The organism is Lentzea alba, assembly GCF_011067745.1.
GTDB classification, from domain to species: domain Bacteria; phylum Actinomycetota; class Actinomycetes; order Mycobacteriales; family Pseudonocardiaceae; genus Lentzea; species Lentzea alba.
The window spans coordinates 225,565-283,235 of record NZ_JAAMPJ010000003.1; the positions used below are offsets into that span (position 1 = coordinate 225,565).

A 57,671-nucleotide genomic window follows, 5' to 3' on the forward strand; every position below is an offset into this window, starting at 1 on the left:
CCGGTGCGACCGCCTTCAACTTGGTGAGGCCGTAGTCGAGTGCGCCGCGGAGCTTGGCGGGGGAGGCGGCAGCCTCTCCCGCGCCGAGCACGACACCGCCTCCGGTGAGCAGGGGAGTGGCCGCGGCAGACGCCAGAAGGGTGCGTCGAGACAGATTCACGAGACCGTCCAGTCCCTTTCATGTCCTTGCGCCCGGCGACACCCTGCCAGATCCGATCAAGCCGTGTAAAGAGAAGCAGAAATCGATTCTTCGCCTTGTGCCGGCGGAAAAACGAATTGTTCACAAGGGTGAACAATTCGATGCTCAGGCGCGAATCAGGACGGCGTCGAGATGGCGCGGGCTCAGGCCGTACCGCCGTTTGAAGTCGGCGTTTCCCCTGCCGCCTTCGAGCGTCGTCCTGCCCAGCCGGATCGCGAGCTTGACCGACTCGGCGAACAGCACGCCGTACGGGCTGTAGCGGCCGTCGACCGCGTAGTCGACGCCGCACGTCCAGGTGTGGAACCGGGTGGCGTCGGCGAGACAGACACCGGCGGCGACGAGCTTGCCGTGCTGGCGGACCTCGATCACGTGCGCGAGGTCGCCGAGCGCCGTGACGAACCTGGAGAAGGTGACGCCGGGGTAGAAGCCGGTGTTGTCGAAGCGGCTCGCCGTCTTGGTGCACAGCAGGGCGATCTCGTCGAGGGCAGCGTGCTCGACGGAGAGGATCTCGATCGCGACGCCCGCCTCCCGCGATCTTCGCTCGTTGCGCCGCAGGTTCGCTCTGGCGCGGATGCCGAGCCTGGCCAGGTAGTTCTCGTAGCTGCCCAGATCGGTGGTCCACCGGTCGGTCAGGTGGCGGGCGGGCAGACCGGCCGCCCTCAGATCGCGCGACAACGCGCCGCCGCGCTGGACGTTCACGAACCCGTACCAGCGCGCGTCCAGGATCGACGCCGCCTGGCTCATGGCGTCCAGCAGCACGGGCAGGACCTCGGCGGTGGCCGGCACGTGCGCGTCGTCGCAGTGCCAGGTGTGACTCAGCAGCACGGGCCCACCGCGTGCCTCCGGGTACGCCTCGTGCAGGCGGCGCAGCGGGTTCGCCGCCGACTGGAGGTAGACGGGCAGCACACCGACCAGCTTCTCGCCGTCGCGCACCAGGAAACACCCGGAGTAGTCCGCATTGGTCAGCGGCGCCAGTTCGTAGGCGCTGATGTACGCGTGCTCGTAGAACACCGGCGCTCCGCTCGCGTGGACCACCGAATCCCAATCGGCAGCATCGATTTCCCTTATGGAGCTCGAAAATTCCACGCGCACGCACTTACTGTACGGCCTGCCAGACCGCGTAGGGGACGTCGATCTCGTCGCGGCTCAGGCCGCCGTGCTCGAACTTCACGGACGGGTCTGGGATCGGGAACCCCGGCGACGCCGCGACCGCGACGACGGGACCGGCCTCCGGCTGCGGCAGACCGAGGTCGGTCGCGTGGTGCACGGTGGCCGTCGAGCCCAGAGTCGTTGCCACGCGGTCGAAAACGGCTTCCAGGCGGTCGGCTTTCGGGTAGAGCCAGCGGGTCCTGCCCGCGCCGCCCGACGGGATCACGCACTCCTCGCGGACGATCGCGTCCCACGCCTCGACGAGGTCCGGATCGGGATCGACGGCGACCTGGCCGTGGTCCGAATGCGCGACGACCGTCCAACCCTGTGCGGCCCAACGGGAAGCGTGCGCGTCGAGGCGCAGCATGGCCTCGTGCACCGACTCGTCGTACCCGTGGCGGTGCACGTGGTCGTCGATGTTGACGTACGTCCAGAGGAACCGGGCCTGGTCCACGGCCTTGTCGAGGTCGGCCACGACATTGGCGACGAGCAATGGCGGATCCTCCGCCTGAGCGGCGAGTTTGTGCCGCAACGGCGCGGGTATCCGGGTGCAACCTCGCAGCAGGGCGTGGGCCCACGTTCCCTCGAGGAGGTCGAGTTCTCGGGCCAGAACGGTGGCGCCGTGCCGTTCCAGGACGGTCGGCAGGTCCGGGATCGCGGGCGTGCCGTTGATCGCGTGCACGAGCCCGGATCCGTTGCGGTACACCGTTCCCGGCACGCGGTGGACGTCGGCCGGGACACCGGTCAGCGCGGTCAGCCAGGCCGTCGCGGACGTGGTCGGCACCGTGGAGGAAAGAGTGGAGATGGAGGCGGACAGCCACGACTGTTTGGCGACGTCCGAGGAGAGGCCGTCCACTGCCAGGACGATCACGCCGCGCTTCGCCGTGCCGAGGGCGTGTTCGAGCCGGGAAGGAATCTCCGCCAGTGACATCGGGCGACTGTAACGCATCTCATCCGGCCAAGATTGCCTGTTCGGGGGCTAAGTTCCGCAGAATGTGTGCCGATGGGGTAAAGAAGACTTGAGAGAAGGAAGGTGGCGGATGTCGGTCGGGGTTCTGGACGTCGGGTGCTTCAGCGCACACCTGGTGGTCGTGGAACGAGACCTGATGCGTCCGCTGGTGTCCCACAAGGTCCGGCTGCGGCTCGACCGGGAACTCGACTCCGACGGGGTCATGAGCCGTGACGGCATCGAGTCGGTGTGCGCCGCCGTGCTGGCCGCGCGCAAGAAGGCCGGCGACGTCCCCTTCCTGCCCTTCGCCACGTCCTCCGTCCGCGACTGCGCGAACGCCGACGAGGTCATGCGCAAGGTCGACAGACGCACCGGCGTCGAGCTGAAGGTGTTGTCGGGCAAGGAAGAAGCTCGTCTCTCGTACACCGCGGCACGGCACTGGTTCGGCTGGAGCGCCGGGCGGATGGTCGTGCTGGACGTCGGTGGTGGCACCGTGGAACTGGCGGCCGGATCCGGGGCCGAGCCGGAGCTCGCGGTGTCGTTGCCTTTGGGGGCAAGGACTCTGACCCGAGCCGGGCTGACCGTGCAGGACATGCGGTCCGAGGTCCAGGACCGGCTGGCCGAGGTCTTCCCGGCCGATGAGAGCGCTCGCGCCATCGGCTGTTCCAAGGTGTTCGAGCAGCTGGCCCGGCTCGCCGGAGCGCGCACCGGCCCGTACGCGACGCGGCAGTTGCGGCTCAAGGACCTGGAGAAGTGGATCCCGCGGCTGGCGAAGCTGTCGGTGCGCGAACGCGCTGCCCTGCCGGGGATCTCCCGCCACCGGGCCCAGCAGTCGCTGGCGGGCGCGGTGGTCGCGGAGGGGTTGATGAAGGTGGCGGGTCACGAGGTCGTGGACATCTCGCCCTGGTCCACCAAAGAAGGCCTGTTGCTGGATCTCGTGGAACGGTCGCGCGTCCGGCGTTCGGCGGCCCTGTCGGCCTAGCGCCGGCCTAGCAGCCGCTCAGCGCCGTCACCGCGTCGTCCACGTCGGTGAACAACAGCAGCAGCTGGTCGACGGCCGTCATCTCCAGGGGGCGCAACACGATTCTGCTGTCGCTGACGACGCCGAACTTGATGCCGAGCTCGTCGGCCTGGACCTGCGTCTCCACGAGCGCGCGGATTCCCTCCGACCCGAAGAAACGCACTTCCCGCAGGTCGACGACCAGGGCGGGCGGCTTGCGGTCCAGCAGCTCGGCGAGCCTGCTGGTGACCGGTGCGGAGGACATCATGTCGATCTCGCCGGTGAGAGCGACGATCGGGATGGACTGGACGTAGGTGGTCTTGTGTCGAAGTTGGTTCATTTGGACTCCCGTCCGCACCGACCGTACGCGCCCGCGGGTGACGACCACAAGCTGAGACGGTTTTCTCCAGGCCACGGCGGGTACACGCCGAGTGACCGCATATTCCCTGATAGACGAGGAGGAACCGTGTCGACCACGGAGACCGGTCACGTCACAGGAACGAGGGACAAGGACTACAACATCCTCTGGTTCACCGAGGCGTGCCTCGACAACGCGCTGCGCCTGGAGACCTACATCTCCGACGCCGAGCGCGACGGCGACCAGGAGCTGGCGGAGTTCTTCCGCAAGGCCCAGGGCGAGAGCCAGAAGGGTGCCGAGCAGGGCAAGCGCCTGCTCGCGTCGCGCCTCAGCAAGTCCTGATCGAGCCAAGTCCTGATCGAGCACCGAACGCGGGCGGGGTGTTCTTTCCCGTCGCACCCCGCCACCGGTGTTCTCAGGCCTCCAGCTCGGCCCACACGACCTTCCCGCGTGCGCCCGGTGTCGTCCCCCAGCGCGCGCTCAACGCCTGCACGAGCTGCATCCCGCGCCCCCGCGCGCTGTTGGGGTTCACCGGTCTGAGCTGGGGCTGCTTCGACGACTCGTCGTGCACCTCGACCAGCATGCCGGCGGGCTTTCTGCTCACGCTGAGTGTGATCGGTCCCTCACCGTGGTCGATCCCGTTCGACACGAGCTCGGTCACGACGAGCTGCGCGTCATCGGTCAGATCCTCCGACAGGCCCCACGAGGCAGCGGCCTCGCGCACCACCTGACGTGCACGAGCGCACGACCCGCCCTCGGCGGTCAGGGTCACCCGCACCTCAGCCAGTGGGTCGTTCAGCACAAGGCGCATCGTCGCACATCCGGTGGGTCATCCGGATCTTTCAGCCCCCCGGTGGTCGCATGGTCGGACGCCGTGCTGCACGATTTGGGTCGCACGAGTCGGGCGTGGCGGAAGGAACGGCGACGATGGAGCTCAACGTCGGCAGCGAGGTCCAGCGGGGATGGCGAGTGCTCGCCGTCGCCGGTGAACTGGACATCGACACCGTCCCCGTGCTGGCCGCACGGTTCGATGCGGACGTCACCGGGACGCACGCCGTCCTGGACCTGTCCGGGCTGCAGTTCATGGACTCGACCGGGCTGGCGCTGGTGCTGGAGTGGCACCGCCGGCTGGCCGACGCCGGGGGCCAGCTGCGGATCGCCTCGGTGCAGGGGCCGGTCCGCCGGCTGTTCGAGCTGGCGGACGTGGCCGAGGTGCTGAGCCTGCACGAGACGGTGGACCAGGCGGTTCAGGCCTCCGCGGACACGCCCAGGTAGTAGGCGATCAGCCGGATCAGGTGTTCGGTGTCCACCGGCTTGGTCACGTAGTCGGTCGCGCCGGACGCCAGTGACTTCTCGCGGTCGCCCTTCATCGCCTTGGCCGTCACGGCGATGACCGGCAGGTCCGCGTAGCGTTCCATGGCCCGGATGGCAGAAATCGTGGCGTTGCCGTCCAGCTCCGGCATCATGATGTCCATCAGCACGATCGCCACGTCGTCGTACTGTTCCAGCGCGCGCACGCCCGTGATGCCGTTGTCGGCGTAGATGGCTTCCAGGCCGACCAGTTCCAGCACGCTCGTCAGCGCGAAGACGTTGCGCAGGTCGTCGTCGACGACCAGGACCTTCTCGCCGTGGAAGCGGATCGAGCCGGACGCGGCCAGGACCGGGGCGGGCGTCACGATCGGCGTGGGTTCCGGCAGGACGACCGCGTCGGAGACCACCTTGCCCAGCGGCAGGCACAGCGTGAAGGTCGAGCCGATGCCCGGTTCGGACCTCACCCGCAGCGCGCCGTTGAGGAGCTGCGCCAGTTCCCGGCTGATGGACAGGCCGAGGCCCGTGCCGCCGTACTTGCGCGACGTGGTGCCGTCCGCCTGCTGGAACGCCTCGAAGATGACCGCGAGTTTCTCGGCGGGGATGCCGATGCCCGTGTCGTGCACGTCGAACGCCACTGTGGACGGATCGTCCATGCGCACGTGCAGGCGGATGCCGCCGTCGTGGGTGAACTTGACGGCGTTCGACAGCAGGTTGCGCAGGATCTGCTGCAGGCGGTGCTCGTCGGTGCGCAGGGTCTCCGGCACGTTCGGATCGACGCGGACCGAGAACTCGAGGTTCTTCTCGGCGGTCAGCGGCAGGCACAGCGTCTCGACGTAGCGGACCAGTTCGTCGAGGCGGACCGGGTCCTCGTGCAGCGTCATGTGGCCGGCCTCGACCTTGGTCAGGTCGAGGATGTCGTTGATGAGCTGCAGCAGGTCGGAGCCGGACGAGTGGATCGTGCGGGCGAACTCGACCTGCTTGGCGTTGAGGTTGCCGTCGAGGTTGTCCGCCAGCAGCTTCGCCAGGATGAGCAGCGAGTTCAGCGGCGTGCGGAGCTCGTGGGACATGTTCGCCATGAACTCGGACTTGTACTTCGACGCGGTCTGGAGCTGCCGGGCCCGGTCCTCCAGCTCCTCCGAACCGGCGCGGAGCTCGGTGGTCAGGCGCTGCGACTCGACCAGCAGGGCGTCGGTGCGGGAGTTGGCGAGCAGCGTGTTCACGTTGACGCCGATGGCCTCTTTCAGCTGGTCCAGCAGGTCCAGGTGGACGTCGGTGAACTCGTTGAGCGAGGCCAGCTCGATCACGCCCAGGGTCTCGCCCTGGAAGAGGATCGGCAGGATCACCAGGTTGACCGGCGTCGACTCGCCCAGAGCGGACGACACGGTCAGATAACCGCCGGGAACGCGGGTGACCAGGATGGTCTTCTTCTCCAGCGCGGCCTGGCCGACCAGCGACTCGCCGAGGGCGACCCGCGTGGTGCGGGCGGCGTCCAGGCGGAAGCCGTACGACGCGGTGAGCTCCAGCGTCTGCTTGGTGTCGTCCTCTTCCTGGATCTGGAAGAACGCGCCGTGGTGGGCGCTGACCAGCGGCGTCAGCTCGCTCATGATCAACGACGCCAGCGCGCGGAGATCGCGGTGGCCCTGCATCAAACCGGACAAACGCGCCAGGTTGGTCTTGAGCCAGTACTGCTCGCGGTTCGCGCGGGTCGTTTCCTTGAGGTTCGCGATCATCTGGTTGACGTTGTCCTTGAGCTCGGCGAGCTCGCCGGACGCGTCGACGGTGATCTGCCTGGTCAGGTCACCCGCGGTCACCGCGGTGGCGACGGCGGCGATCGCGCGGACCTGGGTGGTCAGGTTGGACGCCAGCTGGTTCACGTTGTCGGTCAGTTTCGACCACGTGCCGGCCACGCCGTCGACCTCGGCCTGGCCGCCGAGCTTGCCCTCGGTGCCGACCTCACGGGCGACCCGCGTGACCTCGTCGGCGAAGCTCGACAGCTGGTCGACCATCGTGTTGATGGTGGTCTTGAGCTCGAGGATCTCGCCGCGGGCCGAGACGTCGATCTTCTTCGTCAGGTCGCCCTGTGCCACCGCCGTCGTGACCTGGGCGATGTTGCGGACCTGGTTGGTCAGGTTGTCCGCCATGAAGTTCACCGAGTCGGTGAGGTCCTTCCACGTGCCCGCCACGCCGGACACGCGCGCCTGGCCGCCCAGGATGCCCTCGGTGCCGACCTCGCGGGCGACACGGGTGACCTCGTCACCGAACGCGCGCAGCGTGTCGACCATGCCGTTCAGCGTCTCGGCGAGGGCCGCGACCTCGCCCTTGGCCTCGACGGTGATCTTCTTCGAGAGGTCGCCGTTCGCGACGGCGGTGGCGACGGCGGCGATGTTGCGGACCTGGTTGGTGAGGTTGTCCGCCATCAGGTTGACGTTCTCGGTCAGGTCCTTCCACGTGCCGGCGACACCCTGCACGCGGGCCTGACCTCCCAGCCGGCCGTCCGTGCCGACCTCGCGGGCGACGCGGGTGACCTCCTCGGCGAACGACGACAGCTGGTCGACCATCGTGTTCAAAGTGGACTTCAGCTCGAGGATCTCGCCGCGCGCGTCGACGGTGATCTTCTGCGACAGGTCGCCGTTGGCCACCGCCGTCGCGACGTGCGCGATGTTGCGGACCTGGTTGGTCAGGTTGTTGGCCATGAAGTTGACGTTGTCGGTGAGGTCGCGCCAGGTGCCGGCGACGCCGGGGACCTGGGCCTGACCTCCCAGCCGGCCGTCGGTGCCGACCTCGCGGGCGACGCGGGTGACCTCCTCGGCGAACGACGACAGCTGGTCGACCATCGTGTTGATCGTGGTCTTGAGCTCGAGGATCTCGCCGCGGGCGTCGATCGTGATCTCCTGGGTCAGGTCGCCGCGCGCGATGGCGGTGGTGACCTGGGCGATGTTGCGGACCTGGGTCGTCAGGTTGTTGGCCATGACGTTCACCGAGTCCGTCAGGTCACGCCACGTGCCCGCGACGCCGGGCACCTGCGCCTGACCACCCAGCCGGCCGTCCGAGCCGACCTCGCGGGCGACGCGGGTGACCTCGGCGGCGAACGACGACAGCTGGTCGACCATCGTGTTGATCGTCGACTTCAGTTCGAGGATCTCGCCGCGCGCGTCGACGGTGATCTTCTGGGTCAGGTCGCCCTGGGCGACGGCGGTGGTGACCTGGGCGATGTTGCGGACCTGGGTGGTCAGGTTCTCCGCCATGAAGTTCACGTTGTCGGTCAGGTCGCGCCACGTGCCGCCGACGCCGGGCACCTTCGCCTGGCCGCCGAGCTTGCCGTCCGTGCCGACCTCGCGGGCGACCCGCGTGACCTCGTCCGCGAAGGACGACAGCTGGTCGACCATCGTGTTCAGCGTGTTCTTGAGCTCCAGCATCTCGCCGGAGACGTCGACCGTGATCTTCTGGGTCAGGTCGCCGTTCGCCACCGCGGTCGCGACCTGGGCGATGTTGCGGACCTGGTTGGTCAGGTTGTTCGCCATCGAGTTGACGTTGTCGGTCAGGTCGCGCCAGGTGCCGGCCACGCCGGGAACCTTCGCCTGACCGCCCAACCGGCCGTCCGTGCCCACCTCACGCGCGACCCGCGTCACTTCGTCCGCAAAGGACGACAGCTGGTCCACCAGGCCGTTCACCGTCGAACCGAGCGTGGCGAACTCACCGCGCAGCGTCTGGTCCGACATGCGCTTGGTCAGGTCGCCCTCGGCGACGGCGGCGAGCACCCGGCTCAGCTCGCTCGTCGGCCGCATCAGGTCCTCGACCAGGCCGTTCACCGAGTCCGCGATCAGCGACCAGCCCCCGGCGGTGCCCGCGGGCGCCACTCGTTCGGTGAGCCTGCCCTCCTGGCCGACCGCCTGCCGGACCCGGCCCAGCTCCCCGGCGAGCCACTGGTTGCGCTCCGCGATCTCGTTGAACACGTCCGCGAGCGCCGACACGGGCCCGTTCCCCGGCACCACCAGCCTGCGGCGGAAGTTGCCGTCACGCAGGTCTCTCATGGCGGAGAGAACCCGTTCGAGGGTCGCGTCCGTCTCTTCGTTGGCCGTGGTCACTCCAAGCCTCCGTGCCTCGGTGGTCGCAGCCAAGCCTGCCACGTTAGGTTGGGAGCGAGGTAACTTGATGCCCCGATGCACGCCAACTACCCGCGGGAGGCCGTGATGATCCGGCCACAGGACTCCGGCGGATGAGCAGCGCCGTGGGGATCGACCTGGACGGCTGGCAACGCCTGGTGGACGGGCTGCGCGAAGCCGTCCTCGTCGTCGACCCCGCCGGAGTGGTGCGCGTGCGCAACGCCGCGGCCGCCGACCGATTCCCCCGCCTGCGCCTCGGCGGGCACTTCGACGTGCACGTCGCGGGACGTCAGCACGACCTCGGCGAGGGCTGGAGTGCCTGGTACTTCACGGACTCCGCGCTCGACCACGCCCATCTGCGGCTCGCCGGCGGGACTTCGCGCGAGACGACGCTGAAGACGATCGTGCAGCTCGCGGCGGAGTTGCTGGGCGAGCACTGCGTCGCCGTGGTGCCCGCGACCCGCGATCGCCTGGAGTGGTGGCGTTGTGGCGGCGGCGAACCGACGGTGACGCGCTCACCACGCCGGGCGTCCACGCTGTCCGAAGTGCTGACCGGTACCTCCACGCTGACCAGGATCACCTCTTTGGGTGAAGGCAACTGGGGTGTGCCGGAGGACTTCGGTTGCGCGCTGGCCGTGCCGCTGGGCATCGGCGGCGCGCTGGTGGTGTTGCGCAAGGGCGACTTCGCGCCGAACGACGTCGAGCGCGTCCGGCTGTTCGGCAAGCACGCGGCGGTGGCGCTGGAGTCCGCGTCCCGGCTGACCGAGCAGCAGCGGACGATCGACGTGCTGCGCTCGGCGTTGCTGCCGTTGCCGTTGCCCGAGGTGCGTGGCGTGTCGATGGCGTCGGTGTTCATCCCGGCACACCAACGAGCGTTGGTCGGCGGCGACTTCTACGACGTGCACCCGCGCACGGACGGTTCGGCGACGTTCGCGCTGGGCGACGTCTGCGGCCACGGCCTGGAAGCCGCGGTCCACAGTGGACGTGTGCGGCAGTCGCTGCAGGCGCTGTCGCTGGTCGAGACGAACCCGGTGCGGCTGCTGCACCTGTTGAACACCTCGTTGCGCGCCACCGGTTCCAAGCTCTTCACCACGATCGTCGTCGGCGAGCTGGTGCCGCTCGCGGCCGGGGGAGCGCGGCTCTCGCTCGCGTCCGGCGGGCATCCCGCGCCGCTGATCCTGCGCGCCGACGGCACCGTCCAGGACGTGAGCGCGCCCGGTGCGATCGTCGGCATCCTGTCCGATGTCCGTTTCCACGGCGAGCAGGTGACGCTCGCGCCCGGCGACACGCTGGTGCTGTACTCCGACGGGTTCACCGAGGCCCGCGCGCACAACGACCGCACCGAACTGTTCGGCGAGCAGCGGCTGCGGGCCGTGCTGAAGGAGTGCAAGGGCCTGTCGGCGGAGGAGATCGCCCGGCGCTGCGAGGAAGCGGTGCTCAAGTGGCTCGATCGCGACGACCACGACGACCTCGCCCTGCTGGCGGTCCAGGCGGTGTGAGGCCGTGGTTCAGCGGACCCCGTGCGGCCGGAACTGGATGCTGATGCGCGGGCCCACGACCTTGGAGGTCTTGGGGATGGCGTGTTCCCAGGTGCGCTGGCAGGAGCCGCCCATCACCAGCAGGTCGCCGTGGCCCAGCGCGTACTTGTGGGTCTCGCCGCCGCCGCGCGGGCGCAACAGCAGAGCACGCGGCGTGCCGACGGACAGGATGGCGACCATCGTGTCCTCGGTCTGGCCGCGGCCGATGGTGTCGCCGTGCCACGCCACGCTGTCGCGGCCGTCGCGGTAGTAGCAGAGGCCGGCGGTGGTGAACGGTTCGCCGAGCTCCGGCAGGTAGTGCTCGGACAGGGCCGCGCGGGCGGTGGTCAGGACGTCGAACGGGAGTGCGCCGCCGTAGAAGCAGAGCAGGCGGGGGACGTCGACCACGGTGTCGTACATCTGGCGGCGTTCGGCTCGCCAGGGCACCTCGTCGACCAGCCGGTCGAACAACGCGTCGGCGCCCGAGAGCCAGCCCGGTTGCACGTCGATCCACGCGCAGTCGCTCAGCGGGGTGCGGCGCGGGGCGAGCGGGGCCAGGGCCGGCTCCGCCTCCAGGTCGAACAGCGATCCCTGGCGCATGGCCGCAGCATAATCGAACATGTGTTCTATGGCTAACGAACTGCGGGGTGCGCGGATGATCCCGGCATGACTGGGGACGAGGAAGAACTGCAGGAGATCGTGCAGGTGCACGGGGTCGTCATGCAGTTCGACCGCGTCGGACCCGGCGTCGTGACTGAAGGCATCGTGGTGATGCCCCGCGAGGCCGAGGAAGAGGCCTAAGGCTTCAGGACCGCCCAGACGGCGTCCGCGACGAGTTCGCGGGCCTGGGCCAGGTCGAAGACGCCCAGCAGGAACCGGCGCACCGACTCGTGTGCCGGGCCCATCGCCACGGGTTCGAGGGCCCAGGGCGGGATCGAGCGCAGTTCGCCCGCGGCCATGCGGGCGAGGAACCACGTCAGGACCGGGGTGAACTCCGCCTGCTTGGCCGCCGGGTCGGCGTGGTCCGGGGCGGCGTACAGGAAGCGGGCGCGGCTGGGGTTCGCCGCGACCCAGTCCAGGTAGTTCAGCGTCAAAGCCCTGACCGTGGCCTGAGTTGGTCCGGCGTCGAGCGCGGGCAGCATCGCGGCCACGCAGCGGGCGTAGCTGTCGGCGTAGAGCTGGGCGAACACGCCCGCGCGGCTGCCGAAGTGGTGGTAGATGCTGCCGTTCGACATGCCGGAACGCTCGGTCAGTGCTGCGATCGTCACGGCGTCCAGGCCGCCCTCTTCGACGAGCTTCAGGGCCGCGTCGAGGAGGGACTGTCTTCGGTCAGCCATGAGGGTTAGAGTACCGCTCTGGAGCGTCGCTCCAGAGAAGGGGAGTAGCAATGGCGCTGTCGATTCCCGACCTGCTGCGCGACCGGGTCGCCCGCACGCCCGACGCGGAGGCGATGCGGTACCGCGACCGGGGCGGCTGGGCCTCGCTCACCTGGGCCGAGCTGCAGGAACGCGTGGCGAAGGAAGCGTTCGGGCTGCGCGCTCAAGGCCTCGGCAAGGGTGACCGGGTCGCGCTGATGGGCGGCACCAGCATCGCGTGGATCATCACCGACCTCGCCGTGCTCGCGGCCGGTGGCGCCACCACGACGATCTACCCGAACAGCACCGAGGCCGAGGTCGCGCACATCCTCAGCGACTCCGGCAGCCGCATCGCGGTCGTGGAGACCGACGAACACGCGAGCCTCGTGCCGGACGGCGTCGAGGTGCTCCGGTTCGGCGCGATCCCCACCCAGGACGGCGACTACGACGCGTTGATCGGCGAACTGCGCGCCGACGATCTCGCGACGTTGATCTACACCTCGGGCACGACCGGCACGCCCAAGGGAGTCGAGCTCACCCACGACAACTGGCTGACGACCTCGGAAGCCGTTGCCTCCCTTGGCATTCTGCAGCCGAGCGACCTGCACTTCCTGTGGCTGCCGCTGTCGCACGCGTTCGGCAAGGTGCTGACGATGGCGATGATCGCCGCGGGCGTGCCGACCGCGGTGGACGGCAAGGTCGAGCGGATCGTCGACAACCTCGGCGAGCTCAGGCCGACGATCGTGGCCGCCGCGCCGCGCATCTTCGAGAAGATCCACGGCCGGATCGTCGCGGGTGCGCGGGAGAAGGGCGGGCTCACCGAGAAGATCTTCCGGTGGGCCGACCGCGAGCACGGCCCCGCGACGCGCTGGCTCGCGGATCGCTTGGTGTACCGCAAGCTCCGGGACCGCGTCGGCGGACGGATCCGGTACTTCGTGTCGGGGTCGGCGCCGCTCGCCCCCGAGATCGCGGAGTTCTTCGACCGGGCCGGCATCACGATCCTGGAGGGCTACGGGCTCACCGAGTCGTCCGCGGGAACGTTCCTGAACCGGCCGGGCATGGTCCGGATCGGCACGGTCGGGCCGCCGATCCCCGGCATGGAGGTCAAGATCGCGGAGGACGGCGAGGTCCTGCTGAGGGGCCCCGGTGTCATGCGCGGCTACCACAACCGGCCAGACGCCACGGCCGAGACGCTGGTCGACGGCTGGCTGCACACCGGCGACATCGGCGAGCTCGACGACGCGGGGCGGTTGAAGATCACCGACCGCAAGAAGGAGCTGATCAAGACCTCGGGCGGCAAGTACGTGGCGCCCACCCGGATCGAGAGCATGATCAACGCGGCGTCGCCGTACATCAGCAACGTGATCGTGCACGGCGACCGCCGCAAGTACTGCGTCGCGCTCGTGACGCTCGACCCGGACACCGCGTCTGGCCTCGCGAAAGCCGACGCGGAGGCCGAGGTCGAGAACGTGATCAAGACCGTCAACGCGCAGCTCGCGCGGCACGAGACGATCAAGCGCTTCGCCGTGCTGGAGCACGACTTCAGCGTCGAGGACGGGTTGCTGACCGCGTCGCTGAAACCACGCCGCCGCGAGATCGAGAAGCGCTACGCCGACGTTCTGGACAGCCTCTACTAGTCGCAGACCGCTCCGCTATCGCTGCCATGAACGGTGCTTTTGTGGACCCCAGGTCCACAAAAGCACCGTTCATGGCCAGTCAGTCGCAGACAGCGCCGCGCGAGGCCGAGCCGACGAGCTTGGCGTACTTGGCCAGCACGCCGCGTTCGTAGCGGGGAGGCAGTGGTGCCCAGCCCTCGCGGCGGCTGTCCAGGTCGGCGTCCACGTCGAGGGTGCCGGCGGCGACGTTCAGCGTGATCTGGTCGCCGTCGCGCACGAACGCGATGGGCCCGCCGTCGACCGCTTCCGGTGCCACGTGCCCGACGCAGAGTCCCGTGGTGCCACCGGAGAACCGGCCGTCGGTGAGCAGCAGGACGTCCTTGCCGAGGCCCGCGCCCTTGATCGCCGCGGTGATGGCGAGCATCTCGCGCATGCCAGGCCCGCCCTTGGGGCCCTCGTAGCGGATCACCACGACGTCGCCGGCGGTGATCGTGCCGTCCTCCAGCGCGTCCATCGCGGCGCGTTCGCGGTCGAACACCCGCGCGGTGCCGGTGAAGACGTCCGAGTCGAAGCCCGCGGACTTGACCACGGCGCCGTCCGGAGCCAGCGAGCCCTTCAGGATCGTGATGCCGCCGGTGTGGTGGATGGGCTTGTCCAAAGCCCGCAGCACGAGGCCGTCCGGGTCGGGCGGCGCGATGTCGGCGAGGTTCTCCGCGACCGTGCGGCCGGTGACGGTGAGGCAGTCGCCGTGCAGCAGACCGGCGTCCAGCAGGGCCTTCATCACCACGGGCACGCCGCCGATGCGGTCGACGTCGGTCATCACGTGCCGCCCGAACGGCTTCACGTCGGCCAGGTGCGGCACGCGCGAGCCGATGCGGCTGAAGTCGTCCAGGGACAGTTCGACGCCGGCCTCGTGCGCGATGGCGAGCAGGTGCAGCACGGCGTTGGTGGAGCCGCCGAACGCCATCACGACGGCGATCGCGTTCTCGAACGCCTCGCGCGTCATGATCTGCCGGGCGGTGATGCCGCGCCGCAGCATCTCGACCACGGCCTGGCCGGAGCGGCGCGCGAACCCGTCCCGCCGCCGGTCCGTCGCCGGGGGAGCGGCACTGCCGGGCAGCGACATGCCGAGGGCCTCCGCCGCGCTGGCCATGGTGTTCGCCGTGTACATGCCGCCGCACGCGCCCTCACCGGGGCAGATCGCGCGTTCGATCAGGTCGACGTCCTCGCGGCTCATCAACCCGCGGGAGCACGCCCCGACGGCCTCGAAGGCGTCGATGATCGTGACTTCCTTCTCGGTGCCGTCGGTCAGCGTGACCCGGCCCGGCAGGATCGAGCCGGCGTAGAGGAACACGCTCGCCAGGTCGAGCCGCGCGGCCGCCATCAGCATGCCCGGCAACGACTTGTCACAGCCCGCGAGCAACACCGAGCCGTCCAGCCGCTCGGCCTGCATGACCGTCTCGACGCTGTCCGCGATCACCTCGCGCGACACCAGCGAGAAGTGCATGCCCTCGTGGCCCATCGAGATGCCGTCCGACACGGAGATCGTGCCGAACTCCAGCGGATACCCGCCCGCCGCGTGCACGCCGTCCTTGGACGCCTTCGCGAGGCGGTCCAGCGACAGGTTGCACGGCGTGATCTCGTTCCACGACGAAGCGACGCCGATCTGCGGCTTCTCCCAGTCCTCGTCGCCCATGCCGACGGCCCGGAGCATGCCGCGCGCGGCGGTGCGCTCCAGGCCGTCGGTCACGTCGCGGCTGCGTGGCTTCACGTCCGGTGTCTCGGTCATGAGCGCACGCTAGCCGGTACTAGGCGGGGTTCGCCGCGTGAGTCAGCGTCTCCCAGGCGATGAAGAGGTTGTCGGTCCCGTGTGGACGGTGTGACTCGGTGTAGAGCTGGGTGTTCGCCATCGCGATGCCGAGCCTGGTGTTCAGGGCGTTGAACGAGACTTCCGGCGTCGGCCCGAGCTCACGCGAGTACGAGCCGCCGCACAGCCACGACGGCACCGGCGTGCCGTTCTGGTACTTGGTGTGCAGGCCCCACGCGTGCCGCATGCGTTCCCGGATCTCGCCCCAGATGTCCTGACCCTGGTGCCGGGCGGTCTCCGCGAAGTGCGACGCCGCCGAGAGGCCGTAGCCGGTGTGCGCGAAGTCCCGGCAGGTCTCCTGGGCCAGGCCGTCGACGAACGTGGACTGGTTGTGCCAGTAGGAGATGATCTCGGCCCTGGTGTCGATGCCGCTACCCGGCGGCGTCTTCGGCAGTGCCCCGTCGGTGGTGAGGTAGATGAACGCCTGGATGCGGGTGCGGAAGATGCCGACGGCCTTGTCGTAGGCGGCGCGGTCCTCCAGGAACACCGCGATGCCGAGCGAGGCCTCCATCATGCTGAGTTCCCAGTTGCCGTTGGTGTTCGCGCGGCCGTTCTGGATCTCGGGCAGGTAGACGTCGCGCAGCATCGTGGCGAACCGGGCGCTGTTCGGCCAGTTCCCGTGGACGTGCTTGATGATCTCCGCGGCCTTGGGCCAGCTGCTGGCCGACCAGGCGGTCTGCAGCGGGGCGTTCGAGTTGGTGTGGTCGCGGATCGTGGCCGACCAGGCGTCCATGATCTGGATCGCCTTGGCCGCGTACCTGTTGTCGCGGGTCACGTACCAGGCGAGCGACAGGGTGTAGGCGGCGATGGCGTCTTCGCGTTCGTCGGTGCAGCCGTGGTTCGGGTTGGTGTAGGGGCCGCATTCCACGACGGCGCGTGGCCTCGGCGTGCGGTTCAGGTCGGCGTACTTCGACGCCATCATGCGGTCGTAGGCGAGTTTCCACGGCTGAGCGCCGGCCAGGACCTTGGTGCGCACGAAGTCCAGCTGTGGGCGGGAGACGACGACTCCCGGATGGACGAACGTCGCCGGCGCCGCCGCGGCGGACGGACCGGTGACCGGGACTACGAGAGATGCCAGCAGTGCGATCAGCACCGCGCAGGAACGGGTGACCATGAGGTCAGTGTCAGTGGTCTATACCTTTGGGTCAAACATCCCGGTTCAACGTTCACGTCGGTGAACCCGGACGGCGAAAATCCCCGGTGCGCGGGAGGTGCACCGGGGATTTTCGGTCAAGCGGTCTACAGCGTCACTCGCGGCACTTCTTGCCGGTGTTCACGCAGTTGACCAGGCGGTTCATGATCTGCTGCGACATCACGTTCGCGAAGTCGTCGTGGTCGGTGATCGGGTTGTGCTCCTCCTCCGGGAAGGAGTCGACCAGGTAGCGACCTTCCTTCTGGACGTTCTGCGGGATGTTGTAGGTCAGCGAGATCCGCAGCTGCGGAACGGCCTTGAAGCCGTTCTTGCACTTGCCGTTCTGGTCCGGGAAGACGATGTGGTCCCGGTGGTTGGCCGAGTCGATGTTCTTGCCGTCCCAGCAGCTCGGGAAGTCGTGGACGCGCTTGACCTTCGAGTTCTGCGGGCAGATCGGGTACTTGTCCATCAGCACCTTGTCCTCGAACCCGGTGCAGGTCCACGAGGCCTTGGCGTTCTTCGGGCCGTTCTGGCCGGCCTTGGCGTCGCCGTAGAGGACGCGGAGGAACTTGGGCATCGCGACGACCTTGCCGGTCGGGCTGCCGCGGAACTGGAGGTCGACGACGGCGGGACGCTGGATCTCGCCCTCGTTGCCCTCGAGCTCGTTGTTCGCGTTCTCCTCGGCGTTGTTCTGGTTCTTCTTGTCCTCGGTGCCTTCGGCCTGCGCGTCGTCGTTGTTCTCGGCGCCGTTGCCCGCCTTGGAGGCCTGGCCGGCTTCCTTGACCGTGCAGGCGGCAGCCGGGTTCAGGTCCGGGGCCTGCTGGCCCTGACGGCTGAACGCCAGCATCATCCGGTTCAGGATCGCGGCGCGCTTCTCCCGCGTCGGGCCGACGATGATGTTGTTGACGTCCTGGGCCTTGACCTGCTCGAGCCGCTTCTCCGCCTCGTCGGTCACCTTCTCGAGGTTCCCGAGCTCGCGGTCGATCTCCGCCTGGGCGGCGTTCGGCACGTTCTCAGGGAGTCGCGACGCGACGTCGGGGCACTCGAGACGGGCCTCGGCCTTGTCGGCCTTGTCCTTGTCCTGCTGCGCCTTGTCGTCCTTCTTCGGCGGAGCCTGCTCCTGCTGCTCTTCGCCGGCCTCGGCCTCTTCGCCGGCTCCAGCCTCTTCGGCTTCCTCGTCGACGATGCGCACGACGGGCCAGAAGTAGGCGGACTTGTCACCGTTCTTGCAGGTGGTGCCGGCGGCCTGGAGCGACTTGTTGTTGGAGTCCGCGTTCGTGGACAGGTTGCCGACGTAGTCGTGCAGGTGCTCGGCACCGTTGCGGACACCGGGCTGCGCGATGAAGTTGTCCGGGTTGAAGTGCCCGTTTTCGTTGCGACCGCAGTCGACCGTGAACGTACCTGTGGTGGCGTCGTTCTCCGGTTTTGGTTTCTTGACGTTCGCCTTCACCTTGGTGATGTCGACGAACAAGCTCTTGTCTGGCCCGTCGGCGAGCGCGGTGCCATCAGAAGAACTGATGGCCACCACCGTGGCACCACCAGCGACCAGGGCCATCGCCGCTGCGGCGGCGGTCAGCCAGATCGTGGATTTCCTACGGTGAAAAGCCATTTGCCACCTCGTGTAGTCCGATAAAACGGCATGGTGAAGCTGACGGCGGTTAGGGCCGTGTTGTTCGGGTTGAACTTCGGTGTGCGGTCTTCAGTAAGAACGAGAACTTCTTCGAGACTTTTTCTTCGACCGGGAAATCATTCGCATTCCCACCAGCGCGAGCGCGAGCACCGCGATCGCTCCGAAGAAGACACCGTTGTTGTCCCCGAACACGCCTTGCTCGGCGGTGCGGGTGAACTTGGTGCCCTCCGGCACGGTCGGGATCACGCCGTCGGTCGGGTTGGCTGAAGCGTCCGCGTTGTCGTTCGCGGTGTCGCTCGCGTTGTCCCCGGTCGGCTCCGGCGCCCCGGAAGCGGGCGGCGGCGGAGCGAGTGGCTGGGGGGACTCCAGCGCGGCGAAGTCGACCTTGCCGGTGTCCTCGAGCACCTTCATGTGGTCGAAGACGGTGATCATCGCCTGCGTGGCGAGGATGCGGACGAGCTCGTTCTTGGTGCCGGCCCGCATCTGCGCGGAGAAGCCGTAGACCTTGCCGTGTGCCGCGCGGAGCCGGTTGGCGAAGACGGCGTCGAACTCGTCGCCGGTCGCCGCGTCCATCTCGGCGAGCCAGCCCTTCTGCTCGTCGGAGGCCTCCGTGGGCAACGTGTGCCCGAGCAGAACGCCCGCCCGGTTCACCACTTTGTCCAGCAGCGTGTGGCCCTCGATGAGGTGCTTGCAGGCTTCCTGGATCTTGGGCTGGTCCGGCCGCTTGGCCTTGCCCTTCTCGCCCGCGGGCTGCTCCCACAGTCCGGCCTGCTTGACCCGGTTCAGGAAGTCCCGGTCGGCGGGTCCGAGCGGGCCCCACTGCGTCTGCACGACCTCGTCGCCCGTCCCGGCGCTACCGGGAGGCGGGGTCGAGATCGGCGTGGACGGAGTTGCGGGCTGGCCGATCGCGCTCCCGGTGTTGAGCAGCACGGCCAGCGCACAGCCAGCCAGCGCGACCATCAGTCGCGTCGGCTTTGCCAAGTCCATGGGGAGTCGCACGAACGGGGATACGGCCAGCAATGGGAGCGCGCCTCAGTTCGAGACGCTGCCGTTATCGAACCGTTATCTACTGCGGCGCAACCCAGAGCTACCTGGCTCCGAATGCACGGCCGCTACCTGCACGACTTAGGGTCGTGAGCATGAGCAAGCGTTTTGTGGCGTTGGGGGACTCGTTCACCGAGGGAGTGGGCGACTACGACGCCGGACGTCCGAACGGGGTGCGCGGCTGGGCGGACCGCGTCGCCGACGTCCTGGGGGCCGCCGATCCCGAGTTCGCCTACGCCAACCTGGCCGTGCGCGGCCGGCTGCTCCCGCAGGTGCTCGACGAACAGCTCGAGCGCGCTCTCGCGATGAAGCCCGACCTCGTCTCGCTCTACGCGGGTGGAAACGACCTCATGCGGCCGAAGGTGGACATCGACGCGCTGATGCGCCGGTACCGCGCGGCCGTCGCGCGCGCGTGCAACGCGGGCGCGCGGGTGATCCTCTTCACCGGTGTGGACGGTGCCGACGACCCGGTGTTCCGCAAGATGCGTGGTCGTGTGGCCATCTACAACGAACACGTGCGCGCGATCGCCGCCGAGCACTCGTGCGTTCTGGTCGACATGTGGGCGATGCGTCAGCTGCGTGACCGTCGCATGTGGTCGGCGGACCGACTGCACCTCAACTCGCTCGGGCACGCCGAGGTCGCCATTTCGGTGCTCGACGGTCTGGGGGTCTCGCACGACCTCACCCGCACCGTTCTCGGGGTCGCGCCACTGGTCGATCGGAGGGCCCGGCGGGCGGAGGACGTGAGGTGGGCGCGCGAGCACGTCGTGCCGTGGGTGATGCGCCGGCTGCGCGGTGAGTCGTCCGGTGACGTGATCCGGCCGCGCCGCCCCGAACTGCTGCCGCCTGGGTAGAACGTGTTCCTCAGGGCGGCTCGGTTTAACGAGGCAACCCCGGTTTGGTGACGGTATTCCTCGCGATTCTTTGCAGATAGAACGTGTTCTAAAATCGGTGTGGGCCACCTGGGTGAAATCGCAGGTCGCAGGCTCGGGCTGGATTGATGCAGTGGCCTAGCGTTCGTCCGCATGCATCGCAGGGCTGCGCTGGTCGCTTTGGTGGTCTGCGCGTTGATCGCGGGGTGTGGCAGCAGGCTCACCGACGAGCAACGCGCGGCACTCGTGGTGCCCCAGGGAGGGGCGGCGGGGACTCAGGACGGCACGGCGACGGGCGAGGACGGCGCCGTGTCCGGCACCGACGGGACCGCGGGCCAACCGGGTGCGAACAACCCCCAGCAGCCGAACAAACAGCCGAACCCGCCGGGCAGCATCGCGGGCGCCTGCCAGGGCACCGGTGGCGCCACGGACAAGGGCGTCACGGCCGGCGAGATCACGATCGCCAACATCTCGGACATCAGCGGCCCGGTGCCGGGCATCTTCCAGTCGGCGCAGCAGGCGACCAAGGCGTTCGTCGAGTACTTCAACGCCACCCAGGGCGCGATCTGCGGCCGCAAGCTCAAGCTCGTCTCGTTCGACTCGCGCACCGACAGCGGCGGTGACCAGCAGGCCACCGCACAGGCCTGTGAACAGGCCTTCGCGCTGGTCGGGTCGATGTCGGCGTTCGACCAGGGCGGCGGGCCCGCCGCGGCCGGGTGCGGCATCCCGGACCTGCGCGCCTCGACCGTCACCGCGCAACGGCAGCGCACCGCGGTCAGCTTCGGTGTCGCGTCCAACGTGGTGAACCTGGTGTCGTCGGCCGGGCCCGACCTCGTCAAGTCGAGCTTCCCCGGCGCCATCGGGAGTGCCGCCTACCTGTACCTGAACGCCGACGCGAGCGCGCAGAACGCCAAGAGCATGCAGAAGGCGGCCGAGGCGCGCGGGATCAAGTTCGTGTACTCGCAGGCCATCGACATCACCGACGTCAACTACGCGCCGTACGTGGCCAAGCTCAAGGAGACCGGCGCCAAGATCGTCTACTGGATCGGCTCCGGGCAGTACGCGGTCCGGTTGCAGCAGGCCATGCGGCAGCAGGGATACACGCCGGAAGCGTTCATCACGGACCCGTCCGCGTACGACCCGCAGTACATCCGGCAGGGCGGCGCGGCCGTCGACGGCACCGTCGTCTACACGAACGGCGCGCTGTTCGAGGAGTCCAACGCCCAGGTGGCGCTGTACAAGCAGTGGCTCGGGCGGGTGGCGCCCGGTGCGGCGCCGTCGTACTTCGGGATGTTCGCGTGGGCCGCGGCGCGGTTGTTCGTGACGACGGCGGCGAAGGTGGGGCCGCAGCTCACGCGCAAGGCGATGCTCGACGCCGTTCGCCAGGTGCACGACTTCACCGCTGAGGGGATGGTCGCGCCGCAGGACGTCGGCGGCAAACGGACTTCGGCCTGCATGACGCTGGTGCGGCTGAAGGGCGGGGCGTGGAGCCGGTTGGCCCCGGCGTCCGGGTACTCGTGCGGGACGTTGATCGACACGGGGGTGGGCGGATGACCGCGCTGCTCGCCTACACCATCTTCGGCCTGGTCACGGGCGGCGCCTACGCCGTCGTCGCGGGTGGGCTCGTGCTGACCTACAGCACCTCCAAGGTGTTCAACGTCGGGCACGGCGCGATCGGCATGGTCATGGCGTTCCTCTACTGGGAGCTCGCGGAGAACCGCGGGCTGCCGCAGTGGCTGGCACTGCTGATCGTGGTCGGCGTGTGCGCGCCGCTGTTCGGGCTGCTGATCGAACGGTTCGTGATGCGCCGGCTCGCGGGCGCGCCGATCGGGATCACCCTGGTGGCCGGGGTGGGTGTGCTGGTCGGGCTCATCGGGGTGGCGCAGGTGATCTGGCCGCCGCAGGCCCGGCCCGTGCGGCCGTTCCTCGATCAGTTGGGCGTCCACATCGGACAGTCGTTCGTCAGCGGGCACGACCTGGTGACCTTGGTCTGCGCGGTGCTCGTCGCCGCCGGGCTGTACCTGTTGCTGAACCGGACGCGGACCGGGCTCGCGATGCGGGCCTGCGTGGACGCGCCGGAGCTGGCCGCGCTGTACGGAACCCGGCCCCATCGGCTGTCGGCGATGAGCTGGGCGATCGGGTCGGCGCTGGCGGCGTTGGGCGGGATCCTGCTGACGCCGGTGGTGCAGCTGGACTACGTGACGATGACGCTGCTCGTGATCACCGCTTACACCGCGGCGCTGGTGGGGCGGTTGCGGAGTCTGCCGTGGACGTTCGTGGGCGCGCTGGGGCTCGGGCTGGTGCAGTCGTACGCGGTGGCCTACCTGCCCTCGTCGCAGTTCTGGATCTCGTTCCGGGCGGCGATTCCGGCGTTGCTGCTGTTCGTGGTGCTGCTCGCGATGCCGCAGTCGCCGTTGCGGATCGGTGGGGTGCGGGGGTCGCGCGGGGTGGCGGTGCCGACCGGGGTGGCCACCGGCGTCGGCGCTGGGCTGTTCGCAGGCGTGGTCGTCGTGCTGGCGCTGCTGGTGGACTCGGTGGTGGCCGGGCAGCTCGCGCTGGCGCTGGTGTTCGGGATCGTGCTGCTGTCGATGGTGCTGCTCACCGGGTACGGCGGGGTGGTGTCGCTCGGGCAGTTCACGTTCGTCGGCGTGGGCGCCGTGACGGTGGCGCGGCTCGGTTCGACGTCGGTCTTCTCGTTGCTGCTGGGCGCGTTGGTCGCCGCGGCGGTCGGGGCGTTGATCGCGTTGATCGCTCTGCGCGTCAGCGGGCTGTACCTGGCGTTGGCGACGCTGGGGTTCGCGCAGCTGATGGACAAGCTGGTGCTGCAGTCGCCCATCGCGTTCGGCGTGCGGGGTTCGTTGCAGGTGCCTCGGCTGGTCGAGTCGGCCTCAGCGCAGCTGCTGGTGGCCGCCGGGGTGTTCGCGCTGGTCGGTGCCGGTGTGCTGGCGGTGCGGCGCGGACGGCTGGGGCGCCGGATGATCGCGGTCAAGGACAGCTCGGCGGCGTGCGCGACGCTGGGGATGAACGTGCGCTGGATCCGGGTCTGGGTGTTCTCGCTGTCGGCGGCGATCGCGGGGCTGGCCGGCGGGCTGTTCGCGCAGCTGCGGGAAACCGTTGCGGCGAGCGACTTCCAGCTGTTCAACAACCTGCCGCTGCTGCTGTTCGCGGTGATCGCGGGCGTGACGTCGGTGTCCGGGGCTGCCCTGGGCGGGCTGCTGCTGATGCTGCTCCCGGTGCTGCAGAGCGGTTTCCCGGCGCTCGCGGGCGTGGCGGTGGTGCTGCTCGGCGTCGCGGCGGCCGGGCTCGCGCGGGACCCCAACGGCCTGGTGAGCTGGTTCTTCCGGGCCTGGTCCTGGCGGCGCGCATGAGCACGTTGCTGGTGGAGGGAGTGACGGTCCGGTTCGGCGAGGTGATCGCCGTCAACGACGTGTCGCTGTCCGTCGACGTCGGGGTGACCGGGCTGATCGGGCCCAACGGCGCCGGCAAGACGACGTTGTTCGACGTGATCAGCGGGTTGCGGCGGCCGTCGGCGGGCCGGGTGGTGCTGGACGATCTCGACATCACGGCTCGGGGGCCGCACCAGCGGTCGCGGCTCGGGGTGGCCCGGACGTTCCAGCGGCTGGAGGTGTTCGGGTCGCTGACCGTGTGGGAGAACGTCGTGGTGGCGCTGGAAAGCCGCCGCAGGTCGTCCCGGCTGGCTACCGGACTGCTGGAACGGGTGGGGATCGCGGAGTTCGCGTCGAACCAGGCCGACACCGTGCCGACCGGCGCCGCGCGGCTGCTGGAGCTGGCCCGTGCGCTGGCCACCGATCCGTGTCTGCTGCTGCTCGACGAACCGTCGTCCGGGCTGGACCGCGCGGAGACCGACGCGTTCGGCGAGCTGCTGCGGGAGTTGGTGGGGGAGGGGCGTTCGGTCGTGCTGGTCGAGCACGACATGGACCTCGTGATGGGCTACTGCGACCAGGTGCACGTGCTGAACCTGGGCCAGCTCCTGACCTCCGGCACACCGTCCGAGATCCGCGCGCACGAGGGTGTCCGGGAGGCGTATCTCGGATGATCGGATCCCAAAATGATTGATCTCAGTGACGTCCACGCCGGATACGGCCGGATCGAGGTGCTGCGCGGCGTCTCGCTGAACGTGCCGCGCGGCACCGTGACGGCGTTGCTGGGCCCGAACGGCGCGGGCAAGTCGACGCTGGTGAAGGTCCTCAGTGGACAGCTGCGCGCCACGGCGGGGCATGTCCACCTGGGTGGTGTGCACGTGAACGACGCGCCTCCGGACGAGCTGGCGCGGGCCGGTCTGTGCACGATCCCGGAAGGCCGCGCGATCTTCCCGAACCTCACCGTGGCCGAGAACCTGCGGCTCATGCGCGGTGACGCCGACCTGGTCTACGCGCGGTTCCCCAAGTTGAAGGCGCGGCACCGGCAGCTCGCGGGCTCGATGTCCGGTGGCGAGCAGCAGATGCTCGCGTTCTCCCGCGCGTTGATCACCGATCCGGCCGTGGTGGTGATCGACGAGCTGTCGATGGGACTCGCGCCGGTGATCGTCGCCGAGCTGTACGAGGTCGTGAAGGAGCTGGCCGCCGGTGGGGTCACGATGCTGATCGTCGAGCAGTTCGCCGAGACGGCGTCCGCCGTGGCCGATCAGGTCGTCGTGATGACGCACGGCGAGATCTCCGAGGACAACGACCTGGCTTCCGTCTACTTCGGAGGGACATCGTGAGGTACGCGCTCGTTCTGCTGCTGCTTCTGCTGTCCCCGGCACCGGCAACGGCCGCGGAGATCGGCGGGTTCACGCTGTCCGCCCGCGCGGCACCTGTCTCCGTGCTGCTGACCACCGATCTGCTCCCGGTGCCCGCGGAACCACAGGGCGAGGTGCACCTGTCGTACACGCAGACCGAGCTGGGTTCGGGCCCGATCGGCCGGTCGCTCGCCAGCTCGCTGTGGCCGGGCGCGGCCGTGGGCACCGGGTTGCCGCAGCTGGTCGGTTTCGCGTACCCCGTGCAGGCCAACGCGGCGCACCCCGGCGGCCCGGCCGACGAGTCGAAGTCGGGCATGCGAGCAGGCGCCTCCGCATCCAAAGCCGAGTCCTACGCGGGCGCCAAGCAGGAGGTGCCGTTCCTGCTCACGGCCGACGGGCTGGCGTCGTCGAGCGTGAGCTCGGTGTCCGGTACCGAGGCGCGTTCCTCGGCCGTGTCGTCCGCGCAGACGATCACGCTTTTGTCCGGACTGGTGGTGCTGTCCGGGGTTCGCTTCGAGTCCGTCGCAGTGAGCGACGGGGCCAAGGGGAGCGGCACGAGCACGTTCTCGGTGGCGGAGTTCACCGTGCTGGGCCAGAAGTTCCCGGTCAAGTCGCCGGCCGCGCCGCCGGACGGCTTGCTGAAGGCGTTGGAACCACTGGGAGTCACGCTGACGTGGCCGACGTCCGGCACGAAACTCGAAGGCACCGGAGCCACCTCCACCAGCCGTGGCCTGAAGCTGACCGTCGATGTGCTGGCGTTGCGGACCAAGCTGGGCCTCGGCGGAATCCTGGACGGCATCGTGGCACCGTTGCTGCCCAAGGAACTGGTGCCGCTGCTGAACCCGCTGCGCAAGATGGAGATCATCGTCGGCGACACCGAGGCCGTCGCAAACGCTTCCGCCGCATCACCTCTGACTCCGCCGGACGTTCCGGTGCCGCAAGCACCTCTGGTTCCGCCACCTGCTGACGGGGCTTTGTCTCCCCCCTCGCCCGGTACGCCACCGGTGGCCGGGGTGGCACCGCCGCGGTCGCCGGTGACGCCGGTGGCCTCGGCCCGCGCCAAGCCCCGCTCGCTGCTCGACTTCCCCGGCGTACCAGCACTTCTGGTCCTCACCGGACTGGGCGTAGCCGCCGCGGGCGCGTTCGGCATGAAGTCGTTCGGCACGTTCCTGCTGGGCGGCGCACCTTGTCCCTCCGGACACCCGACCGGTGTCCCAGACCTGCGCAACGGGTGACCACATGACCATGCAGGACAGGCGCCGAGCGCGGATGCAGAGCGGTCTCGGCCTGATCGGCACGATGCTGATGACGGCGGGGATCGCGGCGATCCTGTTCGCCTGGTGGGGCGTCGCGCACACCGGGTACGTGTTCGAGCAGATCCCGTACGTCGTCTCGGGCGGGATGCTCGGGGTCGGGCTGATCGGGGTCGGCGGGTTCCTCTACTTCGGATCGTGGCTGGTCAAGCTGCTGGAGGAGCAGCGGCAGACCACGTACGCGCTGTTGCAGCTGCTGGAGGAGCGGGACGTGGAACGCGTGGACCAGCTCTGAGGGAAGATTCCGTCGTGATCGGTTGGTTCCGCCACTACTACCCGGACGACGACATCTGGCTCCACTACGAGGTGGACGACGAAGGTTGGGTGTGCCGGCAGGTTGATCTGCGCGGCGTGGACATGCGGCCGACGACAGCGGCGTCGCTGGCCGAGGTGATGCACGCGCGAGACACCGGCGGTGCTGAAGCGGTGATCGCGTACGAGCGGAGGTTCGGCGTCTTGGCCGAGGCATGCGATCCGGACGGGTGGCACGGCCAGGACGACGTCGAGGTGATCTCCGCGGAGGAGTTCGAACAGATCTGGGCCGTCGCCCGCGATGCGCTCGAAAATGCTGGCCAGCCGGGGTCCTGACGGGCCGGGTCGTTTCATCGCCGCTTCGCGACGATTGCGATTGGGGCTTGACTTCGGGGCCCTTGCGAGGCGCATATCGGCCTGTAAAAGCCGGGCATGTAGAGCGCCCGGCCGTTCCGAACACGGTAGCACCTCGCACCCAAAGTCAAGCCCCAATCGCGCGATGGTCGCCTTATCACCGCTTGGCCAGCGGTTCACTCTATCGTGCTCGACTTTAGACGTTATCCCGTCGTGATCTTGCGGTAAAGTAGAACACGTGATCGAAACCCGACTCCTCCCCACCGACGAGCTGCTGCGCAGCCTCGTTGATGAGGTGGTGGAGATTCGGGTTCGTGAGAATTCCGTGTTGCAGAAGATTGCCGAGTTGGATCGGCGTGGGGCTGCGGGCGAGCTCGGGTACAAGAATTTGCCGCAGGTGTTGCGGCACGCGGTCCGCTGGGATCTCACCACGGCCAAGAAATGGGTCACGAACGCCGGGCTTTTGGGTGGTGAGATCACGCCGACCGGCAGTCAGCTCGCGCCCGTGCTTCCGGTGACCGCTGACGCTGTGGCCGAGGGTGCGTTGTCGGTCGAGCACGTCACGGTGGTCGCCGAGGTCATGAAGGCACTGCCCGCCGAGGCTGAAGACTCCATCGTGGGCTTCGCTCGGGAGCATGGGCCCAGTGCGGTGCGGGCGTTCGGCAAGGACCTGGCCTACCGGCTCTACCAGGACGACCCGGAGCCGCGTGATCCCGCGCCCGCGCTGCAGGTCAACCAGCATGTGATGAGCTGGAAGAACGGCATGCTGGAGATCAAGGCCCTGCTGGACACGGTCACCGGCGCCAAGTACCAGGCGCTGCTCGACCCGCTGGCGAAGCCGCGCCCGGAGACCGTCGAGGATGGTCCCGACCCGCGGTCACGTGCCGTGCGTGAAGGCGATGCGCTGGCGGAGCTGGTCGATCTGATGCTGCGCGCCGACCAGCTGCCCGAGCACGGTGGCGAGCCGGTCACGCTCACCGTGACGATGCGCTACGACGACCTCGCCAAGCAGGTCGGCCAGGCCACGCTGGACAACGGCGAGCACATCCCGGCCGAGCAGGTCCGTCAGCTGGCGTGCGACGCGGGCATCATCCCGCTGCTGCTGGGGGCGAAGTCCCAGCCGATGGACATCGGCCGCAAGACCCGTACCTTCACCGCCGGAATCCGCCGCACCCTCGTCGCCAGAGATCGCGGCTGCGCTTTCCCCGGATGCGGTAGACCACCCAGACAATGCGACGGCCACCACGTGCGCCACTGGTCGGACGGCGGCGACACGTCAGTCGATAACGCCGTTCTGCTCTGCCGCCATCACCACACGCTCATCCACCAAAGTGAATGGGACGTGACAATGGAGCACGGCATCCCCACGTTCTATCCTCCCCGCTGGCTCGACGAAGATCGCAAGCCTCGGAGAAATCTTCTCCATGCCGCCGTCTGATCGCCACGGGTAATGCCGTGGCGAAGCGAAGCGAGCCGTCTTCCTCTTTGTCGCGCTGGGCAAGCGGTCATGACGCAACCACTGCGCGATTGGGGCTTGACTTTGGGTGCGAGGTGCTACCGTGGTCGGATCGGCCGGGCGCTCTATATGCCCGGCTTTTGAAGGCCGATAAGCACCTCGCAAGGGCCCCGAAGTCAAGCCCCAATCGCAATCGTCGCGCAGCGGCGATGAAACGACCCGGCCCGTCGAGGCTCCAGGTGCGCGCTTGCTCCCCAATCTCAAGCGGACTGATCGTGAGAGCGCTCCCTCGCGGTGTGGTTCACCCCCTTGAACCGGTGGTTTAGACCAGTTAGCGTGCTCCCCATCACGTACCCCTGCACGTGAATGGAGCATCATGAAGAGGTTCCGCTGGCAGTTCCTGACCATCGGCCTGGCGGTGGCCGCGGTGGTCGGAGGCGTTGTCGCCGCTCCCGCGAGCGGCGCGACGGGCGTGACGGCGGCGTTCACCAAGACGTCGGCCTGGGACAGCGGCTACGAGGCCAAGTACACGATCTCCAACGGCGGCGCGTCCGCGCTCACGTCGTGGACCGTCGAGTTCACGCTGCCGAGCGGTCAGTCGATCGCGTCGCTCTGGGACGGTTCGTACACCGCCAACGGGCAGAACATCACCGTTCGCAACACCTGGAACGGCAACGTGCCCGTCGGTGGGAGCACGAGCTTCGGCTTCACCGTGCGCGGTTCCGGTGGCAACCCGTCGAGCTGCAAGATCAACGGCGCGTCGTGCGACGGCACGGGCAACCCGACGACGACCACGACCACCACCACGACGACCACGTCGAACCCGCCGTTGCCCGGCACCGGCCGCGGCGCGCCCTACCTGTACCTGGGCTGGGGCGAGCCGCAGAGCGCGACTCAGGTCATGAGCTCGACCGGCGTCAAGTGGTTCACCCTCGCGTTCGTGCTCTCCGGCGGCGGGTGCACCCCGTCGTGGGACAGCCAGCGCCCGCTCACCAGTGGCGTCGACCAGCAGACGATCAACGCCATCCGCGCGGCCGGCGGTGACGTCGTGCCGTCGTTCGGTGGCTGGAGTGGCAACAAGCTGGGCCCGAACTGCTCGACCCCGGAGGCGCTGGCCGGCGCGTACCAGCAGGTCATCAACGCCTACGGGTTGAAGGCGATCGACATCGACATCGAGAACTCCGACGAGTTCGAGAACACGACGGTGCAGGATCGGATCATCACCGCCCTGCGGATCGTCAAGCAGAACAACCCGGGCATCCAGACGATCGTCACGTTCGGCACCGGCACCACCGGCCCGAACTTCTACGGCGCCCGGCTGATCGACCAGGCCAAGGCGCTGAACGCGAACATCGACGTGTTCACGATCATGCCGTTCGACTTCGGCAGCTCGAACATCCGCACCGACACCATCGGCGCGGCCACCGGGCTGAAGAACAAGCTCAAGTCGACCTTCGGCTGGAGCGACGCCGAGGCGTTCAGGCACGTGGGCATCTCGGGCATGAACGGCCTGTCCGACCAGCGCGAGCTGACCACGGTCGACGACTGGACCGCGATCCGCGACTGGTCGAAGTCGAACGGCCTCGGGCGACTGGCCTTCTGGTCGGTCAACCGCGACCGCGGCGGCTGCGACGGTCAGGTGGCCGCGAACTGCTCGGGCATCCAGCAGTCCGACCTCGCGTTCACCCGCATCACCGCTGGTTTCTAGAGCGTCACTCGCCGTCAGCGCCAGTTAATCGGTGGCGCTGACGGCTTACTCTGGTGTCATGCGACGACGACGATCCTGATCTTCAGCTGATCTGACCCGAACCGCGACAGCGTGGGCGTGGTGTTCGCACCTGCTCCCGATCTACGCGCTGTACGCGTTGCTCTTCGACGACAGCGGACTGTCGGACGGCTCCATCTCGGTGCTGTTCGCGATCTGGGGACTGACCGCCGTCGTGTTCGAGGTGCCGTCAGGCGCCATCGCCGACCGCTTCTCGCGCCGTTCGTGCCTGGTCGCCGCCGGTGTGCTGCACGCCTTCGCGTACGCGTCCTGGGTGGTCTTCCCGTCTTTCTGGGGCTTCGCTCTCGGGTTCGTGCTGTGGGGTCTCGGCGGAACGCTGACCTCGGGCGCCTTCGAGGCCCTGCTCTACGACGGGCTGGCGGCCAACGGTGACGAGTCGTCGTACGGACGACTCAACGCGCGGATCGACACCATCGAGCTGATCGCTCAGGTCCCGGTCGCGGTTCTCGCCACCGCGCTGTTCTCGTTGGGCGGCTACCAGCTGGCCGGTTGGGTCTCCGTCGCCATGTGCCTGCTGTCCTCGGTGATCGCGTTGCGCTTCCCGGAGCCTGAGCGCGGTTCTGATGACGACCTGGGATACCTGGAGACTCTGCTGACCGGTCTGCGTGAGGCCGTGCCGATCAAACGCGCTGTGCTCGCCGTGGCGCTGGTCTACGCGATCGACGCGATCGAGGAGTACCTCCCGCTGCTGGTCAAGAACTGGCACGTGCCCACGGTGTGGGTGCCGCTGGCCACGATCGGCATCCCGCTGCTGGGCGCCGCCGGTGCCTCGCTGGCCGGCCGGTTGCCGTTGCGCGGCTGGGTCCTCTTCGCGTCCGGTCTGGTGCTGATCGCGGCGGCGGTGCTGGCCGTGCCCGCCGCCATCGTCCTGGTGGGACTGTTCTACGGGCTCTACCGGTTCGTGCTGGTGCACGTGGAAACCGACCTGCAGCACCGGATCGAGACCGACGCCAGGGCCACCGTCACGTCGGTCGCCTCGATCGGAGCGGAGTTCGTGGCGTTCGGGGTCTACGGCCTGTGGGTGCTGGGGTCGGCGCTGGCGATCGGCGTGCTGATCCTGGTGGTGGCACTCGTGATCTGGCGGAGGTGATCTGCGTTCCTCGCGTGGATCAGCAACCGGTCGGGGCGCAGTTCCAGCGCGGCGTCGATGTCGTCCTCGTTCGCCAGCACGCCGAGTTTCGGGTTCCTGGCCTGGTCGCGGTACCTCGCGACGTGGTCGGTCTGGTTGGCGAACACGAACAGGCCGTCGTCGTGTTCCGCGGCCAGATCGGCAATCTCGGGAGAACGGGTGCAGGCGTGCCAGAGATAAGGCCTGTTGGGCCACAAGGCCTTCAGGGTCTCGTAGTGCTCGATGGTGAGCGGCAGACCGTACTCGATCTCCTTGCCGAACCAGCCGAACACCTTGGCGGTGTTGCCGCGGCCCAGCACCAGGTCCGTTCGGTTCGGGGCCAGGTGGTTCAGGGTGGCGTACTCGGCGGCGAGCCTGGCCGGGTCGTTCGTGGTGATCAGGGTGGTGGCGGTGGAGAGCCGCAGGTGCGTCGTCCTGGCCGCGATGTAGGCGAGGAGGGTGGTGGGGGAGGACGAGTTGTAGGGCGGGTTGTGGTGCTCGCCGACCGCGAAGACGTCCAAACCCGCTGCTTCGGTGGCGATCGCGAGGGTGACGATCTCGTCGGGTTCGAGGTCACCCGCGGTGAAGACGCCGATCTGCACGGTGGCCAGTGTGCCCCGCCGCCGGGCGCTTAGCCTCCACCTGGCCGATTCCACAGGCGGGGGCGTAACGCCAGGATCTGCGGAACAGATCAAACTGCACAAACCAGGACATCCGCGGAGGCCGCCGTGCTCGTCGTCCAGATCTTCCTGCCGCTGGCGCTCGCGCTGGTCATGTTCGGCCTGGGCCTGACGCTGACCACCGCGGACTTCGCCCGAGTCGCCAAGTACCCCAAAGCCGCGATCATCGCCCTCGTCTGCCAGGTCGTGATCCTCCCGGCGATCTGCCTCGGGCTGGTCCTCGCGTTCGGGCTCAAAGGAGTGCTGGCGGTCGGCATGATGCTGCTGGTCGCCTCGCCGGGCGGGACGTCGGCGAACCTCTTCAGCCACCTGGCCGGCGGGGACGTGGCGCTCAACATCACGCTCACGGCGATCAACTCGGTGTTGGCCGTGTTCACGTTGCCGATCGTGGTGGGCCTCAGCATGGCGCACTTCATGGCGGACGACGCCGAGGTCGGGTTGCAGCCGGCGAAGTTCGTGCAGGTGTTCGCGATCGTGCTGGTGCCGGTGGCGATCGGGATGCTGGTGCGTCGCAAGTTCGAGGCCTGGGCGCTCAAGATGAACGACCCGGTGCGGATCGCGTCCGTGGTCGTGCTGGTGCTGGTGATCATCGCGGCGATCGCGCAGGCCTACCAGCAGCTGATCGACAACATCGCGACGCTCGGGCCGGTGGCGTTGCTGCTCAGCATTCTCAGTCTGCTGATCGGGTACTACGTGCCCAAGGCGTTCAACGTCGAGCGCGGACAGGCGGTCGCGAGCGCCATGGAGATCGGGATCCACAACGCCACGATCGCGATCACGCTGGCGTTGACGGTCCTGAACGACGAGACGATGGCGATCCCGCCGGCCGTCTACGGCGTGCTCATGTACCTGCCGGCGGCGGTGGCGGCGCGGTTGTTGTCCCGGAACCGGGCCGTGGCCCCGAATCCTGGGGTCTAAAGCGCTTGCGGTGGGGGCTAGGTTGATCGTGACATGCGTTCAACCTCAACCTTCACAGCGGCCGTTCTCGTTGCCGCAGTAGCAGTTCCCGCCCACGCCGCGGGAACCACCATCCGCACCGACACAGGATTCGTGTCGGGATCCGTCATCAACGCCCAGCGCAGCTTCCAGGGCATCCCGTTCGCCGCGCCGCCCACCGGGGACAACCGGTGGCGCGACCCGCAGCCGGTCCAGCCGTGGCGCGGCGTCCGGCACGCCATCGAGCCGGGGCCGCGTTGCGCACAGGACGAAGGGCTCGGCAGTCCCGCCAGTGACAGCGAGGATTGCCTGTACCTCAACGTCACGGCGCCCCAGAAGGCGCACAACCGGCCGGTCCTGGTCTGGCTTCACGGCGGCGGCTTCACCAGCGGCGCCGGGTCGGACTACGGCGTGGACCAGTTGGTGCGCAAGGGTTCCGTGGTCGTCACGATCAACTACCGCCTCGGCGCGTTCGGGTACTTCGGGTTCCCGGGACTCGAGGGATCCGGCGCGTTCGGGCTGAAGGACCAGCAGGCCGCGCTCCGCTGGGTCCAGCGCAACATCCGGCAGTTCGGCGGGAACCCGCACAACGTCACGCTGTTCGGGGCGTCGGCGGGTGGGCTGTCGACCTGCGCGCAGCTGACGACACCCAGAACGCAGGGCCTCTTCCACAAGGCGATCATCCAGAGCGGACCGTGCCAGCTCGGCTTCCCGGCGGGGGAGAACCAGGTCCAGCACATCTGGGCGAAGCGCGAAGACGTCGAACAGGCGGGCGCCACGGCATCGCACGGCTGCACGGATCTCCAGTGCCTCCGGCAGCTCCCGGTCCACCAGGTCACAGCGTTGACACCGCTGTTCTCGTCGCCCGCGTACGACACGGAAGCCCTGCCGCACAACCCGATCACGGCACTGCGGGAAGGCCGCTTCCACCAGATTCCCGTGCTCACCGGCACCGCGCGTGACGAGCTGACGGTGTTCGTGGCGATGTACTACGCACGACTCGACGCCGCGCAATACGAGCAAGCCGTCACGGAAGGCTTCGGAGCGGCCAAGGCGCAGCAGATCCTGAGCGCCTACCCGCCGCGGGGCGGCGACGAGCGGGTACAGCTCTCGAACCTGCTGACCGCGATGACCTCGGCCTGCACGACCGACGAGCTCCGAGCCCGAACCCAGGCGTTCGGGTACGAGTTCGCCGAGCCGAACCCGCCGATGATCTTCCCCGGCATGCCGGAGTTCCCGTACGGGGCCTATCACGGGTCGGAGCTGCCGTTCCTGCTCAGGTACGGCAACGTCGAACTCGGCGAGAAGCAGCGCAAGCTCTCGGACGAGATGGTCACGGCCTGGACTAGGTTCGCCGAAACCGGGCGTCCCGGCTGGGAGCGCCAGGACGCCCGGCTGTTCGCGACCGAGCAGGTCGCACCGGCGGACCACCGGTGCGACCTCTGGTCCTCTTAGGACTGAACGTCAGGACAGAACGCCTCGCGGCACGCGCCCGTGCGACTTGCCGGGCGTGCGCACGCCGTTCACCGCGGAGGTGTCGAACGCGAACGTGATCACCGAAGTCGCGATCGCGTCGGAGTTCACGTCCAGCGCGGTCAGGTTCAGGTTCGACCGGTTGTCGCACGGTTGGTGGTAGCACGGGTCGTAGGCGACGCCCGCGGTGCCGCCGTACAAAGCGGCCTGCTGAGCCGTCTTGATGCCCTCCGCGCCGGTGAACAGGCCACCCGCCGGGATGCCGACCTCGATGAACGGGCCGTAGTCCGAACGCCCGGAGAACTCGGTGTCCTCGGACGGCAGGCCACGACCGGCGTAGAACTTCTCGAAGACGTCCTCGATCTGCGCCGACCCCGGCGGGATGAAGCCCGGCGGGGCGGTGCCGCTCGAGTTGTCGCCGTCGTAGATGCCGAAGAAGTGGTTCGGCGAGCCGACCATGTCGAAGTTCAGGTACAGCGCGATGCGGTCCCGGTCCGCCTGCGGCAGCGTGGTGACGTAGTGGTCGGACCCGAGCAGGCCGGACTCCTCCGCGCCCCACCACGCGAAGCGGACCTTCGCGTTGGTCTTGACCTTCGACATCTGGATCGCGGTCTCCAGCAACGCAGCCGAGCCGCTGCCGTTGTCGTTGATGCCGGGCCCGTCCTGCACGCTGTCGAGGTGTGCGCCCGCCATCACGACGTTGTTCGCGTTGCCGTACTGGGACTCGGCGAAGACGTTCCAGGCGGTGCGCGTGTCGGTGATGACCTCCACCTTCACCCGGACCGTGGGCGAGGGAAGTGAGGCGAGCTGGTTGCCGACGGCGAACGTCGCGGACACGACCGGGATGGTCAGGCCCGTCCCGTCACCGATCGGGATCACGATCCCGCTGCGATCCGGCTGGCCCTCGTTGAACAGCACGACCGCCGACGCTCCCGCCGCCTGCGCGTTGGCCACCTTGACGGTGAAGTTGCAGGTGCCGCGCTGGATCAACGCGATCCGGCCGGGCACGAACCCGGCGAAGTCGGCCGCGTCGCAGCCGCTGGAGCTGCTGGGCGTCGGCGTGGGCGGCAGGACCAGGTCGACCGCCTGGATGATGCCGGTGACGTCACCTTCGGCCCGCGGCACGAAGTCGGTGTAGGTGAAGTCGAGGTCCTTGCGGTACGGGATCACGAGCGGCGCCAGCACGTCGAGCACCGAGTTGTCCTCGAGGTACGTGAAGTCGAACTGTTGCACGGAGGGCGAGTAGCCGGCCGCGTTGAGTTGCGACACCACGTAGTTCACCGACGCCTGGTATCCAGGACGTCCGGCCGCGCGGTCGCCGTGGGTGTTCGCAATGGACTGGAGTGCGTCGAGGTGCCGAAGCACGCCGTTCAGCGTGACGGCCTTGGTGAGCTTGGCCGGGGTGTTGTTGTTGGGATCAGCGAGTGCGTGGCCGGTCACGGCGAGTGGCAGTACCAGTGCCAGTGCCGAGACGAGCGCGAGACGCCTGCGCCGATAGCGTTGGGTCATCGGTATGCCTCCATGCGTGCTTCGCCGCCGAATGCATCCCCCGAGAATCCATATCTGTCCGATGTGTCATGTGTTACACCCTTTGCTACTGGAGGTGGGTGTTTGTTCCGGTTGCTGGAGACCGCCGTCCGGGTCGAACCGCTGGAAGGAGAGGGCCTCACCAACGTCCTGCACCTCGTCACGCTGGCCGACGGGCGCAAAGCCGTGCTGCGGCAACCGAAGATCGCGCGCGACCTGCCGAAGTTCGTGGTGCCCGGCGCGCCGGAGATCCTCGCGCACAACGGTCGCGGCGACGTGCTGGTCGAGTACGTCGAGGGCCGGACGCTCGCGGACGCACTGCCGGTGTCCGACGAGGTCTGGCGGAGCATCGGCCAGGCGTTCCGGAAGGTCCACCGCGTCGGCCTGCTGCACAACGACGTGAACCTCCACAACATCATCGTCGGCGACGGCACCGCCACGCTGATCGACTGGGACAACCCGGGACAGGGCAACCCGCTCGATGAGCTCGCCGCGTTCGAGGAACACCTCTACCTGCACGGAGCCGTGCTGCCCCAGGCGTTCTGGACCGGGTACGGCCACACGCCGGACCTCGGCCTGCTGCGCGTGCACCGGATAGCCGGCTGCATCGGCTGGCTCGCGAGCGAGGACTGGCGGGAGTGGGAAACCGATCGGACGCTCACTCCCGCGAACCTGGCCAGGGTCCGGAACTGGCGGCGACTCCTCGCGGAGTGGCTCGCCGACCAGTTCCGGACCGACTACTCAGCGGCTGAGGTTGCGGTACTTCAGCACCGACAGCGGCCAGAAGACCGCGACGAACACCGCGGGCCACAGCACGGCGAGTAGCAGCGAGTGCTGCGCCGCCCACGAGTCACCGCCGACCCCGGGGTTGCCGAACAGCTCCCGCGCCGCCGCCACCGTGGACGACAGCGGGTTCCACTCGGCCACCACCCGCAGCCAGCCCGGCATCAGCTCGGGCGAGACGAACGTGTTCGCGAACATCGTCAGCGGGAACAGGAACATCCACGACGCCTGCGCGGCCTCCGGCTTGACCAGCAGGCCGAGGTAGATGCCGACCCAGACCAGCGCGAACCGCAGCCAGAGGAACAGCGCGAACGCCACCAGGGCGTTGAGCAACCCGTCGTGGAACGACCAGCCGATCACCAGGCCGCACAGCGCCAGCACGAGCAGTTCCAGCGACGAGTTCACCAGGTCGGCGATGCTGCGCCCGGCCACCACCCCGGTCTGCGACATCGGTGAGGCGCGGAACCGGTCCGTCACGCCCCGGTCGGCGTCCATCGACACCATCATCAGCGTGGTGCCGACGCCGAACGCGATGGTCTGGCCGAACATGCCGGGCAGCAGGAACTCGATGTAGTCACCGCCGCCGAACACGTTCATCGCGCTGCCGAAGACCAGCCCGAAGATCAGCACCGAGATGACCGGGTAGGCCAGGTTCGCGAACACCCTGACCGGCTCGCGCACCCAGTGGATCAGGTCGCGCTTCGCCACGACCCACGAGTCGATCGCCGCGTACCTCATGCCCGCACCCCAGAAGTGTCGACTGCCTTGTGTCCCGTGATGGCCAGGAAGACCTCGTCCAGCGTCGGCCGGCGCAGGGCGATGTCCTCCGCTTCCACGCCCTTCGCGGCCAGCGCCGACGTCACCCGCGTCAGCGCCGCCACCCGGTCGATCACCGCCGCGCTCACCCGGAACCCGTCGGCGTCCACCTCGGCGTCCGGGCCGAGCACGTCCCGCACGACCGGCAGTTCCTCGGCAGTGCGGACCACGACCTCGATCCGGTCGCCGCCGAGCTTGGACTTGAGCTGGTCCGGAGTGCCCTGCGCGGCCACCCGGCCGGTGTCCAGCACGACGATCTGGTCCGCGAGCTGGTCGGCCTCGTCCAGGTACTGCGTGGTCAGCAGCACCGTCGTCCCCTCCGCGACGACCCGTTTCACCTCCCGCCACACCTCGCCGCGGTTACGCGGGTCGAGACCGGTCGTCGGCTCGTCCAGGAACAGCACCGACGGCCGCTGGATGAAGCTCGACGCCAGGTCCAGCCGCCGCCGCATGCCTCCCGAGTACTGCTTGGCCCGCTTGTCGGCGGCGTCGGTCAGCCCGAACTGCTCCAGCAGCTCGTCGGCCCGCGCCGAGGCCTGGCGCTTCGAGAGGTGGTAGAGCCGGCCCCACATCACCAGGTTCTCCTTGCCGGTCAGCACGTCGTCCACCGTCGACTGCTGGCCGTTCAACGCCACCTGGCGCCGCACCTGAGGCGCCTCCCGCGCCACGTCGAAGCCCGCCACCTCGGCGCGGCCGCCGTCCAGGCGCAGCAACGTCGCCAGGATGCGCACCGCCGTCGTCTTGCCGGCGCCGTTCGGGCCGAGCAGCCCGCACACCGTTCCCGCCGGCACGGCCAGGTCGAACCCGTCCAGTGCCGCCTTCTTGTCGAAACTCTTCCGCAGGCCTTCCGCGAGCACCGCGTGTCCCACGACTTCACCCCCGTGGCTTAACTGCTTACGTTGTACACCAGGTGTACGTTGTACACGGTTCTAGGATTCACCGGCAAGCTGGTTGTGAAGAGGGGGCTGGGTGAAGAGCGACCGGGACCGGAGCATCCGTCTGCTGTGGGAGCCGCCGGCCGAGGCGACGAGAGGCCCGAAGGCCGCGCTGAGCCAGGCGCGGGTGGTCGAGGCGGCCATCAAGGTGGCCGACGCCGAGGGCGTCGACGCGCTCACCATGCGCCGGGTCGCCGAGACGCTGGGCAACACGGCGATGTCGCTGTACCGGCACGTGCCGGGGAAGTCCGAACTGCTCGACCTGATGGTCGACGCGGTGTGGGCCGAGACCGAGCACACGCCGAAGGGGCCGTGGCGCGCCGGGCTGGAGTTCTTCGCGCGGCAGATGTGGGCGATGTACCGCGCGCACCCGTGGATGCTGCAGCTCACGACCTCGCGGCGGATGCCGGGCCCGCACGCCATGACCCGTCAGGACGCGGCCTACGCCGTCGTCTCGGAGCTGGGCCTCGCGTCCGAGGAGATCGTCGCGGTGGTCACGGCGGTCGCCCAGTTCGTCGACGGGGTCGGCCGGACGATGGCGGACCGCGTGCAGGCCGAACGGGAGACCGGCGTGTCCGAGGAGGACTGGTGGAACGGCCGGGAGGCGCTCTGGCAGCACTTCACGCCCGACCGGCTGCCGATGATGACCCACCTCTGGAACTCCGGCGGCTTCGAACGGCCGCTGGACGAGTTCGAGTTCGGTCTCGCGCGGCTCCTGGACGGCCTCGCGGTGTTCATCGAAGCCGAGGAACGACCACTGGTTCGTCGAGAGACGTGCCTGTAGCCATTCGAGACACCTTGAGTCGTCCGATCGAGTGAAAAGCGCAGCTCAGGCAGGGCCGGAACAGTAGTTGGACGGTTACGTAATGCCATTGTTATGCGCAATCAGAATGAACTCGTTCGCAAGCTGAACCGACCACTCCTATCTGCGCGTTTTCCTTGTGACACCGTTTCGCCGCGGGGGTCGAATCGGGACGACGAGGAGGTCGTATGACAGCTGGCGCGCACGACGCGGTCACCCTTGGCTGCTACGCGCTCGGCGTTCTGGACGCGCACGAGAGTCTTGGCGTCGAGCAGCACCTGAGGGGCTGTCCGTCCTGCCGTGCGCAGGTCGCCGACTTCCATCGGATCCGCATGGTGCTCGACGAGATACCTCGGGAAGCATTCCTGCACGAGCTCGAGCTCGAAGCCGACCTGCCCAAGCCGTCGGATCTGGTGCTGCAGCGAACGCTGCGGCAGATCCGGAACGAGTCGGTCGTCCCGCAGCCGCGGGTGGCCGAACCTCGTCCCAGAGCCAGTCCACGTGCGGTGGAGGAATCACTTCCCGAACCGCAGCACGCCAAGCCCCGGCGCTGGCCGGGTTACCTCGCCGCCGCGGCAGTCGCCGCGGTGGTCGCGTTCGGAGGCGCTGCGGTTCTCATGCAGAACCAGGCACCGGGCACCAGCGTCGCCTCGACCCGCACGGGTGAGGGGACGTCCGGAGCGATCAGGATGGTGGCGAAGATCGAGCCGTCATCGCAGGATCGATACCAGGTGTCCGCACAGATCGCCGGGTTGCCGGCCGCGCAGAAGTGCAAGCTGATCGTGGTCGGGGCCGACGGCTCGAAGGCCGAGGCGTTCGTGTGGACCTCGTCCGACAAGCCGATGGCCGACGTGCGGGGTGTGGTGAGCGTGCCTCCACAGCAGGTGAAGTCCATCTCGGTGGAGAACGCGGAAGGCAAGGCGTTCGTGGTGGCGAACCTGTCGGGGTAGGACCTGTAAGGACAGAAACGGAGAAGGGCCCGGATTCCGAGGAATCCGGGCCCTTCTTACATTGGTGTAATTCGGACTTCGAGCAGCCTGCAAAGGACTTCAGACAGCCTGCAATGTGAGCCACGCTCCCACCACGATCACCATCGCGGCTGTGCCGACGGGTGCGTAATGCGAGAGCATGCGGGTGGCACGGCCGTCCAGGAATTTCTCCACGCGTTCCCGCGCCTTCACGAGCAGCAGTCCGACCGCGGTCAGCGTGGCGGCCATGCCGAGCCCGTAGCCGACGACCAGCAGCACGCCGAACCACGTCCGGCCCAGCGCCATGGCCCCCAGCAGGACGACGAGGGCGGACGGTGACGGCACCAGTCCGTTGGCCGCGCCCATGCCGATCAGGCTCGCGCGGCTGTAACCGTGCCCGTGGCCATGCCCATGACCGTGCCCGTGGCCATGACCGTGCCCATGTCCGTGGCCGTGCCCGTGACCATGGCCGACGCCGGCCAGCGCGGGTTCGCGGGTCGTCGACACGGCCGAGCGCAGCAGCATCACGCCGATCACCGCGATCAGCACACCGCTGACCAGGCCGAGCCAGCGCAGCACCTGCTCGCCGGCCAGCGCGGACGACGCGCTGATGACCAGGCCGAGCACCAGCACACCGCCGGTGTGCGTGGCCGTGACCGAGGCGCCGACGATGAACGCGTCCCGCGGCCGGCCCTGACGACCGGCAAGGTAGGCGGCGATGAGCGTCTTGCCGTGACCGGGCAACGCCGCGTGCGACGCGCCGAGCACCAACGACAGCAGGACGGCCAGCAACCCGAGCCACGGCGTGAGGTCGTCGCTGCCCAGGATGTCGTTCAGGGCGGACGCCGTGACGCTCAACGACTGGATGGGGGAGCCGGAAGCCTGCTTCGGCTCCGATCCGCTGCCCGGTTCGGCGTTGAAACTGACCGAACGGACGTCCATCGGGTTGCTGAGCAGGTCCTCCGGGTACGTCCGCAGCTCGTTGCTGATGCTCTCGGTCGGCACCTGAGTCTGGGTCAGCCTGATCCCGGTGCCGGCGGCGGTGATCTCCCGCCAGCCGACCCGGTCGGTGTTCGACTCGTCCCGGAAATCGAACTTGGCCGGCCTGTCGAGTTCGACCTTCGCGGTGAACTCGCAGACCAGCCGGGTGGTGCTGAGATCGGCCTGGCCGATCGGATGTTCCTTGGTGGCGCTGGAGAGCGTCCACGAGATCTGCCGGCCGTCGACCGTGGACCGGTCGGTCCGGGAGACCTCGTCACACCACTGTCTCGCGTCCCGCGTCTTCAGGTTCTCCTGCAGCGTCGGGATCTCCGCCACGTCGACCACGGATCTGAGATCGATCCGGTCGGGATGCAGGTGGAGCCCGTGGTAGTGGTTGACGCTGAAGTTGCCCAGCGGGTGGGCGGACGCCTCGCCGTTGATGAAGAAGATGCCCGCCAGCAGGAGGGCGACGACCAGGACGGGCCGCACGACCCAGTTGGACAGGCTCACCTGCCGCCTCGCAGTTCGGCGAGCTTGCGACCCGCCTTCAGCGACTGCAGGGGGGAGAAGTTCGCGTTCAGCCGCAACGCCTGCACCAGCGCTTCCTGCGCCTCCGCGATCCGGCCCAGGGCCGCGAGGATCATGCCGCGGTGGTAGGAGAACGTGGCGTTCTGCCAGCCCAGCGCGTTGGCCTTGTCCGAGAACTCGAGCGCCTCGGCGTCCCTGCCGTTCATGTGCAGTGCCCACGCCATCGCGTCGGCGACGAACACGCTCTGACGGCGGCTCCACTCGGCCTCCGCGCGGCGCAGCGCCTGCATGCCGTCACCGCGGTCCGCGGCCACCAGCGCCGCAGCCAGGTCGTCGGAAGCGCCCTGCGACTCCATCAGCCGCTGCTGCTCGGACAGCACGTCGTACTGCCGGGCCGCCTCCTCGGGCTTGCCGTTGGCCTCCAGCAGCTCCGCGTACTCCTGCAGGTACTGGGGGAGAGGAGCGCGGGCCACCAGCCTGCGGTAGTTCTCGAGTGCGACCGGGGCGTCACCCCGTGCCGCCGCGACCTTGGCCATGCCTTGAGTGAGAGTCATGTCGTCTCCTCTTGCCGCCAGTCCCTGCTCGTAGTGCTGTGCGGCTTCGTCGAGCCTGTTGTGGTCGAACGCGAGTTCACCCAGCCGATAACGGCAGAACGCGATCTCCTCGGGCGTCGACGCGGCGGTCAGCGCACGCTGCATCGCGTCGCGGGCGCCGTCGACGTCGCCGTGGAGTTCGAAGTGGAAGGAAGCGCGGGCGAAAGACGCGGTGTTGGGCTTGAGGTCCAGCATCTTCTGCACCGCTTCCTGCGCGCCCGCGTCGTCGCCCAGCTGCGTCAACGCGTCGGCCAGCACGCCGTACGCCTCCGCGGAGGACGGCAGTGCGGCGATCGCCTTCGTCGCCCAGTCACGGGCGGCGGTGAAGTCGTGGCGGGCGTTGGCCAGCGTGCCCATGCCGATGGCGGCAAGGCCCGTGTCGCCCGCGTTCTTCAGCGCGCCCTCGGCCTTCGCGTAATACGTCGGATCGGCCGTGACACGCGCCAGTTCCACATAGGACGCACCCAGCTGCGCCCAGGAAGACTTGTCCTGGGGCAGTGAGTGCAGTCGCTGCTGCAGCTGGTGCACCACGCGGTGCATCTGGTTCTGCTGCGCCACAGCCGGAACAGGGGGCTCGCCCCCGGCCCTGCTGTCGGCAGGACCGGAGGCGGCTAGGTAGGCAAGCGCCGCGGTGACCAGGAGAACCACCGCGACGGCCTGCCGTTGTTGGTACTTCACTTCGAGTGCGACCCGTACTTGCGGATCGACTGCTGACGCTTGCGCCACAGGAAGAAGCCCGCGCCGAACACGGCCGCCGAGCCCACCGCGGTGGTCATCGCCATCGGGTCGATGTTGCCGATCTTGCCGACCGGGTTCACCGCGACGTTCGCGGTCGTACCGGAGGCGCTGACGGCCGTGCCGTTGCGGGGCAGGCCGACGTACGGGAAGTTCGCCTCGAACGGCTGGTCGTTCGCGTCGACCTTGTCACCCGTGGCGAGCGCGTCGACGAGCTTGCCGGACGCCGCGGCACCCTCCATCGCCTGCACGGCGATGTCCACCACGTCGTCGGTGAGGCGACGGCCGTTCGGGAAGCCCTGCGTGTCACCGGCGAGCAGGCCGAGACGGTTCGGGTTGGCGTTCGGGTTGATCGACATGTTCAGCCGCAGCATCTCCGACGGGCGGAACCGCCGCGGGTCCACGTCAGCGTTGTTGACCTGCGAGTTCAGGTCCGCGTTGATCTGCGCGCCGAGCTTCTTCGTGATGCCGGTCAGGAAGATCTCGGCCAGGTCGTCGCGCTGGCCCTTCGGCGCCGGGATCTTGTAGATGGCCTCGATCAGCTTCGGCAGCTCCGGGTTCACCACCCGGTCCACCAGCTCCTTCACGCCAGCGTCCTGGTCCGGGCGCAGGCCGTTGAACGCGTCCTTCAGACCGGCGGGCGCCACGACCTCGTTGACCAGCGGGTTGCCCAGACGGGAGACCTGCACGAAGTCGCCCTGCGGCTCCGCCTTGCCCGGCGACAGCTTCAGGCTGCGCCGCTGCGTGGTGCTCCAGATGCCGATGTTCGGGTTGCGGTTCGCGTCGTTCTTCACCGCCAGCGCGTGCTTGGGCAGCTGGATCGCGATGGTGTTGACGTTGTAACCGCGCAGCGTGTCCTGGCCGACCTCGCTCAGGTTGCCGCCGTAGAGCAGGTCGAACACCCTCAGGTCGGCGAAGAAGGCGTCGTCGGACGGGCCGACGTAGACCTTGCCGCCACCGGCGACCTGCACGATCGCCTGGTCACGCAGCTTCTTGAAGTCCGGCATCGACGCCGGCCCGTTGGGCGACGGCGCGACCGGGGCGTTGTTGACCAGCTTGACCTTCTGGCCGTTCTGGTAGATCGCCTCGAGGTCGTAGCGCTGGCGGAACAACAGGTTCTCGTCGTCGAGCGACTCCACGGCACCGTTGGCGTACAAGAACGTGTTGTTCTTGCGCCGGTCGTCGTTGCGGAACTGGAACCGCAGGGTGATGTCGGGCTTCGCGTCACCGTCGTTGTCGACGTTGAAGTCGTACTGCGCGTCCTCGGCCCACGGGAAGAAGTTGGGGCCGCCGTTGGGTTCCTGGAACCCGGACCAGTTGCCGACCAGCGTCACGGTGTCCTTGTGGTCAGGACTGACGAACGCGTAGAGGTCCGTGTTGTCCACGGCCGGATCGCCCGCGATGAGAGGGGCCTCTCGGTGTGACGAGGCAGTGGCGTTCGTACCGCCGAACATGGCCGCGTTGAGCAGTGTGGCTGCCACCAGCGCGGCCGCAGCCACCTGGCCGCGCCGACCGCTGAGGACGTGCGGTGATGACATCTCTGGGCAAACCTTTCGGAGAAATGATTTCAGGCGCTGTGCATCAGCAGCGACGGTTCGCTGGAGTGACTCGGACTGTGGCTGGAGTGGCTGGTCCACCTCGATTGCGTGAAATCCCGGATGCCTTCGACGAGCCGTTCCACGTCTTGCTCGGGTCGTACGACGAGCCGCGCGAACTTGCTGGTCATGCCGAGCTTGTTGCCGCATTCGCGGATGAACACCTGGTGTTTGGACAGCAGGTGGTCCCGCAGCTCGCGGCCGTCCATGCCGCCGCCGAGCTTCACGAACAGGAAGTTCGCCTGCGACGAGTAGACGGTCAGATCGGGGATGCGCGACAGCTCCATCCCCATGCGGTAGCGGTCGCGGCTGAGCAGGCGCAGGCTCTCGGCGTACTCCGCCTCGTGCTCGGCCAGCATGAACACCACGGTCTCCGCGAGGGAGTTGAGGTTCCACTTCGGCAGCGTCTTGCGCATCTTCCCGGCGAGTCCCGGGTTCGCGACCAGGTAGCCGAACCGGATGCCGTGCAGGCCGAAGTTCTTGCCGAGGCTCTTCAGCACGACCACGTTGGGCCGGATGGACGCCTCGGCGGCGACCGACGGGTTGCGCTCGACCTCGACGAAGTCGATGAACGACTCGTCGATGACGATGAGGTCCAGGTCGGAGAGCTCGTCCATGAAACGGACGATTTCCCGGCGCGGCAGATAACCGCCGTCCGGGTTGTTCGGGTTGCAGATCACGGCCACTTTGCTGCCGCGCGTGCGGATGAACTTGATGTACTCGTCGATGTCCAGCTCGAAGTTGTTGCTCTCCTGGAGCAGGAACATGTCGACCCGCTTGTTGCTCTCCATCGGCTGGTCGGTCCAGCGGCCGAAGGTGGGGATCGGGATCGCGACGCTCTCGTGGATCCACAGGTGGTCCATCCACGTGATGAGCTCGGTCGAACCGTTCGACATCGCGAGGGTGGCCGGGTTCAGTCCCAGCACCTTGGACAGCTGGTCGGCGATCTTGGCGGAGTCGCTCGGGTAGAACTTGAGCATCGACTCCAGGTTCTTCGACAGCTCCTCGAACATCTCCGGCGTCGGGAAGTACGGATTGCACGGGATGCAGAAGTCCACGAGCTCTCCCGCACCGGTCCGCGACAGCTCGAAATAGGACGGGCTGTGCGCGGTCTGCTGGAAGAGACCCGAGTCCACACCATGCCGCACGCGATCACTCCGTCCCTCGGTCCGATTCCGACATCGGGGCATACGTGCCGTTGTTCATGACGGTTCACGGGTCCGTTTCGGGAAGGTCTCGGAACGGTCTCGCGGGGCAACCGGCGTGATGTTCGCCAAGCCGGGGTAGCCCCCGGTGGCGCGCGCGACGCTCCCGCCGCTGCTCAGCAGGGCCCTGACCGGCGGCTGGAGCGGGGTTCAGGGGCGTGCTGAGACAGTCCTGGAGTGCAGTGGTGACCGCCACGGCGGGCGTCCTGCGAAAAATTGTCGGTCCAGGCGGATACCCTGCTGGCAGTCCGCACAAGACCTGGGAGAAATACCCGTGACCGCAGAGACCCTGTACGGGGCCGACGACCTGACGCACCTCGAAGGACTCGAGGCCGTCCGCAAGCGGCCCGGCATGTACATCGGGTCGACCGACAGCCGGGGCATCAACCACCTCTTCAGCGAGATCGTCGACAACTCGACCGACGAGGGCGTCGCCGGCCACGCGACGAAGATCGTCGTCACGCTGCACGCCGACGGCAGCGTCCAGGTCGACGACGACGGCCGCGGCATCCCGACCGACGTGCACGCGAAGTCCGGTCTGTCCGGTGTGGAACTGGTGTTGACGAAGTTGCACGCCGGCGGCAAGTTCGGCGGCTCCGGCTACAAGACCTCCGGCGGCCTGCACGGCGTCGGCGCCTCCGCCGTGAACGCCCTCTCACACCGCTTCGACGTCACCGTGCGCAACGGCGGCAAGGTCCACGAGATGTCGTTCGCCCACGGCGTTCCCGGCGTCTTCGACGGCCCCGGCCCCAAGGCGAAGTTCACCCGCCAGGGCGGCCTGAACGTCGTCGGCAAGATGAAGCGCAACGAGTCGACCGGCACCTCGATCCGCTACTGGTACGACGCCCGCTACTTCGAGAACAACGCCGCGCTGGACGTGGAAGCCGTCCGTACGAAGATGCGCAACACCGCCTTCCTCGTCCCCGGCGTCACGTACGTGCTGCGGTCGGCGCTGGAAGACACGATCGCCGAAGAGGTCTTCCACTACCCCAACGGCCTCAGCGACATGGTCGACTTCCTCGCGCCGTCCGGCGACCGCGCCGTCTCCGGCACCCTGCTGATCAACGGCTCCGGCACCTACTTCGAGAACGCCGCCGACGAGAACGGCGTGATGCGGTCCAAAGTGGAGCGTCAGGCCGAGATCGAGGTAGCGCTGCGCTGGGGCACCGGCTACGAACGCACCGTCGAGTGCTTCACCAACACCATCCGCAACATGCACGGCGGCACCCACCGCCGCGGCTTCGACCGCGCGGTGGTGAAGGCGATCCAGGACGCCATCTCCAAGACCCGCGGCTTGTTGAAGCCCAAGGAGGACATGCCGACCCTGGACGACGTGCTGGAGGGCATGACCGCCGTCATCCACGTCCGCATCCCCGAGCCGCAGTTCACCTCGCAGACCAAGGACGAACTGTCCACCGCCGGCATCACCAAGGTGTTGCAGGGCATCGTCGACGCCCAGGTGCGCGCGTGGACCGAGGACCGCAAGACCAAGGTCGAAGCCAAGACCGTGCTGCAGAAGGTCGTCGACGCCTCCCGCGTCCGGCTGACCCAGAAACAGCAGAAGGACGCCGCACGCCGCAAGACCGCGCTTGAGGGCGCCGCGATGCCCGCGAAGCTGGTCGACTGCCGCACCACAGGTGTTTCGCGTAGCGAACTTTTCCTCGTGGAAGGCGACTCCGCCCTCGGCTCGGCCAGAATGGCGCGCGTCTCCGAGTACCAGGCGCTGCTTCCGTTGCGCGGCAAGATCCTCAACGTCCAGAAGGCCTCGCTCGCCGACACGCTGCGCAACGCCGAGATCGCGTCCATCGTGCAGGTGCTCGGCGCCGGCACCGGCCGCACGTTCGACATCTCGCAGATGCGCTACGGCCGGGTGATCCTGATGGCCGACGCCGACGTCGACGGCAGCCACATCCGGACGTTGCTGATCACGTTGTTCGCCAAGTACATGCGCCCGGTGATCGAGGACGGCCGCCTGTATGCCGCGATGCCCCCGTTGCACAAGGTGATGACCCGCGGCCGCAACGCCGAAACGCACTTCACCTTCACCCAGCGCCAGATGGAACAGACCGTCGCGAAGCTGGAGAAGGCGGGCAAGACGGTCGTCACGCCGGTGCCGCGGTTCAAGGGCCTGGGCGAGATGGACGCGGACGAGCTGTGGGAGACCACGATGAACCCCGCCAGCCGCTCCGTCCGCCGCATCACCATGGACGACGCCGAGGCCGCCGAGGAAGCTCTCGAGCTGCTGATGGGCGAGAAGGTCGAGCCGCGCCGCAACTGGCTCGTCGAGTCCGCCGCCAGGGTCGACCAGTCGGCCATCGACCTCTAAGCCCTTCCTGAGACAGACGGAGTTACGAAGTCATGGCACGCCGCAAGGGACCCACGACCAAGGTCGACCCCGCCGCGTTCGACCGGGCCGGCGCCCAGGTGCTGGACAACTCGCTGAAGACCGAGATCGAGGACTCCTACCTGGAGTACGCGTACTCGGTCATCCACTCGCGGGCCTTGCCGGACGCGCGGGACGGCCTCAAGCCGGTGCACCGCCGCATCCTGTTCTCGATGCACGAGCAGGGTTACCGGCCGACGCACGCGTACGTGAAGTCGTCGCGCGTCGTCGGGGACACAATGGGCAAGTTCCATCCTCACGGTGACACGGCGATCTATGACGCGTTGGTCCGCCTCGCGCAGGACTTCAGCCTCAACGAGCCGTTGATCGACGGGCACGGCAACTTCGGTAGCCCGGACGACGGACCGGCCGCCTCGCGTTATACCGAGTGCCGCATGTCGCCGGTCGCGATGCAGCTGGTCAGCGAGCTGAACGAGGAGACGGTCGACTTCCGGCCGAACTACGACGGCTCGCTCGAAGAGCCGAGCGTGCTGCCGGCGGCGTTCCCGAACCTGCTGGTCAACGGCACGTCCGGGATCGCGGTCGGCATGGCCACGAACATGATCCCGCACAACCTCCGCGAGGTGATCGGGGCGGCGCGGTGGCTGATCACGCACCCGGACGCGAACCTCGACAAGCTGATGGAGTTCGTGCCGGGGCCCGACCTGCCGACCGGCGGCATCCTGCTCGGCCTCGACGAGGTGCGGAAGGCGTACGAGACCGGGCGCGGCGTCGTGCGCATGCGCGCGAAGGTCGAGATCGGGCTGCTCGAGGGTTCCCGCGGCCGTCAGGCCATCACCGTCACCGAGCTGCCGTACGGCGTCGGCAGTGAGCGGATCGTCGAGAAGATCACCGACGAGGTGAACAAGTCCAAGCGCCTCACCGGTATCGCGGACGTCAAGGACCTCACCGACCGCGAGAACGGCATCCGGCTCGTCATCGAGTGCAAGGTGGGGGTGAACCCGCAGGCGCTGCTCGCGGACCTCTACCGGCTGACGCCGATGGAGCAGTCGTTCGGCATCAACAACCTGGTGCTGGTCGACGGGCAGCCGCAGACGCTGGGTCTCAAGGAGTTGCTGGAGGTCTTCCTCAAGCACCGCTACGAGGTCGTCACGCGGCGCACGAAGTTCCGCCGCCGCAAGCGCGAGGAACGCCTGCACCTGGTCGAGGGCCTGCTGCTGGCGCTGCTCGACATCGACAAGGTCATCAAGCTGATCCGGGGCAGCGAGAACGCCCAGGCCGCCAAGGACGGCCTGATGAAGCAGTTCAAGCTGTCCGAGATCCAGGCCTCCTACATCCTCGACACGCCGCTGCGCCGCCTCACCAAGTACGACAAGCTCGAGCTCGAGAACGAGCAGGACAAGCTGCGCAAGGAGATCGCGGAGCTGTCCGCGATCCTGGACGACGAGGGCGTGCTCAAGAAGCTCGTCTCGACCGAGCTGGGTGCCGTGGCCAAGGAGCTCGGCGGCGAGCGTCGCACGAGCCTCATCGACGGCGACCTCAAGGAGGTGCTGGCGGCGTCCAAGCCCGCCGGTCCGCTGGAGGTCGCGGACGACCCGTGCCAGGTCATCCTCAGCGCCACCGGTCTCGTCGCGCGCACCGCGGCGGAGTCGGAGGAGGTGTCCGAGGGCAAACGCCGGGCGGGCCGGGTGAAACACGACGCCGTGGCCGCGACCGTGCACTCGACCGCGCGCGGCCAGATCGTCCTGATCACGAACCTCGGCCGCGCGTTCAAGACCGACGTGCTGCCGCTCCCGGTGCTGCCCGAGCAGAGCGGCACCGTGTCGCTGCGTGGCGGCATGGCGGCGAGCGAGCTGGTGCCGTTGGAGAAGGGCGAGAAGGTCGTCGGCATCGCGCCGCTCGACCCGAAGGACTCTCCCGGTATCGCTCTGGGCACCAAGCTCGGCACGGTGAAGGTGTGCGTGCCGGAGTGGCCGGTGCGGTCGGACGAGTTCGAGGTCATCACGCTCAAGGACGGCGATGAGGTCGTCGGCGCCACCTGGCTCACCGACGGCAGCGAGACCCTCGCGTTCGTCAGCTCCGACTCGTCCCTGCTGCGCTACGACGCCAAACTGGTGCGCCCGCAGGGCCTCAAGGGAGGCGGCATGGCCGGCATCAACCTGAGCGGCGACGCGCACGTGGTGTTCTTCGGCGCGATCCGCACGGACGACGACGAGCACGGCGAGCCGATGGTCGTCACCTCGTCCGGTCAGAGCGTGAAGGTCACCCCGTTCAGCGAGTACCCGGCCAAGGGCCGTGCCACCGGCGGCGTCCGCTCGCAGCGCTTCCTCAAGGGCGAAACCCACCTGGTGCTGGCGTGGATCGGCTCGCGCCCGGCCGGCGCCGACGACAAGGGCACCCCGGTCGAGCTGCCCGACATCGACCCGCGCCGCGACGGTTCGGGCCACGCGCACCCCGGCCCGGACGTGATCGGGCACCTGGTCGAACGGGACTAGCGCGAGTCCTGAGCAACCTGTGACGAGAAGGGGGATCCGGCTGTCGGACGTCAGTAGGATGGTGTGGTTTCCGTTGTAGGGAGGCCGGGTGGGATCTGCCGAAGCGGAGTTACCTTCCTCCGGGTGGCAGCGCCCACCTGCCGGTTTCGTCGTCGGTGCGGTCGCGGTTCTCGTGCTGCTGCTGGCAGCGATCGTGGTTGTTCCCGAACTGGTCATCGCTCCGTCGCTCGACGTTCAAGGCAGCCAGGTCAGCAACGCTCGCGCGGCGCTGCGGGGGAACCTGCTCCAGGCGTTCGGGGGCTTGTTCTTCATCACCACGGCGGTCACCGCGTGGTGGCAACTGCGGCTCAATCAGCAGACGATGCTGCAGCGCTCGGAAGAAATCAGCTCGAGCGTGCTCCACAGCGCCGAGCAGTTGCGCATAGCGAACGAAACGCTTTCCACTGACCGCTTCTCTCGTGCGGTGGGGCATTTGGGCGACCCGTCGGTCACGCTTCGGCTGGGCGGCGTGTACGCGCTGACTCGGCTGGCTGACAGTTCCGACCAGGACAGGCTTCTCGTGATCGACGTGCTCTGCGCGTTCATCCGGACCCGGGAACACGGCACCGAGGGGCCGGGTCCTGTCGAGCCGCTGCGCCGCAGAGGCGCGGATGTCCAGGCAGCCTTGACGTTCCTGGCGAACCTGCCGAAGGAAAGCGGCAGGGCGATCGATCTGTCAGGTGCCGATCTACGCGGGTGTGACGTGGTGGGTGCGCGGCTGCGGCGAGCCGATCTCAGCCATGCCCGGCTGGACGACGCGGTGCTCATCGGTGCGGACCTGACCGACGCCGACCTGCACGGCGCTCGGTTCGACCGGGCGATGATGAGTGGAGCGCGTCTCGACGGCGCGGATCTCGGCGAGTCCTCCTTCGCGGGCGCGGATCTCACCGGTGCGCGGGTGAATCGGGCGAACCTGACCGGCGCCGACTTCGCCGGCGCAACCTTGGCGGCGGTCTCCGCCGAGAACGTCATCGGGCGGCTGCCATGACTTCGGACGCTCTCGAGTGCGAGGTCAGGTACGCGAACGGCCGGGTCGTGGTGCGGCTCGGCGGCGAGTTGGACTACGTCGCCACCGACAAGCTCCTGAACACTCTTGAAGCGGCGCTCGACTTCTCCCCGCGCGAGCTGATCCTCGACGTGCGGGGAGTGACCTTCATCGGAAGCGCGGGTCTGTCGGCCTTGGCCGGTGGGCTCACGTACTTCGTCGAAGCCGGCGGTGTGGTGACCCTCCGCCCCTCGCCTCGCTTCATGCGCGTGCTGTCGCTGGTGGGCATGGACGAGGTGTGGCAGGTGGACTGGAGCGACGGTGATCCGTGACGGCTGGTGCCGGCGCCGGTCAGTAGCAGGCCGGCCGGTGCAATGCCACAACAAACACAGGGGGATGTCATGAGCACGACCGTGACCGACGAACAGATCCGGGCTTTGGCCGCGACGGCGAAGCCTTACAGCCTCGCGACCCTCCGCTGGACGCCGGAGCGGACCATGGACGGCGCGGACGCGATCGAGCTCGAACACCAGCGACGCATGGTGTCGTTGCGCGCGGAAGGGGTGATCGCGGTGCTCTGCCCGGTCGTCTCCGACACCACGGCCGGCGTCGCGATCATGACCGTGTCCGCTGAGGAAGCCGCGGAGATCATGGCCGGCGACCCGTGTGTGCGGGCCGGGATGATGAGCTGCGAGGTTCTCCCGTGTCTCGGTTTCCCCGGAGACGCTCTGCCCGGCTGAGCATTCTCCAGAAGAACGGCCAAAGGCCCTGCTCGTACCCGCGAGCAGGGCCTTTGGTCGTTCTTTGGAGATGCAGCCTCCTTGTCGACCGGCTGTGGACGGACTGTCGACGGCGCCTGGGAACGTCGTCGGTGTTGTTCGACCGAGGGGAGGAGGAACCATGCAGAAGATGTCGATTCGCAAGGCCGGGACGATCCGCCTGACGAGCCCGAGCTACTACTGCCCGTGCTCCGCCAACTGATCCCGTGACACGGTCGGGGCTGGCCTGCGGATGGCGCGTCCAGCTCCGACCTCCACTTTCTGCTTGAGGGGGTGTGCCGTGTCCGTTCGACTGCATCGGCTCACGATGGTGGCGGAACGCGACGGTGTCATGGTCGGTCGTCCGGACACCGGTTCGTACGCGATGTTTCCGGCGGAGGGTGCGGAGACGTTGCGGCAGTTGGGGGCGGGGAAGCCGGTTGACGAGGTCGCCGCGTGGTACGAGAGCGAGTGCGGTACGCCGCTCGACTTCGACGACTTCTTCGAGGTGCTCGACGAGCTCGGTTTCCTGGTGCCTGAGGACGTGGACGCGCCGGTGGCGAAACCGGTGCGGTGGCAGCGCGTCGGGCGGTGGGCGTTTTCGTGGCCCGCTTGGGTTTTGTACGTCGCGGTGATGGTGGCCGCGGTTGTCGCGATGGTTCGGGTTCCGTCGCTGCGGCCGTCTTATGAGCTCTTCTTCTTCACCGAACACATTTCGTTGATCCCGATCGTGCTGACGTTCACGCAGATTCCGCTCGTGTTGCTGCATGAGTGGTTTCACGTGCTGGCCGGGCGCCGGCTCGGGCTGCCGTCGACGCTGGGCATCGGGCGGCGGTTGTACTACCTGGTCGCGGAGACGCGGCTGGACGCGTTGCTCAGCGTGTCTCGGCGGCAGCGCTATCTGCCGTTCCTGGCGGGGATGTTGCTGGACTTGATCCTGGTGGCGGTGTTCACGTTGACCGCGGCCGTGCTCATGGGCGAGAACGTGCCGGCGTGGGTGCCAGGGATGGTGCTCGCGATCTCGTTCAGCACGTTGCTGCGGCTGGTGTGGCAGTTCATGTTCTACCTGGAAACCGATCTGTACCACGTGATCGCGACGGCGTTGCGGTGCGCGGACCTGCAGAACGCCACTCGGTTCTTCATCCGGTCGCAGGTGCGGCGGTTGCTGCGGCGGCCTCCGCCGGTGCCGGACGCCGAGTGGACGGACCGGGATCTCGTGGTGGCCCGCTGGTACGCGCCGCTGCTGGTGCTCGGTTACGGGTTTTCGCTGGGCAGTCTCGCCTGGGCCGGAATCCCCACGGTGTGGCGGTTCTGGTCGACGGTGTTCGAGCGGCTCGCCGCGCCGGACACGCCGGCCTCGGAAGTGGTCGACACGTTGATCTTCCTCAGCATGGCCGTCGCGCAGTTGGGTCTGCTGATCTACGTCACCGTGCGGGACCGGCGTGCCCGGAAACGCACCAGGGCTATGCAAGGAGAGCTCGCATGACTTCACCGCAGGCCTGGCACAGCTGGGCGGTCACCTCGGACTCGCTGCCGCCGGTGCCCACTCCGCACGTCGAGGCGAGGTGTCATCGCCGGTTGCGCGGGCCGTACACCGGAGCGGGCGCGCTGCTGAGACAGATCGTGCCGGAGTTGTTGGCGCACAACGCTGATCTCGTGCTGCCGCGGGCCACGAACATCGTGGCGATCGCACCGGAACTCGCCGCGGTGCTGCCGTTGCCGGAGAAGACGCTCACCGAGGCGGCGGAACCGCGGGAACGCACCCGGTTCTACTCCGCCGGTCGTACCGAACGGCTGGTGCACGGCGTCGCGGAGTTGCTGATGGACTGGGCGCGGGTGCTGCACCCGGACGGTGTCGTGGTCGCCTTCACGGACGTGACCCAAGCCGATGCGACCGACCGCGAACTCCTGACGGTCTTGTTGCGCCGCTGCGATCCCCGCTGGTTGACGGTCGTCGTCGAGCTCGACGATCCCGGTGACGACACGGCGCTCGCCGACGCGGTGGCCAAGTACGCCCGAAGCGGTGCCCGCCGCGGCCGGGAACCGGTTCAGGGAGACGACCTGGCGCAGCTGTACATCGACTCGGACGGCACCCTCGACGACGAGGAGGCCTTCCGCGCCTACGACGAGCTGGCGCCGGACGAGCGGGCACGCCGGCACACGGCGCGTGCGGAAGAGCTTGTGGCGCGAGGAGAGCCCAGCGTCGAGCTGGGGGCGATCCCGTACCACCTCGAACGCGGGACGGACCGGATCCGAGCCGGCGAGGCGCTCCTCACCGCCACCACGCGGTGCCTGGAACTGGGGTACTACCACGCCTCGATGGACCTGGCCCTGCGCGGGCGGGAGCTGGTCTCGGCCGAGGACCAGCCGCAGCTGTACTGGAACCTGACCACCAAGGTCGCGGCGTGCCTGTCCTACCTCGGACCGGCGGAGGACGCCGCGCGGTATCTCGCCGAGCTGCGGCACACCACCGACGCCGAGATGCACATGCGGTCCAGCTACATGACCGCGATGCTGCACACCCGCTACATGCCGAAGGGCGAGCTGGACCACGAGCTCGCGCTGGAGTGGTCCAACATCTCGATCGTGCTCGCCGACAACTACCCGAAGCCCGAGCGGCGCACCTTCAACGGGGCGTTCATGCGCAACGGCAGGGCGCTGGTCGAGCTGCACCGCGGCGATCTGCGGGCCGCGCTGGACCTGGTGAACGAGGCGATCGGGATGACCGACTCCCATCTCGGGCACGAGGAACAGCTGCTGCACCGGTCGGTGCTCACGCACAACCGGGCTCAGGTGCTGGCGGCGATGGGCGAGCACGCCGCGGCGTTGCTCGACTACGACGACGTGATCCGGCGCGATCCGAACTACGGCGAGTACTACTTCGACCGGGCCACGGTTCGTCGTGCGGCGGGCCGGGACGCGGAGGCGCTGCAGGACTACGCGGCGGCGATCCGGCTGAGCCCGCCGTTCCACGAGGCCCACTACAACCGCGCGGACCTGCTCCGCGAGCTCGGGGACGACGAGGGTGCGCTGCGGGATCTGGACTACGCGCTGGAGCTCGAACCGGACCACGTCGACTCGCTCGTCAACCGGGTCGATCTGTTGCTGGAGAACGGGGAGGTGGCACGGGCGACCGCTGACGTCGACCACGGGCTGGCACTGGACCCGCACAACGCGCGGCTGCTCTCGGCCCGCGGCAGCCTGCGCGCGGACGCCTTTGAGCACGACGCGGCCTGGGCGGACTACAGCGCCGCGCTGGCCGAGGACCCGGCACTGGTGGCGGCGTGGGCGAACCGGGCCGTCCTGGCGTTCACGACCGGCCGGCCCCTGCAGGCGGTGGACGACCTCACCGAGGCGATCCGTCTGGCGGACAACGGCGTGCTGCGGATGAACCGCGCGATCGCATTGCAGGAACTGGGAAACCACCGCCAGGCCGTGCGGGACCTCGACGCCGCGCTGGCCGCCGGGGCGGACGACCCGGACCTGCTGTACCTGAGGGGCGTGAGCCGGCAGGCCGTGGGCGACGACGCCGGAGCCAGGGCGGACTGGGAGGCCCACCTCGCGGCGTACGGCGACGAGATCTCGCCGCACGCGGCGCGGATCGCGGAGAGTGTGGCGTGACGACGACGGTGCCGGAGGGGCTCTCGGTGGCGCTGCATCAGCACGCCAAGGGCGTCGCCGTCGTCACGGCCGGTCTGGCCGCGCCGGTGGGCTTCTGCGCCACGTCGCTCGCACCGGTCTCCCTCGACCCTCCCTTGCTGTCGTTCGCCATCAACACGGAGTCGGCGTCGTGGCCGGTCATCGAGACGGCCGAGCACGTCTCGGTGAACCTGCTGGCGGACGACCAGGAGGACGTCGCCCGCGCGTTCAGCCGGCCCGGTGCGGAGAAGTTCGGTCCGGCGACGCGGTGGTACCGCGACAGCGCGGGGTTGCCCGCGCTGCGCGGGGTGCTCTGCCGCTGGCGGATCGCGCCGCTGGAACGGGTCCGGGTGGGCCGCCACGCCCTCGTCGTCGGTTTGGTGGTGGCCGTCGAACGTGGATTTCCCGCCAAGTCGCCTCTTGTCCACTTCGACGGCAGGTATGGCCGATTGTCCGCTGATTGACCGCTTTTTCCCTGCTGACCGGCAATTTTGTCGCACTGCGACGGAGTGCGTATCCCGGTTGTCGCGGCCATCTCCTTGTACTGAGTGGAAACTGAGTTCGCCGCACCGCTGCCGCAGTTCCAGGTGCTGGGGCCGTTCGAGGTGCGCGTGCACGGCGAGATGCTCGACCTGGGCGGCCCGCGCATCCGGACGTTGCTCGCGTTGCTGACGGCGAACGCGGGCCGGGTGACGAGCGTCGGCACGATGGTGGAAGCGTTGTGGGGCCCGCAGTCCCCGCCCGACGCGCAGCGCACCGTGCGCAGCTACATCTCGCGGCTGCGGCGGGCGCTCACCGTCGACCGCCTGATCGTCACGCATCCGGCGGGCTACGTGCTGCGGCTTGAACCGTACGTCGTCGACGCCCGCCGGTTCGAACGGCTCGTCGAGACGGGTCGCGACGCGCTGTGCGCGGGCCGGCCCGCGGACGCCGCCGAACAGCTGTCGCTGGCGTTGACGCTGTGGCGGGGTGAGGCGTACGGCGAGTTCACCGCGACACCGGCGTTGCGCGCCGAGGCGGCCCGGCTGGAGGGCCTGCGGCTCGGCGCCGTCGAGGACCGCGTCGACGCGGACCTCGCGACCGGAGCGGGGGTGTCACTGGTCGAGGAACTGACCGGGCTGACCGACCGGCATCCCGGCCGGGAACGCCTGTGGGGGCAGCTCATGACCGCGTTGTACCGGGCGGGCAGGCAGGCCGAGGCCCTCGATGCGTACCTGCGGGCCCGCACCCTGCTCGTCGACCGGTTCGGGCTCGACCCGTCACCCCGGTTGTCCGAGATCCACCAGCAGGTGCTGGACAACGACGCCCAGCTGTTCGGCGTGCCGCTCGCCGCACCGAGCGAACCCGCCCGTGACGACCTTCCCGGCGACGTCGCGGACTTCGCCGGCCGCGAGGCCGAGCTCATCCTGCTGGAGGCCGCGCGGGCCACCGGACGGCCCGCCGTGGTGATCCAGGCGATCGACGGCATGGCCGGCGTCGGGAAGACGACGCTGGTCGTGCACGCGGCGCACCGGTTCGCCGCGGACTACCACGACCGGCTGTTCATCGACCTGCACGGCCACGCGTCCAACCAGCCACCCGTCACGGCGATGGCGGCGCTCGACGCGCTGCTGCGGGCCCTGGGCGTGCCGCCCGACCGGATTCCGCAGGACCCGGACGCGCGGGCGGCGTTGTGGCGGGCCGAACTGGCCACGCGTTCGGTGCTCGTCGTGCTGGACAACGCCGCCGACGCCGCGCAGGTG

General features: G+C 68.5%; 51 protein-coding genes (2 of these 51 only partly in view). 31 read left to right on the plus strand and 20 right to left on the minus strand.

All coding sequences use genetic code 11. The features are described from left to right. From G7043_RS13480 to G7043_RS13490, 3 genes are all read right to left on the minus strand, one after another. Nucleotides 1-160, minus strand: partial view of a glycoside hydrolase family 88 protein gene (locus G7043_RS13480; RefSeq protein ID WP_166045952.1) — the start only. 1,046 nt of this gene lie to the left of the window's left edge; 160 of the gene's 1,206 nt are visible here — the first part of the coding sequence; its start codon is at nt 158-160; its stop codon lies off the left edge, out of view. A gap of 144 nt (nt 161-304) precedes the next feature. Then, complete coding sequence (locus tag G7043_RS13485) at nt 305-1,210, minus strand: GNAT family N-acetyltransferase (protein ID WP_166045953.1); 906 nt, start codon at nt 1,208-1,210, stop codon at nt 305-307. An 85-nt stretch (nt 1,211-1,295) separates the two neighbouring features. After that, nucleotides 1,296-2,279, minus strand: a complete 984-nt coding sequence (locus G7043_RS13490) for an alkaline phosphatase family protein (RefSeq protein WP_166045954.1) — start codon at nt 2,277-2,279, stop codon at nt 1,296-1,298. A gap of 109 nt (nt 2,280-2,388) precedes the next feature. On the opposite strand from G7043_RS13490, the gene G7043_RS13495 reads away from it, so the two are divergent. Next, on the plus strand, nt 2,389-3,279 hold the full coding sequence (locus G7043_RS13495; protein WP_166045955.1) for a Ppx/GppA phosphatase family protein: 891 nt from the start codon (nt 2,389-2,391) through the stop codon (nt 3,277-3,279). Nucleotides 3,280-3,286: 7 nt separating this feature from the next. Here the strand turns inward: G7043_RS13495 and G7043_RS13500 are convergent, their stop codons facing one another. Further along, nucleotides 3,287-3,637, minus strand: a complete 351-nt coding sequence (locus G7043_RS13500; protein WP_166045956.1) for an STAS domain-containing protein — start codon at nt 3,635-3,637, stop codon at nt 3,287-3,289. A 126-nt stretch (nt 3,638-3,763) separates the two neighbouring features. On the opposite strand from G7043_RS13500, the gene G7043_RS13505 reads away from it, so the two are divergent. Next, nucleotides 3,764-3,997 (plus strand): hypothetical protein, encoded by a 234-nt coding sequence (locus G7043_RS13505; protein WP_166045957.1) that lies wholly within the window; start codon nt 3,764-3,766, stop codon nt 3,995-3,997. A gap of 73 nt (nt 3,998-4,070) precedes the next feature. On the opposite strand, the gene G7043_RS13510 is transcribed toward G7043_RS13505, so the two are convergent. Beyond that, nucleotides 4,071-4,466, minus strand: coding sequence for an ATP-binding protein (locus G7043_RS13510; protein ID WP_207311130.1), 396 nt, complete (start codon nt 4,464-4,466; stop codon nt 4,071-4,073). 95 nt (nt 4,467-4,561) lie between these two features. On the opposite strand from G7043_RS13510, the gene G7043_RS13515 reads away from it, so the two are divergent. Next, entirely contained in the window at nt 4,562-4,930 is a 369-nt protein-coding gene (locus G7043_RS13515; protein ID WP_313887846.1) for an STAS domain-containing protein, read from the plus strand. On the opposite strand, the gene G7043_RS13520 is transcribed toward G7043_RS13515, so the two are convergent. Beyond that, a complete protein-coding gene (locus tag G7043_RS13520) occupies nt 4,903-9,051 on the minus strand; it encodes a HAMP domain-containing protein (RefSeq protein ID WP_166045958.1) in 4,149 nt (1,382 codons plus the stop codon). The two genes, G7043_RS13515 and G7043_RS13520, sit on opposite strands and share 28 nt — an antisense overlap. 131 nt (nt 9,052-9,182) lie before the next feature. Here G7043_RS13520 and G7043_RS13525 point away from each other — a divergent pair, with 131 nt between their 5' ends. Then, nucleotides 9,183-10,568: a PP2C family protein-serine/threonine phosphatase gene (locus G7043_RS13525; protein WP_166045959.1), complete on the plus strand. Its 1,386-nt coding sequence runs from the start codon at nt 9,183-9,185 to the stop codon at nt 10,566-10,568. A gap of 9 nt (nt 10,569-10,577) precedes the next feature. Here the strand turns inward: G7043_RS13525 and G7043_RS13530 are convergent, their stop codons facing one another. Beyond that, complete coding sequence (locus G7043_RS13530; RefSeq protein WP_242642239.1) at nt 10,578-11,186, minus strand: alpha-ketoglutarate-dependent dioxygenase AlkB; 609 nt, start codon at nt 11,184-11,186, stop codon at nt 10,578-10,580. A gap of 66 nt (nt 11,187-11,252) precedes the next feature. On the opposite strand from G7043_RS13530, the gene G7043_RS49320 reads away from it, so the two are divergent. Further along, nucleotides 11,253-11,387 (plus strand): hypothetical protein, encoded by a 135-nt coding sequence (locus G7043_RS49320; RefSeq protein WP_278185748.1) that lies wholly within the window; start codon nt 11,253-11,255, stop codon nt 11,385-11,387. Here the strand turns inward: G7043_RS49320 and G7043_RS13535 are convergent. Then, nucleotides 11,384-11,923, minus strand: coding sequence for a TetR/AcrR family transcriptional regulator (locus tag G7043_RS13535; protein WP_166045961.1), 540 nt, complete (start codon nt 11,921-11,923; stop codon nt 11,384-11,386). The genes G7043_RS49320 and G7043_RS13535 overlap by 4 nt on opposite strands. Nucleotides 11,924-11,973: 50 nt before the next feature. Here G7043_RS13535 and G7043_RS13540 point away from each other — a divergent pair, with 50 nt between their 5' ends. Then, a complete protein-coding gene (locus G7043_RS13540) occupies nt 11,974-13,578 on the plus strand; it encodes an AMP-dependent synthetase/ligase (protein ID WP_166045962.1) in 1,605 nt (534 codons plus the stop codon). A gap of 79 nt (nt 13,579-13,657) precedes the next feature. Here the strand turns inward: G7043_RS13540 and ilvD are convergent, their stop codons facing one another. From ilvD to G7043_RS13560, 4 genes are all read right to left on the minus strand, one after another. Then, complete coding sequence (gene ilvD / locus G7043_RS13545) at nt 13,658-15,346, minus strand: dihydroxy-acid dehydratase (protein ID WP_166045963.1); 1,689 nt, start codon at nt 15,344-15,346, stop codon at nt 13,658-13,660. A gap of 19 nt (nt 15,347-15,365) precedes the next feature. Further along, the gene (locus tag G7043_RS13550) at nt 15,366-16,538 is read right to left on the minus strand and encodes an alginate lyase family protein (RefSeq protein ID WP_166045964.1); all 1,173 of its coding nucleotides are present in this window, start codon (nt 16,536-16,538) and stop codon (nt 15,366-15,368) included. A gap of 133 nt (nt 16,539-16,671) precedes the next feature. Continuing rightward, nucleotides 16,672-18,165 carry a DUF1996 domain-containing protein gene (locus G7043_RS13555; RefSeq protein WP_166045965.1) on the minus strand — a complete coding sequence of 498 codons (1,494 nt, stop codon included), beginning with the start codon at nt 18,163-18,165 and terminating at the stop codon, nt 16,672-16,674. Between the two features lie 90 nt (nt 18,166-18,255). Further along, on the minus strand, nt 18,256-19,173 hold the full coding sequence (locus tag G7043_RS13560; RefSeq protein WP_166045966.1) for a DUF4142 domain-containing protein: 918 nt from the start codon (nt 19,171-19,173) through the stop codon (nt 18,256-18,258). 152 nt (nt 19,174-19,325) lie between these two features. Here G7043_RS13560 and G7043_RS13565 point away from each other — a divergent pair, with 152 nt between their 5' ends. The 11 genes from G7043_RS13565 (at nt 19,326) to G7043_RS13615 (ending at nt 31,094) form a co-directional block, all read left to right on the plus strand. Then, nucleotides 19,326-20,084 carry an SGNH/GDSL hydrolase family protein gene (locus tag G7043_RS13565; protein WP_166045967.1) on the plus strand — a complete coding sequence of 253 codons (759 nt, stop codon included), beginning with the start codon at nt 19,326-19,328 and terminating at the stop codon, nt 20,082-20,084. A 171-nt stretch (nt 20,085-20,255) separates the two neighbouring features. After that, nucleotides 20,256-21,656 (plus strand): ABC transporter substrate-binding protein, encoded by a 1,401-nt coding sequence (locus G7043_RS13570; protein WP_166045968.1) that lies wholly within the window; start codon nt 20,256-20,258, stop codon nt 21,654-21,656. Next, nucleotides 21,653-23,470 carry an ABC transporter permease gene (locus G7043_RS13575; protein ID WP_166045969.1) on the plus strand — a complete coding sequence of 606 codons (1,818 nt, stop codon included), beginning with the start codon at nt 21,653-21,655 and terminating at the stop codon, nt 23,468-23,470. The genes G7043_RS13570 and G7043_RS13575 overlap by 4 nt, the downstream gene beginning before the upstream one ends. Further along, complete coding sequence (locus tag G7043_RS13580) at nt 23,467-24,159, plus strand: ABC transporter ATP-binding protein (protein ID WP_166045970.1); 693 nt, start codon at nt 23,467-23,469, stop codon at nt 24,157-24,159. The genes G7043_RS13575 and G7043_RS13580 overlap by 4 nt, the downstream gene beginning before the upstream one ends. Nucleotides 24,160-24,171: 12 nt before the next feature. Continuing rightward, on the plus strand, nt 24,172-24,825 hold the full coding sequence (locus G7043_RS13585) for an ABC transporter ATP-binding protein (protein WP_166045971.1): 654 nt from the start codon (nt 24,172-24,174) through the stop codon (nt 24,823-24,825). After that, nucleotides 24,822-26,078, plus strand: coding sequence for a choice-of-anchor P family protein (locus G7043_RS13590; RefSeq protein WP_166045972.1), 1,257 nt, complete (start codon nt 24,822-24,824; stop codon nt 26,076-26,078). The genes G7043_RS13585 and G7043_RS13590 overlap by 4 nt, the downstream gene beginning before the upstream one ends. Before the next feature lie 4 nt (nt 26,079-26,082). After that, a complete protein-coding gene (locus tag G7043_RS13595) occupies nt 26,083-26,391 on the plus strand; it encodes a hypothetical protein (RefSeq protein ID WP_166045973.1) in 309 nt (102 codons plus the stop codon). A gap of 14 nt (nt 26,392-26,405) precedes the next feature. Continuing rightward, nucleotides 26,406-26,744, plus strand: coding sequence for a hypothetical protein (locus G7043_RS13600; protein WP_166045974.1), 339 nt, complete (start codon nt 26,406-26,408; stop codon nt 26,742-26,744). Nucleotides 26,745-27,000: 256 nt separating this feature from the next. Continuing rightward, nucleotides 27,001-28,200, plus strand: a complete 1,200-nt coding sequence (locus G7043_RS13605; RefSeq protein ID WP_166045975.1) for an HNH endonuclease signature motif containing protein — start codon at nt 27,001-27,003, stop codon at nt 28,198-28,200. 394 nt (nt 28,201-28,594) lie between these two features. Then, nucleotides 28,595-29,926 (plus strand): cellulose binding domain-containing protein, encoded by a 1,332-nt coding sequence (locus G7043_RS13610; protein WP_166045976.1) that lies wholly within the window; start codon nt 28,595-28,597, stop codon nt 29,924-29,926. Between the two features lie 157 nt (nt 29,927-30,083). Further along, nucleotides 30,084-31,094, plus strand: coding sequence for an MFS transporter (locus tag G7043_RS13615; protein WP_242642240.1), 1,011 nt, complete (start codon nt 30,084-30,086; stop codon nt 31,092-31,094). Here the strand turns inward: G7043_RS13615 and G7043_RS48275 are convergent. Next, nucleotides 31,013-31,714 carry an LLM class flavin-dependent oxidoreductase gene (locus G7043_RS48275; protein ID WP_313887847.1) on the minus strand — a complete coding sequence of 234 codons (702 nt, stop codon included), beginning with the start codon at nt 31,712-31,714 and terminating at the stop codon, nt 31,013-31,015. The genes G7043_RS13615 and G7043_RS48275 overlap by 82 nt on opposite strands. A gap of 126 nt (nt 31,715-31,840) precedes the next feature. Here G7043_RS48275 and G7043_RS13625 point away from each other — a divergent pair, with 126 nt between their 5' ends. Both G7043_RS13625 and G7043_RS13630 read left to right on the plus strand, forming a co-directional pair. Further along, a complete protein-coding gene (locus G7043_RS13625) occupies nt 31,841-32,710 on the plus strand; it encodes a bile acid:sodium symporter family protein (protein WP_313887848.1) in 870 nt (289 codons plus the stop codon). Between the two features lie 33 nt (nt 32,711-32,743). Further along, a complete protein-coding gene (locus tag G7043_RS13630; RefSeq protein WP_242642242.1) occupies nt 32,744-34,183 on the plus strand; it encodes a carboxylesterase/lipase family protein in 1,440 nt (479 codons plus the stop codon). Between the two features lie 9 nt (nt 34,184-34,192). On the opposite strand, the gene G7043_RS13635 is transcribed toward G7043_RS13630, so the two are convergent. Beyond that, nucleotides 34,193-35,710: a M28 family metallopeptidase gene (locus G7043_RS13635; RefSeq protein ID WP_166045978.1), complete on the minus strand. Its 1,518-nt coding sequence runs from the start codon at nt 35,708-35,710 to the stop codon at nt 34,193-34,195. Nucleotides 35,711-35,812: 102 nt separating this feature from the next. Here G7043_RS13635 and G7043_RS13640 point away from each other — a divergent pair, with 102 nt between their 5' ends. After that, a complete protein-coding gene (locus tag G7043_RS13640; protein WP_166045979.1) occupies nt 35,813-36,553 on the plus strand; it encodes a lipopolysaccharide core heptose(II) kinase RfaY in 741 nt (246 codons plus the stop codon). Here the strand turns inward: G7043_RS13640 and G7043_RS13645 are convergent. Continuing rightward, nucleotides 36,470-37,249 (minus strand): ABC transporter permease, encoded by a 780-nt coding sequence (locus tag G7043_RS13645; protein WP_166045980.1) that lies wholly within the window; start codon nt 37,247-37,249, stop codon nt 36,470-36,472. The two genes, G7043_RS13640 and G7043_RS13645, sit on opposite strands and share 84 nt — an antisense overlap. After that, nucleotides 37,246-38,196, minus strand: a complete 951-nt coding sequence (locus G7043_RS13650; protein WP_166045981.1) for an ATP-binding cassette domain-containing protein — start codon at nt 38,194-38,196, stop codon at nt 37,246-37,248. The genes G7043_RS13645 and G7043_RS13650 overlap by 4 nt, the downstream gene beginning before the upstream one ends. 100 nt (nt 38,197-38,296) lie before the next feature. On the opposite strand from G7043_RS13650, the gene G7043_RS13655 reads away from it, so the two are divergent. Both G7043_RS13655 and G7043_RS13660 read left to right on the plus strand, forming a co-directional pair. After that, nucleotides 38,297-39,046: a TetR/AcrR family transcriptional regulator gene (locus G7043_RS13655; protein ID WP_166045982.1), complete on the plus strand. Its 750-nt coding sequence runs from the start codon at nt 38,297-38,299 to the stop codon at nt 39,044-39,046. 206 nt (nt 39,047-39,252) lie between these two features. Then, entirely contained in the window at nt 39,253-40,014 is a 762-nt protein-coding gene (locus tag G7043_RS13660; RefSeq protein ID WP_166045983.1) for an anti-sigma factor family protein, read from the plus strand. A gap of 99 nt (nt 40,015-40,113) precedes the next feature. Here G7043_RS13660 and G7043_RS13665 read toward each other — a convergent pair whose 3' ends face one another. The 4 genes from G7043_RS13665 to G7043_RS13680 are packed head-to-tail and all read right to left on the minus strand — an operon-like array spanning nt 40,114 to nt 45,612. Continuing rightward, entirely contained in the window at nt 40,114-41,523 is a 1,410-nt protein-coding gene (locus G7043_RS13665) for a nickel/cobalt transporter (RefSeq protein WP_313887849.1), read from the minus strand. Further along, nucleotides 41,520-42,812, minus strand: coding sequence for a tetratricopeptide repeat protein (locus G7043_RS13670; protein ID WP_313887850.1), 1,293 nt, complete (start codon nt 42,810-42,812; stop codon nt 41,520-41,522). The genes G7043_RS13665 and G7043_RS13670 overlap by 4 nt, the downstream gene beginning before the upstream one ends. Then, entirely contained in the window at nt 42,809-44,407 is a 1,599-nt protein-coding gene (locus G7043_RS13675; protein WP_166045984.1) for a DUF4331 domain-containing protein, read from the minus strand. The genes G7043_RS13670 and G7043_RS13675 overlap by 4 nt, the downstream gene beginning before the upstream one ends. Before the next feature lie 29 nt (nt 44,408-44,436). Continuing rightward, nucleotides 44,437-45,612, minus strand: a complete 1,176-nt coding sequence (locus G7043_RS13680; protein ID WP_313887851.1) for a pyridoxal phosphate-dependent aminotransferase — start codon at nt 45,610-45,612, stop codon at nt 44,437-44,439. A gap of 331 nt (nt 45,613-45,943) precedes the next feature. On the opposite strand from G7043_RS13680, the gene G7043_RS13685 reads away from it, so the two are divergent. From G7043_RS13685 to G7043_RS13725, 9 genes are all read left to right on the plus strand, one after another. Beyond that, nucleotides 45,944-47,995: a DNA gyrase/topoisomerase IV subunit B gene (locus tag G7043_RS13685; protein ID WP_313887852.1), complete on the plus strand. Its 2,052-nt coding sequence runs from the start codon at nt 45,944-45,946 to the stop codon at nt 47,993-47,995. A gap of 32 nt (nt 47,996-48,027) precedes the next feature. Then, on the plus strand, nt 48,028-50,508 hold the full coding sequence (locus G7043_RS13690; RefSeq protein ID WP_166045986.1) for a DNA gyrase/topoisomerase IV subunit A: 2,481 nt from the start codon (nt 48,028-48,030) through the stop codon (nt 50,506-50,508). A gap of 172 nt (nt 50,509-50,680) precedes the next feature. Further along, nucleotides 50,681-51,535: a pentapeptide repeat-containing protein gene (locus G7043_RS13695; RefSeq protein WP_166045987.1), complete on the plus strand. Its 855-nt coding sequence runs from the start codon at nt 50,681-50,683 to the stop codon at nt 51,533-51,535. Next, a complete protein-coding gene (locus G7043_RS13700) occupies nt 51,532-51,864 on the plus strand; it encodes an STAS domain-containing protein (RefSeq protein ID WP_166045988.1) in 333 nt (110 codons plus the stop codon). The genes G7043_RS13695 and G7043_RS13700 overlap by 4 nt, the downstream gene beginning before the upstream one ends. A gap of 69 nt (nt 51,865-51,933) precedes the next feature. Continuing rightward, complete coding sequence (locus G7043_RS13705; RefSeq protein WP_166045989.1) at nt 51,934-52,272, plus strand: hypothetical protein; 339 nt, start codon at nt 51,934-51,936, stop codon at nt 52,270-52,272. A gap of 319 nt (nt 52,273-52,591) precedes the next feature. Further along, nucleotides 52,592-53,776, plus strand: coding sequence for a hypothetical protein (locus tag G7043_RS13710; RefSeq protein WP_166045990.1), 1,185 nt, complete (start codon nt 52,592-52,594; stop codon nt 53,774-53,776). Next, nucleotides 53,773-55,911: a tetratricopeptide repeat protein gene (locus G7043_RS13715; RefSeq protein WP_166045991.1), complete on the plus strand. Its 2,139-nt coding sequence runs from the start codon at nt 53,773-53,775 to the stop codon at nt 55,909-55,911. The genes G7043_RS13710 and G7043_RS13715 overlap by 4 nt, the downstream gene beginning before the upstream one ends. After that, nucleotides 55,908-56,393, plus strand: coding sequence for a flavin reductase family protein (locus G7043_RS13720; RefSeq protein WP_166045992.1), 486 nt, complete (start codon nt 55,908-55,910; stop codon nt 56,391-56,393). The genes G7043_RS13715 and G7043_RS13720 overlap by 4 nt, the downstream gene beginning before the upstream one ends. 84 nt (nt 56,394-56,477) lie before the next feature. Continuing rightward, nucleotides 56,478-57,671 carry the 5' end (the start) of an AfsR/SARP family transcriptional regulator gene (locus G7043_RS13725; protein ID WP_313887853.1) on the plus strand. The gene runs 1,566 nt beyond the window's last position, so only the first 1,194 of its 2,760 coding nucleotides appear in the window; it begins with the start codon at nt 56,478-56,480; its stop codon lies off the right edge, out of view.

Coding starts and splice junctions, on each gene's coding strand:
- G7043_RS13580 (WP_166045970.1), top strand. CDS start 23,467: ATGAGCACGTTGCTGGTGGAGGGAGTGACGGTCCGGTTCGGCGAGGTG.
- G7043_RS13715 (WP_166045991.1), top strand. CDS start 53,773: ATGACTTCACCGCAGGCCTGGCACAGCTGGGCGGTCACCTCGGACTCG.
- G7043_RS13575 (WP_166045969.1), top strand. CDS start 21,653: ATGACCGCGCTGCTCGCCTACACCATCTTCGGCCTGGTCACGGGCGGC.
- G7043_RS13535 (WP_166045961.1), bottom strand. CDS start 11,923: ATGGCTGACCGAAGACAGTCCCTCCTCGACGCGGCCCTGAAGCTCGTC.
- G7043_RS13675 (WP_166045984.1), bottom strand. CDS start 44,407: ATGTCATCACCGCACGTCCTCAGCGGTCGGCGCGGCCAGGTGGCTGCG.
- G7043_RS13645 (WP_166045980.1), bottom strand. CDS start 37,249: ATGAGGTACGCGGCGATCGACTCGTGGGTCGTGGCGAAGCGCGACCTG.
- G7043_RS13635 (WP_166045978.1), bottom strand. CDS start 35,710: ATGACCCAACGCTATCGGCGCAGGCGTCTCGCGCTCGTCTCGGCACTG.
- G7043_RS13705 (WP_166045989.1), top strand. CDS start 51,934: ATGAGCACGACCGTGACCGACGAACAGATCCGGGCTTTGGCCGCGACG.
- G7043_RS13500 (WP_166045956.1), bottom strand. CDS start 3,637: ATGAACCAACTTCGACACAAGACCACCTACGTCCAGTCCATCCCGATC.
- G7043_RS13495 (WP_166045955.1), top strand. CDS start 2,389: ATGTCGGTCGGGGTTCTGGACGTCGGGTGCTTCAGCGCACACCTGGTG.
- ilvD (WP_166045963.1), bottom strand. CDS start 15,346: ATGACCGAGACACCGGACGTGAAGCCACGCAGCCGCGACGTGACCGAC.
- G7043_RS13560 (WP_166045966.1), bottom strand. CDS start 19,173: ATGGACTTGGCAAAGCCGACGCGACTGATGGTCGCGCTGGCTGGCTGT.
- G7043_RS13690 (WP_166045986.1), top strand. CDS start 48,028: ATGGCACGCCGCAAGGGACCCACGACCAAGGTCGACCCCGCCGCGTTC.
- G7043_RS13510 (WP_207311130.1), bottom strand. CDS start 4,466: ATGCGCCTTGTGCTGAACGACCCACTGGCTGAGGTGCGGGTGACCCTG.
- G7043_RS13570 (WP_166045968.1), top strand. CDS start 20,256: ATGCATCGCAGGGCTGCGCTGGTCGCTTTGGTGGTCTGCGCGTTGATC.
- G7043_RS13660 (WP_166045983.1), top strand. CDS start 39,253: ATGACAGCTGGCGCGCACGACGCGGTCACCCTTGGCTGCTACGCGCTC.
- G7043_RS13555 (WP_166045965.1), bottom strand. CDS start 18,165: ATGGCTTTTCACCGTAGGAAATCCACGATCTGGCTGACCGCCGCCGCA.
- G7043_RS13490 (WP_166045954.1), bottom strand. CDS start 2,279: ATGTCACTGGCGGAGATTCCTTCCCGGCTCGAACACGCCCTCGGCACG.
- G7043_RS13630 (WP_242642242.1), top strand. CDS start 32,744: ATGCGTTCAACCTCAACCTTCACAGCGGCCGTTCTCGTTGCCGCAGTA.
- G7043_RS13610 (WP_166045976.1), top strand. CDS start 28,595: ATGAAGAGGTTCCGCTGGCAGTTCCTGACCATCGGCCTGGCGGTGGCC.
- G7043_RS13585 (WP_166045971.1), top strand. CDS start 24,172: ATGATTGATCTCAGTGACGTCCACGCCGGATACGGCCGGATCGAGGTG.
- G7043_RS13525 (WP_166045959.1), top strand. CDS start 9,183: ATGAGCAGCGCCGTGGGGATCGACCTGGACGGCTGGCAACGCCTGGTG.
- G7043_RS13530 (WP_242642239.1), bottom strand. CDS start 11,186: ATGCGCCAGGGATCGCTGTTCGACCTGGAGGCGGAGCCGGCCCTGGCC.
- G7043_RS13540 (WP_166045962.1), top strand. CDS start 11,974: ATGGCGCTGTCGATTCCCGACCTGCTGCGCGACCGGGTCGCCCGCACG.
- G7043_RS13595 (WP_166045973.1), top strand. CDS start 26,083: ATGACCATGCAGGACAGGCGCCGAGCGCGGATGCAGAGCGGTCTCGGC.
- G7043_RS13550 (WP_166045964.1), bottom strand. CDS start 16,538: ATGGTCACCCGTTCCTGCGCGGTGCTGATCGCACTGCTGGCATCTCTC.
- G7043_RS49320 (WP_278185748.1), top strand. CDS start 11,253: ATGACTGGGGACGAGGAAGAACTGCAGGAGATCGTGCAGGTGCACGGG.
- G7043_RS13565 (WP_166045967.1), top strand. CDS start 19,326: ATGAGCAAGCGTTTTGTGGCGTTGGGGGACTCGTTCACCGAGGGAGTG.
- G7043_RS13700 (WP_166045988.1), top strand. CDS start 51,532: ATGACTTCGGACGCTCTCGAGTGCGAGGTCAGGTACGCGAACGGCCGG.